The following is a 56,866-nucleotide window of genomic DNA, read 5'->3' as shown; positions in this document are numbered from 1 at the left end:
GCTCGCACACCCCTCGCTTCACCTGACCCTCGTCGGTCACGCCTCCCTTCTTGAAGAGCTCATCGCACACCACTCCGGTGTCGATCGTTCACGCCTGCACGTTGTCCATGCCAGCGAAGTGATCACGATGGATGACCGTCCGTCCCTGGCCCTGCGCGGCAAGCCGGATTCGTCCATGCGCGTGGCGCTGCGGCTGTTGGCCGAAGGTCACGTCAAGGCGTGCGTGAGTGCGGGAAACACTGGCGCATTGATGGCGCTCTCCCGGTTCGTGCTCAAGACATTGCCCGGCATCGACCGCCCGGCGATGGTGGCGGCGATCCCGACGCAGACCGGTTACTGCCAGTTGCTGGACCTGGGGGCGAACGTCGATTGCAGCGCAGAGAACCTCTATCAGTTCGCCGTGATGGGCTCGGTGGCCGCCGAAGCGCTGGGAGTGCCGCGACCAAGGGTCGCACTGCTCAATGTCGGCACTGAAGACATCAAGGGCAACCAGCAGGTCAAGCTGGCCGCAAGCCTGTTGCAGGCGGCGCCGGGGCTGAACTACGTGGGCTTCGTCGAAGGTGACGGGCTGTACCGTGGCGAGGCCGATGTGGTGGTGTGCGACGGATTCGTCGGCAACATCCTGCTCAAATCGAGCGAGGGCCTGGCGACCATGATCGGTGGGAGAATCGAAACATTGTTCCGCCAGAATGTGCTCTCCAGGGCGGTAGGCGCGCTGGCGATGCCGTTGCTCAAGCGTCTCAAGGCGGATCTTGCGCCTGCGCGGCACAATGGCGCGAGCCTGCTGGGCCTGCAGGGGATCGTGGTCAAGAGCCATGGCTCGGCGGGCGTGCAGGGGTTCCAGAGCGCCATCGAGCGGGCGCTGATCGAGATTCAGGAAAACCTTCCACAGCGCCTTCATGGGCGTCTGGAAGAGTTGCTGTAGCCCGTCTTGCGCTAATATGTGACGCCTGTGACTGCTCAGTCATCCAACTGACCAGTTGCAACACATTGAATTTACTCACATTCGGTTCGTCCGGGTGTGTTTTTGACGACAATAATCAGGGGCTTGTTCATGTCTGCTTCCGTCGCATTCGTTTTTCCGGGCCAGGGCTCGCAGTCCCTCGGCATGCTCGCCGAGCTGGGCGCGCAGTACCCGCTGGTGCTGGATACGTTCAAAGAAGCCTCCGATGCCTTGGGCTACGACCTCTGGGCGCTGACCCAGCAGGGTCCGGAAGAAAACCTCAACCAGACCGACAAAACCCAGCCCGCCATCCTGACCGCCTCCATCGCCCTGTGGCGCCTGTGGCTGGCTGAAGGCGGCGCGCGTCCGGCATTCGTCGCCGGTCACAGCCTGGGCGAATACAGCGCGCTGGTTGCCGCTGGCAGCCTCTCGCTGGGCGATGCGGTCAAGCTGGTGGAGCGCCGCGGTCAACTGATGCAGGAAGCCGTGCCGGCCGGGCAGGGCGGCATGGCGGCCATCCTGGGTCTTGAAGACGCCGACGTGATCGCCGCCTGCGCCGAAGCTGCGCAGGGTGAAGTGGTCAGCGCCGTGAACTTCAACTCCCCGGGCCAGGTCGTGATCGCCGGTGCCAGGGCGGCGGTCGATCGCGCCATTGAAGTGTGCAAGGCCAAGGGCGCCAAGCGCGCACTGCCACTGCCGGTCAGCGTACCGTCGCACTGCGAACTGATGCGCCCGGCTGCCGAGCGTTTCGCCGAATCCGTCGCTGCCATCGCCTGGCAGGCGCCGCAGATTCCGCTGGTGCAGAACGTCACGGCCAGCGTGCCGGCCGATCTGGAAACGCTGAAGACCGATCTGCTGCAACAACTCTACAAGCCGGTTCGCTGGGTCGAATCGGTTCAGGCACTGGCTGCCAAGGGTGCCTTGCAACTGGTCGAGTGCGGCCCGGGCAAGGTCCTGGCAGGCCTGAACAAGCGTTGCGCCGATGGCGTCAACACCTACAACCTCAATACACCGGACGCTTTCGCCGCCACCCGCGCGGCGCTGGCCTGATTTAAGGAGACGCTCACATGAGTCAGGGTAAAGTTGCACTGGTCACCGGCGCGAGCCGTGGCATTGGCCGGGCTATCGCTCTGGAATTGGGTCGTGCCGGTCTGACTGTCGTGGGTACCGCGACGTCCGAAGCCGGTGCCGAGAAGATCACCGCCTATTTCAAGGAAAACGGCGTCGAAGGCTTCGGCCTGGCGCTGGACGTGGGCAGTGACGAGTCGGTCAGCGCCGTGCTGGCACAGATCACCGAGCGCGTTGGCGCGCCGTTGATCCTGGTCAACAACGCCGGCATCACCCGTGACAACCTGATGATGCGCATGAAGGATGACGAGTGGCATGACGTCATCAACACCAACCTGAACAGCCTGTATCGCCTGTCCAAGGGCGTTCTGCGCGGCATGACCAAGGCGCGTTGGGGCCGTATCATCAGCATTGGCTCGGTGGTGGGTGCCATGGGCAACGCAGGTCAAGTAAACTACGCCGCCGCGAAAGCGGGCCTTGAAGGTTTCAGCCGCGCACTGGCGCGTGAAGTCGGCTCGCGGGCAGTGACCGTGAACTCGGTGACCCCGGGCTTTATCGATACCGATATGACCCGCGAGCTGCCTGAGGCACAACGTGATTCCCTGACGGCCCAGATTCCTCTGGGTCGACTGGGGCAGGCAGAAGAGATCGCGCACGTGGTCGCTTTTCTTGCCTCGGAAGGTGCAGGCTACGTTACCGGGGCTACAATCCCCGTGAACGGCGGCATGTACATGTGACTTCCCGTATCGAAAAAATGTCATACGGGCTGTCTAAAATCCGTTATAAAGCTGAAATCTATTAATGGGTTGAGGGTCGATGGGCGTAGCGGGAATTGCGTTGAGCTTGAAAAGCGCAAAACCTCTTCTATACACTTACCCACCGGCCAGCTGCCCGAATTTGTCCACTAGGAGTTAAAACACGGTATGAGCACCATCGAAGAGCGCGTCAAGAAAATCGTTGCCGAACAACTTGGCGTCAAGGAAGAGGAAGTGGTCAACACTGCTTCTTTCGTTGAAGACCTGGGTGCCGACTCCCTTGACACCGTTGAGCTGGTAATGGCTCTGGAAGAGGAATTCGAGACCGAAATCCCAGACGAAGAAGCCGAGAAGATCACCACTGTTCAAGCTGCTATCGATTACGTCACTAGCCACCAGGCTTAAGACTTTTTAATCGTCGCTTGCTGTCATGGGAAAACCGCACTGCCTCAGGCGTGCGGTTTTTTCTTTAAGCAGGGCAGCGTTTCGTCAATAGAAATAAGGAGAGTCCTGTGTCGCGTAGACGCGTCGTGGTCACCGGTATGGGTATGCTGACGCCATTGGGCAACGATGTGCCCAGCACCTGGCAAGGCATTCTGGCCGGCCAGAGTGGCATTGGCCCCATCGAACACACGGACCTTTCGGCTTACACGACCCGCTTTGGCGGCTCGGTCAAGGGATTCAAGGTCGAGGAATATCTGTCGCCCAAAGAGGCGCGCCGTCTTGATCTCTTCATCCAGTACGGTCTGGCTGCCAGCTTTCAGGCAGTGCGCAATGCCGGTATTGAAATCACTGATGCCAACCGTGAGCGCGTCGGCGTTGCCATGGGTTCGGGTATCGGTGGTCTGACCAATATCGAGAACACTGCCCGCCTGATGCAGGATCAGGGGCCTGGCAAGATCTCCCCGTTCTTCGTACCGGGTTCGATCATCAACATGATTTCCGGCTTCCTGTCGATCCATCTGGGCGCACAGGGGCCTAACTACGCCATTGCCACGGCGTGCACCACCAGCACCCATTGCATCGGCATGGCGGCACGCAACATTGCCTACGACGAAGCCGACGTGATGATCGCCGGCGGCGCCGAAATGGCTGCCTGCGGCCTGGGCATGGGCGGCTTTGGCGCCTCGCGCGCACTGTCGACCCGCAACGATGAGCCGGCCCGTGCCAGCCGTCCGTGGGACAAGGGCCGTGATGGCTTCGTGCTGTCCGATGGTGCCGGTGCGCTGGTGCTCGAAGAGCTCGAACACGCCAAGGCGCGCGGTGCGACCATCTATGCCGAGATCATCGGCTTTGGCATGAGCGGCGACGCGTTCCACATGACCTCGCCTCCCGAAGATGGCGCAGGTGCCGCACGCTGCATCACCAATGCGCTGCGTGACGCGAAGATCAGCCCTGACCAGGTGCAGTACATCAACGCTCATGGCACTTCGACCCCGGCCGGTGACCTGGCTGAAGTCAACGCGATCAAGTCGGTGTTCGGCGAGCACGCCTACAAGCTGGCCGTCAGTTCGACCAAGTCCATGACCGGCCACTTGCTGGGCGCGGCGGGCGCGATCGAAGCGATCTTCAGCGTGCTGGCGATCAACGGCCAGGTGGCACCTCCGACCATCAACCTGGACGAGCCGGGCGAGGGTTGCGATCTGGACTTCGTGCCGCACGAACCGCGTCGCATGCCGATCGATATCGTCGTCTCCAACTCCTTCGGTTTTGGTGGCACCAACGGCTCGCTGGTGTTCCGCCGGTACGCCGAATGACGTTGTGCTGGATCGATGGCGCGCCCGGCGACTCGCTGTCCGTCAAGGATCGCGGACTCGCCTACGGTGATGGCCTGTTCGAGACCATTCTGGTCAAGGCTGGCCAGCCATTGCTCTTCGAGCGTCACCTGCAGCGCCTGGCGCTGGGCGGGCGACGCCTGGCGCTGGGCCTCGATCTAGCCTTGATCGAGAGCGAGTGCCAGGGGTTCGCCGCGCAGTTGGTCGAAGGGGTGATGAAGCTGATCGTCACCCGTGGCGATGGCGTGCGCGGTTATGCGCCTGCCATCGATGCCCGACCGCGCCGTATCCTGCAAGGCAGCCCGCTGCCTGCTTACCCTGCGGCGCACGCGGAGCAGGGCATCAAGTTGTTTCCCTGCCGGACGCGGCTCGCCGAACAGCCTCTGCTGGCCGGGCTCAAGCACCTCAACCGGCTGGAGCAGGTCATCGCCCGCAGCGAGTGGAGCGATACCGAGCACGCCGAGGGCCTGATGCGCGACACCACCGGGCGCATCATCGAAGGGGTCTACAGCAACCTGTTTCTGGTCAAGGGCGGCGTATTGCTTACCCCGGACCTGAGCCGTTGCGGTGTGGCCGGCGTCATGCGTGGCGAACTGCTGGCGCAGGCCGAACAGATCAACCTGCCGGCGCGGGCACTGGACCTGCAGCTGTCCGATCTGCAAAAGGCTGACGAAGTCTTTGTCTGCAATAGCGTCTATGGCATCTGGCCTGTTCGCCGATTCGAGCAACACAACTGGCCGCTCGGGCCTGTCACCCGTAAACTGCAAAACCTTGTTCGCGGGCTTCTGGATATCTGATTCGTGATCCGAAAATTATTCGTCTTGCTGGAAACAGGTGTGGTTCTGGCGGGGCTGTTACTGGGTCTGGCCTACTGGCAGCAGAACAACGCGCTGCAGCAACCCCTGAAACTGACTCAAGAGCAACTGCTCGATGTGCAATCCGGCGCGTCGCCTACCGGCGTGCTCAATCGCCTGCAAGCCGAAGGCGTCATCAAGGACGCCTTCTGGCTGCGTCTGTACTGGCGCTTCAATCTGTCCGGACAGGCGCTGCACAGCGGTGAGTACCGCATGACCCCCGGCATGGATGCGCGGTCCCTGCTGGGCCTGTGGGAGCGCGGCGAGGTGGTGCAGTACAGCCTGACGCTGGTCGAAGGCTGGAATTTCCGTCAGGTTCGCGCGGCGCTGGGCAAGCAGCCCAAGCTTGAACAGACCCTGGCTAACCTGAGCGACAGCGAGCTGATGGCAAAAATCGGCCATCCCAACGTTTTCCCGGAAGGCCGGTTCTTTCCTGACACCTACCGTTACACCCGTGGCATGACCGACGCCGAACTGCTTAAGCAAGCCTACAACCGCCTGGACGATGTCCTTCAGGAAGAGTGGGAAAAGCGCGCAGCCGACGTGCCCTATGTCGACCCGTATCAAGCGCTGATCATGGCCTCGCTGGTGGAAAAGGAAACCGGCGTGCCGCAGGAGCGTGGGCAGATCGCCGGGGTTTTCGTACGCCGCTTGCAACTGGGCATGCTGCTGCAGACCGACCCGACCGTCATCTACGGCCTGGGTGAGCGCTACAACGGCAAGATCACTCGCGCATTCCTCAAGGAAGCGACGCCCTACAACACCTACGTCATTTCCGGCCTGCCGCCGACCCCGATTGCCATGGTGGGGCGCGAAGCGATTCACGCGGCGATGAACCCGGTGCCTGGCAACAGCCTGTATTTCGTGGCCCGTGGCGATGGCAGCCACGTATTCTCGGCTGATCTGGACGCGCACAACGCAGCGGTGAAGGAATTCCAGCTCAAACGCCGCGCCGACTACCGCTCAAGCCCTGCACCGATGACGGCGCCGACGACAGCGCCTGCGCCTGCTGTCGAGGCTGCCCAGCCGCCTGAGGCAATCCCGGAAAAGCCGGCAGAAGCCCCGATTCCGGCGCCTGAGGCCTCGGTGCCGCAGATTCCCGAGTCTGAACCGGTGCCTGACACGAGCAAGCCAGAGAAGCCGGCGACCGAGACGCCGGACCCTGCGCCCGAAGCAACTGACAAGGCCGAAACGAAGGCCGGGCAGAGCCCGCAATGAATCTGATTAAGGACGCCCTGTGACTGGTTTGTTCATTACCCTGGAAGGGCCTGAAGGCGCTGGCAAAAGCACCAACCGCGAGTACCTGGCCGAGCGCCTGCGCAGCCATGGCATCGACGTGGTGCTGACCCGCGAGCCCGGCGGCACGCCGCTGGCCGAACGCATTCGCGAGCTGCTGCTGGCCCCCAGCGATGAAACCATGGACGCCGACACCGAACTGTTGCTGGTGTTTGCCGCCCGCGCCCAGCATCTGGCCGGTGTCATCCGCCCGGCGCTGGCGCGCGGTGCTGTCGTACTCTGTGACAGATTCACCGATGCCACCTACGCCTATCAAGGCGGCGGTCGTGGCCTGTCGGTCGAGCGCATCGCCGCGCTGGAAACCTTCGTTCAGGGCGACCTGCGTCCGGACATGACCCTGGTGTTCGACTTGCCGGTGGAAATCGGCCTGGCCCGTGCCACCGCTCGCGGTCGGCTGGACCGCTTCGAGCAAGAGGGCCGGGCGTTCTTTGAAGCCGTTCGTAACACTTATCTGAATCGCGCCCAGGCCGCGCCCGAGCGTTATCGGCTGGTGGAAGCGGCACTGCCGCTGGATCAGGTGCAGGCCTCGCTGGATGTGATGCTGCCGGACCTGCTCAAACTGATGTCGGACCGCCAGAATGGCTGAGGCCTATCCGTGGCAGAACAGCCTCTGGCAGCAACTGGCTGGCCGCACTCAGCACGCCCATGCCTATCTGCTCCATGGCCCGGCCGGTATCGGCAAGCGCGCGCTGGCCGAGCGTCTGATGGCGCTTTTGTTGTGTCAGCAGCCCCAGGGGCTTGAGGCGTGCGGGCACTGCAAGTCGTGCTCGCTGCTGGCGGCAGGGAGCCATCCGGACAACTACGTGCTGGAACCGGAAGAGGCGGACAAGGCGATCAAGGTCGACCAGGTTCGTGGTCTGGTGAGTTTCGTGGTCCAGACCGCGCAGATGGGCGGGCGCAAGGTGGTGCTGATCGAGCCGGTGGAGGCGATGAACATCAACGCCGCCAACGCCTTGCTCAAGAGTCTGGAAGAGCCTTCGGGCAATACCGTGCTGTTGCTGGTCAGCCATCAGCCGAGCCGCTTGCTGCCTACCATCAAGAGCCGCTGCGTGCAGCAGGCCTGTCCGTTGCCGAGCGAGGCGATGAGTGTCGCCTGGCTGGCCGATGCCTTGCCTGAGTGCAGCGAAGAAGAACGTCGCGAGTTGCTGACGCTGGCGGCAGGTTCGCCCCTGGCGGCGGTCAAGCTTCAGGCCCAGGGCGTGCGTGAACAGCGCGCACTGGTGGTCGATGGTGTGAAAAAGCTGCTCAAGGGCCAGCAGTCGCCGACCCAACTGGCCGAAGGCTGGAAGGACGTACCGCTGTTGTTGCTGTTCGACTGGTTCTGCGACTGGTCCAACCTGGTGCTGCGCTATCAGTTGACCCAGGATGAAGACGGCCTCGGCCTGGCCGACATGCGCAAGGTGGTGCAGTATCTGGCGCAGAAGTCGGCCCAGGGTAAAGTGCTCGCCATGCAGGACTGGGTGCTGTTGCAGCGTCAGAAAGTGCTGTCCAAAGCGAACCTGAACCGCGTTCTGTTGCTCGAAGCGTTATTGGTGCAGTGGGCATCGCTCACCGGACAGGGTTAGACTGGCCATCTGCATGACATCAGTATTGACCGAGGAAGTTGAGATGAGCGTGCCTCTGAGCCCGGGTCCACGGAATGGCATCCTGTCCCTGACCATCAAGGACAAATCTGTCCTGTATGCCGCGTACATGCCGTTCATCAAGAATGGCGGGCTGTTCATCCCCACCAGCAAGAGCTACAAGCTGGGCGATGAAGTGTTCATGTTGCTTAACCTCATGGACGAGCCGGAAAAGATCCCGGTCGCGGGCAAGGTCACCTGGATCACCCCCAAGGGTGCCCAGGGCAACCGTGCGGCGGGGGTCGGCGTGCAGTTCAACGACGGCGACAACACCGCGCGAAACATGATTGAAAACTATCTGGCGGGCGCCCTGAAGTCCGACCGTCCTACCCATACGATGTAAGTGCTGCGATCCCCATGCTTGTAGATTCCCATTGTCACCTTGATCGTCTCGATCTCACCCAGCACGCAGGCTCGCTCGATCACGCCCTGCAGGCGGCGCGCGAACGGGGCGTCGGGCATTTTCTGTGTATCGGCGTCAGCGCCGACAACGCGGCAGACGTCAAGGCGCTCGCCGAACGCTTCGATGATGTGGATTGCTCGGTCGGCATTCACCCCCTCGACCTCAAGCCAGGCGAAGCGCCGGCACTTGAGTGGCTGCTCAACGAGCTGAATCACCCGCGTGTGGTGGCCATCGGTGAAACGGGCCTGGACTATCACTACGAGCCGGAAGCGGCCGAGCTGCAGCAGGCCTCGTTCCGCTTGCACCTGCAGGCCGCGAGCCAGACGGGCAAGCCGGTCATCATTCATACCCGGGGCGCGCGATCCGACACACTGGACCTGCTGCGTGAAGCGGCCTTGCCTCAGGCAGGCGTGCTGCACTGTTTCACCGAAGACTGGGACATGGCCAAGGCCGCGCTGGACATGGGTTATTACATCTCGCTCTCCGGCATCGTCACCTTCCGCAACGCCGACGCCCTGCGTGACGTGGCCAGTAAAGTGCCCGCGGACCGCCTGCTGGTGGAAACCGATTCGCCGTATCTGGCGCCGATCCCGTATCGCGGCAAACCCAACTTGCCACAGTACGTGCGTGAAGTGGCTGAATTCCTGGCGATGCTGCGCGGCGAAAGCTATGAGCGCTTCGCCGAGCAGACCACTGAGAACTTCAAGCGCCTGTTTCCTTTGGCGCGGGTGAAGGCCAGCGACTGAGGTCGTCGAATCGCAGGCAAAAAAAACCCGGGTTCTGGGGGGTGAATCCGGGTTAAGACCATTAGGAGTAAAACAAAGACACGCTATCCGTTGGTGCCTTTACCGATGCTGGCACTTGGGGGAGATGCCGCATCAGCGAATTTAAGTATTGGCCAGAATCGGCTGGCGTCCAGCGCGCTGCTGTACGTTTTTTAAACAGATTTGGAATACCCAGTTCCCTGTTGATACCTCAAAGCATGGCAATGCGCTGCACAATGGCCAGTGTCTCTTCGATCACCCGCGATTGTGTATAGAAATGCGGTGAAAAGCGGATGCCAGGGCCTCTTGGCAGGCAAACCACCTGCTCTTGCATCAACGCCTGCCACACCTGCGCAGCCGGCTTCGCATCCAGGCTGAAGGTCAGTATTCCCGAGCGCCTTTCGGTCAGTCGGGATGAATGCAGCACCACCCCCTTGATACTCGCTAGACCCTGCTCAAGCCAGTTCACGCGTTCTATGACGGCTTTTCCTACCTCATCCATGCCAGTTTCTTCCAGCAGTGACAAGCTGGCGTCCAGTGCCATGGCGCCCAAGGTGTTGGGGCTGCCGCATTCGAAGCGCATGGCGCTGGCAGCAGGTTGCCATTCGTTGCGGCCATAGTCGCCGGAGTTTTCCAGCATGTGCCAGCCGTATTCGTGAAGCTTGAGCTGAGGGCGCAACTCCGCACGGCAATAGAAAACGCCCAAGCCTTCGGGGCTGCACATCCATTTATGGCCGTCGGCCATGGCGAAGTCGCACTGACTCGCCTGAACGTCGAAGGGCAGGGCGCCGATGTGCTGGATCGCATCGATGCAAAACAACACCTGCCGCTGCTTGCAACCCTGGCCGAGCCGTTCGATGTCCAGCCGCATGCCGGTGGAAAACTGCACCGAGCTGATCGACAGCAGGCGCGTACGAGGACCGCAGGCGGCGAGCAGGGCGGCTTCCGGGTCTTCCCCCTTGAGACTGACCTGGATGACCTCGACGCCCTGTGGCTTGAGCGCTTCCCACACCACGCGATTGGAGGGGAATTCCTCATCGCTGATGACCACGTTGTCGCCACTTTTCCAGTCAAGGCCAAAAGCGACAAATGACAGGGCTTCCGAGGTATTTTTGACCAGGGCGATGTCCTCGGTCGATGGCGCGTTCAGCAGGCGAGCCAGGCGTTCACGAAGGCGATGCTCGGCGCGGGTCCAGTCTGGATAGTCCCGCGCGCCCTGTAAAACGTTCTGTTCAGCGAATTTTTGCACGGCAATGGCCGTGCGTTTTGGCCAGGGTCCGACGGCTGCGTGGTTCAGATAACGCAGATCCGGGGCTTGGGCGAATTCGTCGTGAAGCGTAGACATGGTCGGATGTTCCGTGCAATTTGCCGCAATTTAGGCATAATGTGCGGCTTCGATTTTGAACCCGAACAGCCTCTTCCTATGCAGAAAGAACCTCGTAAGGTCCGTGAGTTTCGCCGCCGTGAGCAGGAAATTCTCGACACCGCGTTAAAGCTGTTTCTCGAACAGGGTGAAGACAGCGTCACCGTCGAGATGATTGCTGATGCCGTGGGTATTGGCAAAGGCACGATCTACAAACACTTCAAATCCAAGGCGGAGATCTACCTGCGCCTGATGCTCGACTACGAGCGCGATTTGAACGAGTTGCTGCACTCGGCCGACGTCGACAAGGACAAGGAAGCGCTGTCCCGGGCCTACTTCGAATTCCGCATGCGCGATCCGCAACGCTACCGCCTGTTTGACCGCCTCGAAGAGAAAGTGGTCAAGGGCAACCAGGTTCCGGAGATGGTCGAGCAACTGCACAAGATTCGCGCCTCGAACTTCGAGCACCTGACGCTGCTCATCAAGGGCCGCATCACCGAAGGCAAGCTCGAAGACGTTCCGCCGTATTTCCACTATTGCGCGGCGTGGGCGCTGGTGCATGGCGCGGTGGCGCTGTACCACTCGCCGTTCTGGAGCAATGTGCTGGAAGATCAGGAAGGTTTTTTCCAGTTCCTGATGGACATCGGCGTGCGCATGGGCAACAAGCGCAAGCGCGACCCTGAAGCTGGTCACGACCTCAAGCCGGAAATCTTCGGTAACTGAGTTACCTCAGACGCTTCGCCATTGATGTGATCTGTCCGGAATGACCCTTGCAAAAAGTTGATTTATGAGTCAACTTTTTGCTCGCTGCATTCTTCCCGGAGTTCACCATGATCGTTGATCGCCAAGGCCGACGTTTCCGCAACCTGCGGATCAGTCTGACGGCCGCCTGCAACTATGCCTGTACCTACTGCGTGCCCGACGGCAAGCGCCTGGTGGCTGCGCAGAACGAGCTGTCGGCGGATCAGATGGCCCGTGGCGTGGAGTACCTGATCGAGGCGGCGGGCATCGAGCGATTGCGCATCACCGGTGGCGAGCCGCTGGTGAGCCCGCGTCTTGAAGGTTTCATGGGACAGGTGGGGAAGATGGGGCTGGGTGATATCAGCCTGACCACCAATGGGCAGTTGCTGGCGCGCAAGCTGCCTTTGTTGCTGGAGGCGGGGATTGGGCGGATCAATGTGTCGCTCGACACCCTCGATCCTTCCGCGTTTCGGGCGATTGCGCGGGGCGGCGACCTAGCGACGGTGCTCGATGGCATGGAGCAGGCCAGTGCGGCGGGGATCCGTATCAAGGTCAACATGGTGCCGCTGCGCGGGCAGAACCTGGATCAGGTGCTGCCGCTGCTGGATTACTGCCTGGCCCGCGGCTATGAGCTGCGTTTCATCGAGCTGATGCGGATGGGGCATCTGGCGACTGACCGCAACGGCTTCATCCAGCAGTTCGTCAGCCTTGGGCAGTTGCTGGAACTGATCGGCGAGCGTCACGAATTCCTCCAGGCCGACGCGCCGGTGGACGCGACGGCGGTGCGCTATCGGATTCCGGGCAAAGGTCATTTCGGCGTGATCGCCAACGAAAGCGTGCCGTTCTGCCGCACCTGCTCGCGATTGCGGCTGTCTTCGACAGGGTGGCTGCATGGCTGTCTGTCATCGAGCAACCGGCATTATGTGGGCGACCTGTTCGACAAACCCCGGCATCAGGCCTTGCCGGCGTTGCAGCGGCTGTTGATAAAAGCGCTGGATGACAAGCAGGCCGTGGCGTTTTCGGGTGGGGCGACGGTGATGAAGATTATTGGCGGGTAGGCGCCATGAAGATGATCGTTCCCACGCTCCGCGTGGTAACGGTTGGTTTGACGCTCCGCGTCGAGGGGTGACTTTGGAATCGGGTGTATATCCGTTTTTGCGGTGGTTGGGGGGTTAGGGTTTCGCCCCTTACGGGCGACCTACTTTCCTTACGGGGAAAGTAGGCAAAGCCATTGCGACAGGCTGGGGTCCTTCGGACTTCCCTCGACTCCGGCGCCGTTCCGGGGGCACGCCGTGATGGGCCGTCCCTGGCCCGCACGGCTTTCGCGGCATCCCTGCCGCTCATCCCCCTGCACGACGCCTGCGCTCGGCCTGGCGCCTTGACGTCGCGTCCTGTGTCGCCTGCACCATCGCGCACCAAGATCAAAAGCAAGATCAAAGTCTTTGGTTGTACACCGCCCCGTAGCAGCACGGCTTGCCGGCGGGAGCGATCTCAAGAACGCCATCGCGAGCAAGCTCACTCCTAGAAGGTTGAAGTGACAAACCCGTAGCAGTCCGGCTTGCCGGCGTTGGCGATCTTGAGGGCGCCGTCGTGGGCAAGCGCGCTCCTACAGGGTTGAGGTGACAAACCCGTAGCAGCACGGCTTGCCGGCGGGAGCGATCCCGAGAACGCCATCGCGAGCAAGCTCACGCCTACAAGGTTGAGGTGACAAACCCGTAGCAGTCCGGCTTGCCGGCGTCGGCGATCTTGAGGGCGCCATCGCGGGCAAGCGCGCTCCTACAGGGTTGAGGTCAGTCACACTCGTAGCAGTCCGGCTTGCCGGCGTTGGCGATCTTGAAGACGCTCCCGCCGGCAAGCCGTGGTGTTACGGGATCGGTGGCTTTTCCCAGAGCTGGCGCAAAAGCTGCATTACCCGGCCATTCGCCGGTTTTCCGTCGCCGGACTTTGGAGGAAATAATGCGTAGCCTGGTTTTACTGCTGACGTTTTTGGCTTTGAGCGGCTGCATGCACGTCAGCGATCTGGCTCAGGGTGCCCATGACGAGCTCAGCGATGCGGGTCTTCTGGACCACAGCTCGACGCGTCGGATCAACAATTTCCGCCTGCAACCGGACTCTTTCATCTACATCGCGCAGGGTGCGTTCGCACCTCCCGGCGGTGCCTACCCGCGGCCGAACGTCGTCGCCGAAGAGGCTTTCAACGGCTTCGTCGAGTACTTCCCGATGGTCCGCCGCGCCCGTGCGCCGGAAGGGCTGGACGAGGCGATGACCGAGGCCCGGGCTGCTGGCGCGCACTATCTGCTGTACACCCGCTTCGCCAAGGCCGACGACCGCATCGGCACCTTCGACGAATGGTCCGACCAGGAAGCGGTCGACCGTCTGGGCATCGACAGTGGCGTGATCCAGCTCATGCTGATCGAAACCAACACCCGCTATCTGATCGACTCGGCGCGCATCCGCAGCCGTGGTGGCCTGCTGACACTTTACGACACCAAGCCTGAAGATTTGCTTGGACCGCCCATGGAGGCTTACGCTCGTTCACTTATGGGGCTGGAATCCCACTGAGGAGCGACGTATGAGTGGTCCGGGCAAGGCCAACGATTTGTTGGCGCAATTACCCAAGACCGGCAAGGGTTTGCCGCCTGTGCATCTGTGGAACCCGGATTTTTGTGGCGATATCGACATGCGTATCACCCGCGACGGCACCTGGTTCTATCTGGGGACGCCTATCGGCCGCAAGCCGATGGTGCGCCTGTTTTCCACGATCATTCGCCGCGACGGCGATGACTACTTCCTGATCACGCCGGTGGAGAAGGTCGGCATCAAGGTCGACGACGCACCGTTCGTGGCCGTGCTGTTGCAGGTCGAGGGCGCGGGCGAATCCCAGGTGCTGACCTTCACCACCAACGTCGACGACCAGGTGCAGGCGGGCGCCGAGCATCCGCTGCGCGTGAGCATCGATCCCGCCACCCAGGAGCCTGCGCCCTACATTCTGGTGCGCAGCAATCTCGAAGCGCTGATTCATCGCAACGTTTTCTATCAGTTGGTGGATCTGGCGGTAACGCGCATGATCGACGGGCAACGCTGGCTCGGTGTATGGAGTCATGGCGAGTTTTTCCCCATCGGTCTTGAGCCCTGACCGACTTGCAGCGCGTGCCAGGCCATTTGCCTGGCCTTCATCTCGCGGTTAAAGTGCCGCCCCCCGATTTTTCTGAGGTTTTTCCATGAGCCAGTCCTTTGACATCGCCGTGATCGGCGCCACCGGCACTGTCGGCGAAACCATCGTCCAGATCCTCCAGGAGCGCGACTTTCCGGTCGGCCAGTTGCATCTGTTGGCGAGCGCCGAGTCTGCAGGCAGCTCGGTGCCCTGGCGCGGGAAGAACGTTCGCGTGCGGGAAGTCGATGCCTTCGATTTCAGCACGGTACAGATCGCCTTTTTTGCAGCCAGCGCAGCCGTGACCCGCAGCTACTCCTCGCGGGCCACTGCAGCGGGTTGCGCGGTGATCGATCTGTCCGGCGGGCTGCCGGTGGAGCAGGCGCCGAACCTGGTGCCTGAGGTCAATGGCGATGTGTTGCAGGGCTTGAGTCAGCCATGGCAGGTAGCCTGCCCAAGTTCCAGTGCGGCGGCGCTGGCATTGGTGCTTGGGCCGTTGCGCGGCTTGCTGGAGATTCAACGGGTCAGCGTGACGGCGTGCCTGGCGGTGTCCAGCCAGGGCCGCGAAGGGGTGACGGAGCTGGCGCGCCAGACCGCCGAACTTTTGAACATGCGCCCGCTGGAACCCAAGGTGTTTGACCGGCAGATGGCCTTCAACCTGCTCGCTCAGGTCGGCGCCCCGGACGCGCAAGGCCATGTGCCCCTTGAAAAACGTTTGGTCAGCGAGTTGCGCGAGTTGCTGTCGCTGCCTTTAATCAAGGTCGGCGTGAGCTGCATTCAAGTCCCGGTGTTTTTCGGCGATAGCTTGAGCGTGTCGGTGCAGACCGCCAGTGCGGTGGACATCGCTGCCATCAGTGCCGCGCTGGACGCTGCCGATGGAATCGACCTTGTAGACGCTGGCGATTATCCGACTCCGGTCGGTGACGCTGTAGGACAGGACGCTGTCTATGTAGGACGTTTGCGCGGGGGAGTCGACGACGCCTGTGAGCTCAATTTCTGGGTGACGTCCGACAATGTGCGCAAGGGCGCGGCGTTGAACGCTGTGCAGGTGGCTGAATTGTTGATAAAAGATGTTTCGTAAAAGATACTTGCCCACAATTCAAAGAATCATTCTAGCTGTGGCGTGTTGACACGCCCTACGCCCTAGCAGGCTTTATCTTCTCGCTCGCCGGGGAAATTTTAAACAAGGGATGGGCTATGGTTCAGGTTCGTAAACTGGTTTTAGCAATCGCTGCGGCTTCGGCGCTGTCATCCGGGATGGCCCAGGCGCTTGGCTTGGGCGGGCTGACCGTCAAGTCGAGCCTGAATCAACCGCTGCTGGCCGAGATCGAACTGACACAGGTGCAGGACCTGAACTCGGCGCAAGTGGTGCCGAGCCTGGCGACCTCAGCCGAATTCGCCCAGGCGGGTGTCGGCCGCATGGCGATCCTCGACGACCTGACGTTCACCCCGGTGGTCAATCCTGCTGGCAAGAGCGTCTTGCGCATCACCTCGACCAAGCCCATTCGTGACCCTTACGTGAAATTCCTTGTGCAGGTGCTCTGGCCGAACGGCCGGGTGCTGCGCGAATACAGCCTGCTGCTGGATCCGCCCAAAGTGCTGCCACAGGCCGCAGCCGCTGCAGCCGCGGCGCAACTGCCGTCTACCGCACCGGCAGTCGCGCCGGCCCAGGCACCCGCTGCACAAGCTCCGGCGCCTGCACCGACGCCTGCACCGGCAACGCCGGCCGAACCCAAATACACCCAGTACACCACCGCCAACAACGACACGCTGTGGGAAATCGCCGAGCGCGTGCGCAACGGCGGTACGGTCCAACAGACCATGCTGGCGATCCAGGCGCTCAACCCGGATGCCTTCATTGCAGGCAACATCAACCGCCTGAAGAAAGGCCAGGTGTTGCGCCTGCCATCCCCGCAGGAAGTCAGCGCCACGCCACAACCGCGTGCCGTGGCCGAAGTGGCCGAGCAGAACCGTGCCTGGCGTGAAGGCCGTCGCCTGCCAACGGGCGCGCGTCAGGTCGATGCCACCCGTCGCGAGCGTGCCGGCGCTGCGCCGTCGCAGATCGAAGCCAAGGACAACCTCAGCCTGGTCTCGGCCAACAAGCCGGGCGCCAAAGGTGCGGCAGGGGACAACGCCGAACTGAGCAATCAGCTGGCGACCACCCAGGAGAGCCTGGACAGCACCCGCCGCGACAACGCCGAACTGAAAAGCCGCATGAGCGATCTGGAAAGCCAGGTCGACAAACTGCAACGCCTGATCCAGCTGAAAAACGACCAGTTGGCCAAGATGCAGGCCGCAGGTGCCGCCGTTCCGCCGCCGGTGGACAACGCTGCCAGCACCGTCAGCCCCAACAGTGTGACCAACCCGAACAACGCTGCGAACCCGGCGATGCCTGCCGAGATCGTCCCCAAGCCCGCAGCACCGGACACCGCTGGCAAACCGCCGAACGAAATCGCGCCGGAGGATGCGCTGCCGGTCGATGGCGCCAAAGTCAGCAATGCCACCCCGGACCAGCCGCTGGTGGTGCCGCCGGATGCAGCCGCACCGGATGACCGCAGTGCGCTGGACAAGATTCTCGCAAGCCCGCTGCTGATGGGCATCATCGGTGGCGGTGCGCTGCTGGTGCTGCTGTTGCTCCTGCTGCTGTTGGCCCGTCGCCGCAATGCGCTGATCGAGGCCGAGAAGCATCGGCAAATGGCCCGCGCACTGGCCGAAGAGTCCGATTTCGCCGCCGACATGGACATGCCCGAAAGCAGTTTCGAGGGTCTGGAGGTTCCTCCGCCTGCGGTAAAGCAGGCACCGCTGGCGGCCGTCATCATTGAGCCGACCCGCGAACGCCCGGCGGATGTACTGGTACAAGCCGAGATCCACATCGCTTATGGCCGCACCAACCAGGCCGCAGCGCTGCTCGAAGAAGCCATCAAGGAAGAGCCGCAGCGCAGTGACCTGCGTCTGAAGCTGATGGAAATCTACGCCCAGCAGGACAACAAGTCCGGTTTCGTTGCCCAGGAGCGCCAACTGGTCGCGACCGGCAAGAACCACGCTGAAGTCGAACAACTGAAGACCCGCTACCCGGCGATGGCTGCTGCTGCAGCGGCGGCAGCGGGTGTCGCGGCGGCCGCTGCGCTGGCGGCGGAGATGGACGCCAAATACGTGGAGGACCTGCTCAACGACAAGTCCGAGCCTGAACCGGCCGCTGAACCGGTCAGCGAGCCAGTGGCAGAGGCGCCTGAAGATTTCGACACGGCGTTCGACCTGAGCCTGGACGATCTGGAAAGCCCGGCGCCGGCCCCGGCGCACGAGACGCCGGTGGCTGATGCTGGGCTGGACGATCTGGATCTGGACGCGCCATTCGGTGGTTCGACCCCCGATGACCTGGATTTCGATTCGATCCTGCGCGAGCAGACCGAAGCCAAGGCCGTCGAGCCCGATGAGCTGGCGGACTTCGACCTGAACCTTGCCGAGGATCAGCCTGAGCTCAAGGCCGAAGACGACCATCTGCTGGGCCTGGAAGACGATCTGCGCGATCTGCCGCCATTCGAGGAGACGGCTGATCTGGGTGCGAGCAAACCGGCGGTCGATGACGAACTGGAATTGCCGGCCGATTTCGATCTGTCGCTGGCCGACGAGATGGAAACCGACCACGCCTCTGCGGCGTTCGCTTCGGAAATCGATGATGTCAACGCCGAGCTCGAGCGGCTGTCCCAGAGCCTGGAACAGCCGCCGATGGCCAAGCCGTTCGATGATCCTGCGATGTTCACCGAGGATACACTGGCAGCCGACGACGAGCCGGAGTTCGACTTCCTGTCCGGCACCGACGAGGCGGCGACCAAGCTGGACCTGGCCCGGGCCTACATCGAAATGGGCGACGCCGACGGCGCCCGCGACATCCTCGATGAAGTCGTGGCCGAAGGTGATGACGGGCAGAAAACCGAGGCCCGCGAGATGCTTTCGCGCCTGGCCTGATCGGGCATTATCTGCGCTGCAAAACGACCGCTTCGGCGGTCGTTTTCGTTTTCAGCCTCACCTCCGTTCCCTGCACGGCCCATCACGCCCCCTAGCAGCACGGCTTGCCGGCGGGAGCGGTGTGTCAGTCACCCATGCAGGGGCAGGCATATCGTCCCCGCCGGCAAGCCGTGCTGCTACGGGATGTGCGGTAGCCGTTTGAGAATGGCGTCTTTCGCCGCCATCCGTATAATGGCCGCCCTTGCGCACATCGACAGGCTTCAAGCTCTTGGCAACTACAGATACTCAGGCAGAGACAGCGGCCGCCGAAATGGCCGCCGAAGGCTTTTTCCGAATCGCCCTGGGCGTTGAATACAAAGGTTCGCGCTACAGCGGCTGGCAGCGTCAATCCACCGGTGTGCTGACCGTTCAGGAAACCCTGGAGAATGCACTGTCCAGGGTCGCCGATTCGCCGGTCTCCCTGATGTGCGCCGGGCGCACCGATGCGGGCGTGCATGCCTGCGGCCAGGTGGTGCATTTCGACACTCAGGCGGTGCGCACCATGAAGGCCTGGACCATGGGTGCCAACATCAATTTGCCCCATGACATCAGCGTCACCTGGGCCCAGGAGATGCCTGCGCACTTTCACGCACGCTTCAAGGCCATTGCCCGGCGTTATCGCTACGTGATCTACAACGATCAGATTCGTCCGGCGCACCTGGGTCAGGAAATCACCTGGAACCACCGCCCGCTGGACGTCGAGCGCATGGCGCTGGCCGCCGAGTATCTGGTGGGCACCCATGATTTCAGCGCATTCCGTGCCGGGCAGTGCCAGGCCAAGTCGCCGATCAAGCAACTGCACCATCTGCGCGTGACCCGTCACGGCAAAATGATCGTACTCGACATTCGCGCCAATGCCTTCCTGCATCACATGGTGCGCAACATCGCCGGTGTACTGATGACCATTGGGGCAGGGGAGCGGCCCATCGAATGGGCCCGTGAAGTGCTGGAGAGCCGGGTGCGTCGCACCGGTGGCGTAACGGCGCATCCGTTCGGGCTGTATCTGGTGCAGGTGGAGTACCGTGACGAGTTCCCGTTGCCCGAGCGTTACATCGGCCCGCATTTTCTGACAGGTTTCTCGGAACTGGACGGCTGACGCCTACACAAGCATTTGCTACCATCCGGGACTTTCGTCGTACTGAGGCCTTCACCACATGTCAGCCGTTCGCAGCAAGATCTGCGGGATTACCCGCATAGAAGATGCGCTGGCCGCTGTCGAGGCGGGTGCCGATGCGATCGGTTTCGTGTTCTACCCCAAGAGCCCGCGGGCGGTCACCATCGAGCAGGCACAGCGCATCATTGCCCAGTTGCCCCCCTTCATCAGTACAGTCGGGTTGTTCGTCAACGCTGACCGGCAGGAACTGAAGGCGTTGCTGGAAGTGGTGCCCCTGGACCTGATCCAGTTCCATGGCGATGAAACCCCCGAGCAGTGCGAAGGCTACGGCAGGCCATGGATCAAGGCCCTGCGGGTGCAGGCCGGTGACGACATCGCCGCCAGTTGTGCCCTGTACGACAAGGCCAGAGGCATCCTGCTCGACACCTTCGTCGCGGGCGTGCCTGGTGGTACCGGCGAAACTTTCGATTGGGCGCTGATTCCAAAGCAATTGAGCAAACCCATCGTCCTGGCGGGCGGGCTGACTTCGGCTAACGTCTCTCAGGCCATCGCACAGGTACGGCCTTACGCGGTGGATGTCAGCGGCGGGGTAGAAATGTCCCGGGGCATCAAGGATCACGACAAGATCCGTGCGTTCATGAGCGCGGTCCATGGGGCGTGATGTTTTTTAGCGCAGGTATCGCTCGTCGATGTGACGGCAGACAGGCGGTTGCCGTCCACTAGCCTGCGGTCAGGGTTTATGGCTGGCCAAAAATTTAACAGGCGAAGACGTACAAGCGTCTCGCTGCAGGAAATCGAGGGCAGTCTCGAAGAAACGCCGTTCGGCAGGTCAGGCACCTGTGTCGATCGTCGCAGGGTGTTTCGCGAAGCTGCACATGAATTTAGTTTAAGGGCTGGCGTTGGCATTGATTGCCATCGCGTTCCAGCCGTAGGTACTGGAGAAAGAAAGCATGAGCAACTGGTTGGTAGACAAACTGATCCCTTCGATCATGCGTTCCGAGGTGAAGAAAAGCTCGGTACCTGAAGGCCTCTGGCACAAGTGCCCATCGTGCGAGGCGGTGCTGTATCGTCCGGAGCTGGAAAAGACCCTGGACGTCTGCCCCAAGTGCAACCACCACATGCGTATCGGTGCGCGCGCGCGTCTGGACATCTTCCTTGACGTTGAAGGGCGTCAGGAAATCGGTGCAGACCTTGAGCCGGTTGACCGCCTGAAATTCCGCGACAGCAAGAAATACAAGGACCGCCTGGTCGCTTCCCAGAAGCAGACCGGCGAGAAAGACGCCCTGATCTCCATGAGCGGCACCCTGCTGGGCATGCCGGTGGTGTGCAGCGCGTTCGAATTCTCCTTCATGGGCGGCTCGATGGGCGCCATCGTCGGCGAGCGTTTCGTTCAGGCGGCCAACTACGCGCTGGAAAACCGCTGCCCGATGATCTGCTTCGCCGCTTCCGGTGGCGCACGCATGCAGGAAGCGCTGATCTCCCTGATGCAGATGGCCAAGACCTCGGCCGTACTGGCCCGCCTGCGCGAAGAAGGCCTGCCGTTCATCTCCGTGCTGACCGACCCGGTCTACGGTGGTGTGTCGGCGAGCCTGGCAATGCTGGGTGACGTGATCGTTGCCGAGCCCAAGGCACTGATCGGCTTCGCCGGTCCTCGCGTGATCGAGCAGACCGTGCGCGAAAAACTGCCGGAAGGGTTCCAGCGCAGTGAATTCCTGCTGGACCACGGTGCCATCGACATGATCATTTCCCGTCAGGAACTGCGTCCGCGCCTGGGTAACCTGCTGGCGCAGATGATGGGCCTGCCGACGCCGAAATTCGTCGCGCCGAAACTCGAACCTATCGTCGTTCCACCTGCACCGGCCAACATATGACCGCACGCTCTCTGAGCGACTGGCTCAGCTACCTGGAGCAACTGCATCCTTCTGCCATCGACATGGGGCTGGAGCGTTCGCAACAGGTAGCGCAGCAGGCTGGTCTGAGCCGCCCGGCACCTCGCGTCATCACTGTCACCGGCACCAACGGCAAGGGCTCGACCTGCGCCTTCGTTGCCTCGTTGCTGCAGGCGCAAGGGCTGAAGGTTGGTGTCTACAGCTCGCCGCACCTGGTTCGCTATAACGAGCGGGTCCAGTTGCAGGGCGTCGAGGCCACCGATGCACAGCTCTGCCAGGCTTTCGAGGTGATCGAGAAGGCTCGTGGCGATGTTTCCCTGACCTACTTCGAGATGGGCACCCTGGCGGCGTTCTGGCTGTTCGAGCAGGCAGCACTCGATGCTGTAGTGCTTGAGGTTGGCTTGGGCGGGCGGCTGGACGCGGTGAACCTGATTGACGCCGACATGGCGCTGGTCACCAGCATTGGCGTGGATCACGCGGAGTGGCTGGGCAATACCCGCGAATCGGTGGCGTTCGAGAAGGCCGGGATCTTCCGCGAAGGGCGCCCGGCGCTCTGTGGTGATATCGATCCTCCGCAGCCTCTGCTGGACAAGGCTGCCGCGCTGAACTGCCCACTGTCGCTGCGCGGTCGTGATTTCGACCTGGACGTGCAGGCCGCCGGCTGGAACTGGTCGGGCACCGATGCGGGCGGTCAGCGTGTCGAACTGCGCGACCTGCCGTTGCTCGATCTGCCGATGCAGAACGCCGCGCTGGCGCTGCAGGCCTTCCTGCTGATGGACCTGCCCTGGCAGGAGGCCACGATCCGCACCGCGCTGCTGAACACTCGTGTGACCGGACGGCTGGACCGTCGCTCGTTCGAGTGGCAAGGCAAGCCACTGCGCCTGTTGCTGGATGTGGGCCACAACCCCCATGCGGCAGTGTTTCTGGCCCAGCGCCTGAATCAGCGCGCAGTGTCCGGCAAGCGTCTGGCGGTGTTCGGCCTGCTCGGCGACAAGGATCTGCAAGGCGTGCTGACTGAGCTTGTGGGCAGTTTCAGCAGCTGGGCGGTGGCGCCATTGCCGACGCCGCGCAGCCGTTCGGAACAGGAAATCGCGCAGGCGTTGCAGAACCTTGGCGCTCAGGTGGCGTCCTACCCGAGTGTCGCACTGGCCCTCGAGGCTCAGTGCGCGCAGGCAACAGCCGACGATGAAATCGTGCTGTTCGGGTCTTTTTATTGCGTCGCCGAGGCCCTGGAATGGCTTGCTGGCACGTCACGGAGGAAGTGACACATGGCTTTGCTGGATAAGGCGTACAAGCAGCGCATGGTTGGCGCATTGGTGTTGATTGCCATTGCGGTGATTTTCCTGCCGATGCTGTTTTCGCGTCAGGACGAAGCGCGTCATGTGCAGGTGGATGCGCCAGCCGCTCCCCAGGCGCCTGTCGTGCCTCAGGTCAAGGTCGACCCGGTCGCGGTGCCCGAGCAGCAGCCGCTGCCGCAGGAACCTGTGCCCAGCGACGAAGAACTGGCGCAACCCAGCCAGCCCGTGACCAGCCACCAGCCGCCGTCCATACCGATTGCACCGGCGCCTGCACCTGCCAAGCCTGCAACTGCCGCCAAGCCAGCGCCGGCACCGGCGCAAGCTCCGGCACCTGCGCCTGCCAAACCGGCAACCGCTGCACCGGCACCGTCTCCCGCCGCGCCGGCCGCCGAGCCAAGTCGCGTCGATGCCAATGGCCTGTCGGTCACCTGGGCGGTCCAGGTGGCCAGCCTGTCCAACCGCGCCAACGCCGACAACCTGCAGAAAACCCTGCGCACCCAAGGCTACAACGCCTACATTCGCACCTCCGATGGCGTGAACCGGGTGTTCGTCGGTCCCTTGATCGAACGCGCCGAGGCCGACCGCCTGCGCGACCAGCTCGACAAGCAGCAGAAGCTCAAGGGCATCGTCGTACGCTTCCAGCCAGAGCGCAAATAACCCGCGACGCCGTGCTCCGCTGTAGGAGCGCGCTTGCCCGCGACAGCGCCCGGCCAGACACCACGATTTCGAATGACCCAGCGCTCTCCGCTGTAGGAGCGCGCTTGCCCGCGACAGCGCCCGGTCAGACACCGCGATTTCGAATGACACCGCGCAATCGCGGGCAAGCGCGCTCCTACAGGTTGTGGCCTTGGTGACCGGGGCAAAGTCCAATAGTTCGCCTTTATTGCCCGACACCCGCAATCCCCGCTTACCGCCACGCGCGGGCTCTGCTAAAATGCGCCGCCTCATCAGTCTGTAGGCTGCAACGTGTCATTTACTCCGGTTGACTGGGCAATCATCGCGATTGTCGTCATTTCCGCTTTGATCAGTCTCAAGCGCGGCTTCGTCAAGGAAGCGCTGTCCTTGCTGACCTGGATCATCGCAGGTGCTGTTGCCTGGATGTTTGGCGGTTCGCTGGCCCAGTATCTGGTCAATTACATCGAAACACCCTCGGCGCGCGTCATTGCGGGCTGCACCATTCTTTTCGTCGCCACCCTCTTGGTCGGCGCCATGGTCAACTTTCTGATCGGGGAACTCATTCGCGTCACCGGGCTTTCCGGGACCGATCGTTTTCTGGGCATGGTCTTCGGCGCTGCGCGCGGAGGCCTGCTGGTCGTGGTAGCGGTAGGGCTGTTGAGCCTGGGCCCGGTACAACAGGATCAATGGTGGCAGCAGTCCAGGCTGCTTCCGCAATTTGTCATGGTCGCTGACTGGTCGAAAAACCTGATTCTCGGGATGTCCAGCAAGTGGCTAGCCAGCGGGGTCAGCGTACCTGTTGATATCCCGTTCAAGGATCACCTCCTGCCGTCGGTAACGCCGCAGGATGTGATCGGTAAATCCAGTTCCACTAAGTAGGGGTTGTGTCGCATGTGTGGCATCGTCGGTATCGTCGGCAAGTCGAACGTCAATCAGGCGCTGTATGACGCGCTCACCGTCCTCCAGCACCGCGGCCAGGACGCTGCCGGTATCGTGACCAGCCACGACGGCAAGTTGTTCCTGCGCAAGGACAACGGTCTGGTCCGTGACGTGTTCCAGCAGCGCCATATGCAGCGCCTGGTCGGTCACATGGGCATTGGTCACGTACGCTATCCAACAGCGGGCAGCTCGACTTCGGCCGAAGCCCAGCCGTTCTACGTCAACTCGCCGTACGGCATCACGTTGGCCCACAACGGCAACCTGACCAACGTCGAGCAACTGGCCAAGGAGATCTACGAATCTGACCTGCGCCACGTCAACACCAATTCCGACTCGGAAGTGTTGCTCAACGTGTTCGCCCACGAGCTGGCCGTTCGCGGCAAGCTGCAGCCGACCGAAGAAGACATCTTCGCGGCAGTCACCGACGTGCACAACCGCTGCCGTGGTGGCTACGCAGTCGTGGCGATGATCACCGGCTACGGCATCGTCGGCTTCCGCGACCCTGACGCCATCCGCCCGATCGTGTTCGGCCAGCGTCACACTGACGAAGGCGTCGAGTACATGATCGCCTCCGAAAGCGTCTCCCTGGACGTGCTGGGCTTCACCCTGATCCGTGACCTGGCCCCGGGCGAAGCGGTGTACATCACCGAAGACGGCAAGCTGCACACCCGCCAGTGCGCCGCCAACCCGAAATACGCGCCGTGCATCTTCGAACACGTCTACCTGGCGCGTCCGGATTCGATCATCGACGGCATCTCGGTCTACAAGGCGCGTCTGCGCATGGGCGAGAAGCTGGCCGACAAGATCCTGCGCGAGCGTCCGGATCACGACATCGACGTGGTCATCCCGATTCCCGACACCAGCCGTACCGCCGCCCTGGAGCTGGCGAACCACCTGGGCGTCAAGTTCCGCGAAGGCTTCGTCAAGAACCGCTACATCGGCCGCACCTTCATCATGCCGGGCCAGGCAGCACGCAAAAAATCCGTGCGCCAGAAGCTCAACGCCATCGAGCTTGAGTTCCGCGGCAAGAACGTGATGCTGGTGGACGACTCCATCGTGCGCGGGACCACCTGCAAGCAGATCATCCAGATGGCCCGCGAAGCCGGCGCCAAGAACGTGTATTTCTGCTCTGCGGCCCCGGCCGTGCGCTTTCCCAACGTCTACGGCATCGACATGCCGAGTGCTCACGAGCTGATCGCTCACAACCGTACCACCCAGGACGTGGCCGACCTCATCGGTGCCGACTGGCTGGTGTATCAGGATCTGAACGACCTGATCGAGGCGGTCAGCGGCAGCAAGAAGATCAAGATCGACAACTTCGATTGCTCGGTCTTCGACGGCAAGTACGTGACCGGTGACATCGACGAGCACTACCTGAACCGGATCGAGCAGGCGCGCAATGACGCCTCCAAGGTCAAGAATCAGGCAGTGAGCGCGATCATCGATCTGTACAACAACTAATTCAGACAAGGAGTAGACGGCATGACTCAGCAATGGGATGCCGGACGACTGGACAGCGATCTGGACGGCGTGGGTTTCGATACCCTCGCTGTCCGTGCTGGTCAGCACCGCACGCCGGAGAGCGAACACAGCGATCCACTGTTTTTCACCTCCAGCTACGTGTTCCGCACGGCGGCTGATGCGGCTGCCACCTTTGCTGGTGACCAGCCGGGCAACGTCTATTCGCGCTACACCAACCCGACCGTGCATTCCTTCGAGGAGCGCATTGCGGCCCTGGAAGGTGGCGAGCAGGCCGTGGCAACGTCCACCGGCATGTCGGCCATTCTGGCCACCGTAATGAGTCTGTGCAGTGCCGGCGACCATGTGCTGGTGTCCAAGAGCGTGTTCGGCTCGACCATCAGCCTGTTTGAAAAGTACTTCAAGCGTTTTGGCGTGCAGGTCGATTACGTGGCCCTGGCCGAGCTGTCTGGCTGGGACGCGGCGATCAAGCCCAACACCAGGCTGCTGTTTGTCGAGTCGCCATCCAACCCGCTGGCCGAACTGGTCGATATCGCCGCGCTGGCCGAAATCGCCCATGCCAAGGGTGCGATGCTGGTAGTGGACAACTGCTTCTGCACGCCTGCGCTGCAACAGCCTCTGCGCCTGGGTGCGGACGTGGTGGTGCATTCGGCGACCAAATTCATCGACGGTCAGGGTCGCGCCATGGGTGGCGTGGTCGTCGGCCGCAGCGAGCAGATGAAGGAAGTCGTCGGTTTCCTGCGCACCGCAGGCCCGAGCCTGAGCCCATTCAATGCCTGGTTGTTCCTCAAGGGCCTCGAAACGCTGAATATCCGCATGCGTGCGCACTGCCAGAACGCGCTGGAACTGGCGCAATGGCTGGAGCAGCAGGATGGTATCGAGAAGGTGCACTACGCCGGTCTTGAAAGCCATCCGCAGCACGAACTGGCCAAACGTCAGCAGAAGGCGTTCGGCGCGGTGGTGAGCTTTGAGGTCAAGGGTGGCAAGGACGGCGCCTGGCGTTTCATCGATGCCACTCGGCTGATTTCCATCACGGCCAACCTGGGCGACACCAAGACCACCATCACCCATCCGGGCACCACCTCCCACGGGCGCCTCTCGCCGCAGGAGCGTGAAGCCGCCGGTATCCGCGACAGCCTGATCCGGGTTGCCGTGGGCCTGGAAGACGTTGCCGACCTCAAGGCCGACCTGGCACGTGGCCTGGCTGCGTTGTGAGTGACGCTCGTGACTGAATACGCAATGGACGCCGCGAGCGTGCACAACGGTCGTGTTGCGCTGGTCACCGGTGCCGCGCGCGGCATCGGCCTGGGCATCGCCGCCTGGCTGATCACCGAAGGCTGGCAGGTTGTGCTGACCGACGTGGATCGCCAGCGCGGCGAGGCAGTGGCGGATGTGCTGGGTGACAATGCCTCGTTCATCACCATGGACGTCGCCAGCGAAGAGCAGGTGGCCAAGGGCGTTGCCGAGGTGCTGGGCATCTTTGGCCGGCTCGATGCGCTGGTGTGCAACGCAGCGGTGGCCGATCCGCGCAATACCGTGCTGGAAAGCCTGGACCTTGCGCACTGGAATCGCGTGCTGGCGGTCAACCTCACAGGGCCCATGCTGCTGGCCAAGCACTGCGCGCCTTATCTGCGTGCCCATGGCGGCAGTATCGTCAACCTCAGCTCGACGCGCGCCCGGCAATCGGAACCCGATACCGAAGCCTATGCGGCGAGCAAGGGTGGCCTGCTGGCACTGACCCACGCCCTGGCCATGAGTCTCGGTCCGCAAGTGCGGGTCAATGCGGTCAGCCCCGGCTGGATCGATGCCCGTGATCCTTCCGCACGCCGTGCCGAGCCTCTGACCGATGCCGATCATGCGCAGCATCCGGCGGGCAGGGTAGGGACGGTGGAAGATGTCGCGGCGACGGTGGCCTGGTTGCTGTCGAAGAACTCCGGGTTCGTCACCGGGCAGGAGTTCGTCGTCGACGGCGGCATGAGCAAGAAGATGATTTACGTCGAATGATCTGTAGGCGGGCCTGATGGCCCGCTTTTTCGTTTATGGCCTGCCGCTCAAAATCGACTTTTTTAAAAAAACTTCAAGCAGGGTATTGACTTAGGTTCGGTACCTGCGTAAATTTCGCGGCCTCAGCGAAGCAAAGGGTGATTAGCTCAGCCGGGAGAGCATCTGCCTTACAAGCAGAGGGTCGGCGGTTCGATCCCGTCATCACCCACCATCGTTGAGCAGCTTTATAAGCTGGTAACAAAACGCTGAAGGTTACTGAGATTCAGCAGGACGAACAGTCCACTCTGCGCAGCGGTAGTTCAGTCGGTTAGAATACCGGCCTGTCACGCCGGGGGTCGCGGGTTCGAGTCCCGTCCGCTGCGCCATATTTTCCAGAGTCGTCTTGCCAAGGCAGACGGATCTGAGATTGAAGCCAAGGCATTCAATCAGTGTTTCACGAAGTATGCCTCACGGCATGTTTCAACAGAGTTAAACAGATGAAAGTCTGTGCGACACGCAGCGGTAGTTCAGTCGGTTAGAATACCGGCCTGTCACGCCGGGGGTCGCGGGTTCGAGTCCCGTCCGCTGCGCCATACATAGCTTCAAGGCCCTTGAACTCCTTGAAGCGACAAAGAAAGCGACCTCAGGGTCGCTTTTTTTGTGCCTGTCGTTCAGGCCCCGGTGGTCAGATGCGACAGCGATTGCTGCACAGCGCAACGATAAATGCCATTATTGGCGGCTTGTTTGAAGCGTCGCTGATTTCGAATCTGGAGAGCTGGACCATGGGCATGAACCAAACGATCACTGTGATCCCACCGGGCGTACCGTTGACGGGGCATGTCGCACCACCTGGCTCCAAATCGATCACCAACCGCGCGCTGCTGCTGGCGGCGCTGGCCAAGGGCACCAGCCATCTGCGCGGCGCGCTCAAGAGCGATGACACCCGACACATGTCCAATGCGTTGCGGCAGATGGGCGTGACCATCGAAGAGCCGGACGACACCAGTTTCGTGGTCACCGGCAACGGCACGCTGCAGGTGCCGGAAGGCCCGTTGTTCCTGGGCAATGCCGGTACGGCCGTGCGCTTCCTGACCGCTGCCGTGTGCACCGTCAACGGCAGTGTCACCCTGGACGGCGACCACTACATGCAGAAGCGCCCCATCGGCCCGCTGCTCGAATCCCTGCGCAAGGGCGGCCTGAGCGCCGAGAGCGCCACCGGTTGCCCGCCGGTGTTGGTGCAGGGCACTGGTTCGATCAAGGCCAGTCGTTTCGAAATCGACGGCGGCCTGTCCAGCCAGTACGTGTCGGCGCTGCTGATGGTCGCGGCCTGCGGCGACGCACCGATCGAAGTGGCACTGACCGGCAAGGAAATCGGTGCGCGCGGCTACGTTGACCTGACCATCGCCTGCATGCGCGCCTTTGGTGCAGAAGTGGAAGTGGTCGACGAAGCGCTGTGGCGCGTGTCGCCGACCGGGTACACCGCGTGCGATTACTACATCGAGCCTGACGCTTCTGCCGCGACCTACCTGTGGGCCGCCGAAGCCCTGACCTCGGGCAAGATCGACCTGGGCGTGGCCGCTGACGCCTTCACCCAGCCCGACGCCAAGGCGCTGGAAGTGATCGCGCAGTTCCCGAACATGCCAGCCGTGGTCAACGGCTCGCAGATGCAGGACGCCATTCCGACTCTGGCGGTGCTGGCGGCCTTCAACCAGACGCCGGTGCGCTTCGTTGACCTGGCCAACCTGCGGGTCAAGGAATGCGACCGCGTCCAGGCGCTGCACGATGGCTTGAACCAGGTGCGTCCGGGACTGGCTTCGGTCGAAGGCGACGATCTGCTGGTAGCGGCTGATCCGGGCCTTGCAGGCACCAGCAGCACTGGCCTGATCGACACCCATTCCGACCACCGCATCGCGATGTGTTTCGCCCTGGCGGGCCTGAAGGTGTCCGGCATCCGCATCCAGGACCCTGATTGTGTCGCCAAGACCTATCCAGGCTACTGGCGCGCGCTGGAGTTTCTGGGCGTGCGTCTGGAACGCGGCGAGCTCTGATCGCGCCTCAGGAGGTCAGGAGCGACGACCGTCAGTCAATCCGGCCTCCGTTCGGCGATTTCCCGCACGTGACATCGTCTGGCCATAAGTCGCCTGAACGACCCTGTTCAGGCCGCCGCCAGCAACTGGCTGGTAAGCTGAAACCTTCGATGTATCCACATCCTTGCAAACTCTGCGTTGATCCTGCGCTGGCCTTGTTGCAGACTTGGCGGCGATTTTCTGTGGTCTACTGTTCTGTCGGCCTTTTTTCCGGGATGTTTGATGTCTAAATTACTGAGCTTTCGTACCGCATGCTGGGCGATCACCCTGCTGGCCGCCGCAGGCTGTTCGTCGAAGAAGCAGACTGTCTACGAACACGAAAACTTCGATGACGCTGGAACATTCTCGCGCAACTACCCTGTCTCCGATGCAGCCACCTGTGAAGCCGGCCGCCGCGCGCTGCTGAGCCAGGGCTACATCATCACCAGCAGCGATCCGAAGATGATTGCCGGTCACAAGAGCTTTCAGCAGACCGGCGAAACCCACATGGAGATCAGCTTCAACGTGGTCTGCGCCGCAGATGGCGGTGCCGATGGCAAGGCGACCATGTTCGCCAATGCCCTGCAGGACCGTTATGCGCTGAAGAAAGTGAACAACTCGGCGAGCCTTGGTGTGGGCGTGCTGGGTTCGGTGTCGATGCCGATTGGCTCGACCGATGATTCGATGGTCAAGGTCGCCAGTGAAACCGTGGCGTCTTCCAAGTTCTACGACCGTTTCTTCGCGCTGGTGGAAAACTTCCTGCCGCCGGAAGTGAAGAAGGCTGCGCACATTGAGGAAAAACCCAAGACTGACCTGGGCATGCCGGAGCCTAGCGCCAAGCCGGCTGCGCTGACCGAGCAGAAACCGGCTGAAGCGCCAGCCGCTGCACCTGCTGCTGCCCCGGCACCTGTCTCAGCCCCTGCGGCGCTGGCCACGCCTGCCACGGCACCGGCCACCACCGCCGAGCAGGGCAGTGAACCGATGCCAGCACCTGCCGAACCCGAGCCGTTGAAGGCCGAGGTGGTAGCGCCGTCTGAACCTGCGCCTGCGGCCCAGCCTGCCGCCGAACCAGCCCCCGAACCAGCCCCCGAAGCCACCCCGGCGCAGTGATGGGTTGATGTAACCGCCCCTGTAGGAGCGCGCTTGCCCGCGACGGCGGTGTATCTGTCACACCAATGTCGTCTGACACGACGCTGTCGCGGGCAAGCGCGCTCCTACAATGGGTTGCGTCGAGTCAGCCGAGGAACAGCTTGTACGCCGGGTTATTCGTCTCGTCCCAATACGGATAGCCAATCTCCTCCAGCGCCTTGGGCACCAGGTGCCGCTCTTCCTCAGGCACTACCAAGCCTGCGACAACCCGGCCATCCGCCGCGCCGTGGTTGCGGTAGTGGAACATCGAGATATTCCACTTCCCGCCCAGCTTATTCAGGAAGTTGAACAGCGCTCCCGGCCGCTCCGGGAATTCGAAGCGCAGCACCACTTCATCGCTGACCCGCTCCGAATGCCCGCCCACCATGTGCCGCAAATGCAGCTTGGCCAGTTCGTTGTCGGTCAGGTCCAGCACCGGGAAACCCTGCTCTGTGAGGCTGGCGATCAGCGCCTTGCGCGGGTCGTTCTCGGGGTGGGTCTGCACGCCGACGAAGATGTGCGCCTCGCGGTCGGTGTGGTAGCGGTAGTTGAATTCGGTGATCTGACGCTTGCCCACGGCCTCGCAGAAAGCCTTGAAACTGCCCGGCTGCTCGGGAATGGTCACGGCAATGATCGCTTCGCGGCCTTCGCCCAGCTCGGCACGCTCGGCGACGTGACGCAGGCGGTCGAAGTTGACGTTGGCGCCGGATTCGATGGCTACCAGGGTCTGCCCGGTCACGCCGTACTGCTCGACGTACTTCTTGATCCCGGCCGCGCCCAGGGCGCCGGCAGGTTCGGTGATCGAGCGGGTATCGTCGTAGATGTCCTTGATCGCGGCGCAGATTTCATCGGTGCTGACGGTAATCACTTCATCGACGTAATCCTTGCAGATGTCGAAGGTGTGCTGGCCGATCTGCGCCACCGCCACGCCATCGGCAAACAGCCCGACCTGCTGCAGCACCACGCGCTCGCCGTAGGCCATGGCCTGTTGCAGGCAGTTGGAGTCGTCCGGTTCGACGCCGATCACCTTGATTTCCGGCCGCAGGTACTTCACGTAGGCCGCGATGCCCGCGATCAGCCCGCCGCCGCCCACCGGCACGAAGATCGCGTCCAGTTTGCCCGGGTGCTGACGCAGGATTTCCATCGCCACCGTGCCCTGGCCGGCGATGGTGTCCGGATCATCATAAGGGTGGATATAGACGTAGCCCTTTTCCTCGACCAGCTTCAGAGAATGCGCCAAAGCTTCAGGGAAAGAGTCCCCATGCAGCACCACTTTCCCGCCACGCGAACGCACGCCTTCGACCTTGATCTCCGGGGTGGTCTTGGGCATGACGATGGTCGCCTTGATCCCCAGCTTCTTCGCTGCCAGCGCCAGGCCCTGGGCGTGGTTACCCGCCGAGGCCGTGACCACGCCCCGTGACAGTTCCTCTGCGCTCAACTGCGCCAGCTTGTTGTAGGCGCCGCGGATCTTGAAGGAGAACACCGGTTGCAGGTCTTCGCGCTTGAGCAACACCTGGTTGCCGAGCCGCTCGGACAACTGGCGGGCGCCCTGCAGCGGGGTTTCCACGGCGACGTCGTAGACGCGGGAGGTGAGGATTTTCTTGACGTAGTGTTGCAGCAGGTCGCCCTGGACCATTGCGCTGTCGAGCATCTGGTTCATCGCGTCGTCCTCGCCAGGCAGGCGGCGATCAGGCGAGCGGCAACGAGGGCGAGGGAAGGGCGGATGATGAGCATGTCTGACTCCTGGTTTCGCGTTTTTTGGCCCGGGAGACAGAAAGAAAAAACCCGCCTCTAGGGCGGGTTGGGTGCAAACGTCGGCTAACCCGCCATGACTGGAATGGCGGTAATAATTCGTTGGCCGAGGTTGTGCAGGAATTCGTTCATGGACCGAAGACTATTGTGAGCGGATGTTGCACGTCAAGAGGCAAGTACTTCAGTCCCCGTAGCAGCACGGCTTGCCGGCGGGAGCGGTGCGTCAGTCAAAGATGCGGCGCCTGATACTCCGCTCCCGCCGGCAAGCCGTGCTGCTACGAAGGATTTTTTCGGCAGGGGGGAAAACTTTCACTGACTCAGTTCGTCTAGTATTCAACAAGCCTTCATGCATCCGTCATGCAGGCGCTTTAGGGTGAAATACACCGACAGACAGGAAACAGCCACGAGGGCACAGGAAATGGACGATTATCAAGAAGAACTGCTGGAATTTCGCGCTAACGAACTCGATCCGCTGGAACCGGCGGACGACGCCACCGAGCTTTAAGCTCGATCAGGGCACATGACGCTGGCTGCGACGAAACTCCCCGGGAGTCTGGCCGTTCCAGCGCTTGAAGGCCCGCTGAAAGGCTTCGGCTGAAGCGAACCCCAACAGGTAGGCGATTTCGCCAAAGGCCAGTTCCGTATCCCGGATGTAGGTCATGGCCAGATCCCTGCGGGTATCATTGAGGATCGCACGAAACTGCGTGCCTTCCTCGACCAGCTTGCGACGCAAGGTCCAGGCCGGCAGTTTCAGCCGCGCAGCCACCTCATCCAGGCCCGGCTCCCGGCCACCACTCATCAATGGTCCCAGCAACTGAGTGATACGTTCACGCAGGCTGCGGGTGCGCGTGAGCTGTTCCAGCTCCCTTTCACACAACTCAAGCAGATGACGCCAGGTGCCCGGTACGTGATCGGGGTTGCGCAGGCTCAAGCTGTGCTGGCTCAGGCGCAACTGATTGACCCCGGCGCCAAAGCCTGGCGGTTGCTCGCTCAAGCCTGCATAGGCCGCCGAGTAGGCGGGCGCCGGAAACTCGATTTCGATGCGCTCGGCGATCACCGCAGTGCCGGCCAGTATCGAAAGCTGGTGCAGCCAGCCGGACAGAATCGAGTCCACCACGAAGCGGTTGTAGTCGTTGTACGGGCTGATGGAATAGAAGCGCAGCCAGGCGCCGCGGCTGTCTTCGTGAAAGCTCGATTGTCCGCGATAGTTGGCGCCATACAGCGGCTCGAAACGCATCAGCGTACGCGCCGCTTCCCGCACGGTGGGCGCCTGTGCTGCGGTGATTCCGGCGAGCCCTGCGTGGGCCAGGCGGCTGCAAAGGCCCATGCGCAGACCCAGTGCCGGCTCGCCGGTCAACTGAATCGCGGCGTGGCCCAGGCGCATGTAGCGCGGGATCGACAACCGTGCCCCGACCTGCGCTAGCCGTGCAGCATCCAGCCCGTATTGCTCAAGCAGTGGGAGAGGGTCGTGCCCGGTATCTCGCACGGCATCGGCCAGGCTGTGGACGAAACCCACCGAGAGATCGCCCAGCCGTACCCCAGGTGCGCCCATGGTTTACAGCCAGAGGTTTATCAGGCGCGCCCCGTGGCCGGGTTTGGCGCCCTTGAGCGCGGCGCTGATGGATTGTTCGGCGATGCTCTGGCCGTTGCGGCTGGCAAAGCTGTGACCGGCGCTGCCCTGGTCCCAGAACTGCCCGCGCATGAACACGCTGATGCCCGCGCGGGCGTTGCTGGTCGGTGCCAGCGCCAGGCGCTGCCAGGCCTGGCCTTCGGTCAAGGGTTGTGGCCCCAGATCGAGTTCGGCGGCCAGTGCCTGATGTTTGCCGCCTCGCCAGGGTTGGGACCAGCTGCCATTGCCCGCGACGAAAGCCGGCACGGCGATCAGCTCGGCACCGCTCTCGTTCAGGCGTGTGTAGTTTTGCGGGTACCAGCTGTCGGTGCCGATCAGGATGCCCAGGCGGCCGGCCGGTGTGTCGATCACAGTGAGCGTCTCGTCCTTGCCGGAGCGGATGTACCCGCGCTGGTACCAGCTTGGAAACAGCTGGCGCTGGGGCTGGCCGATGGGCAGTCCATCGCGACCGAATACGACGCTTGAGTTGTAGAGCGCACCGGTGCCGACTTTCAGCTCACCGTCCTGCACTTCGGGGTTGGGCAGCACGATGGAGCCCGCCACCAGGGTCACGCCGAATTCACGGGCCAGCCCGCCGAACACCGTCTGGTAATCGCGGGCCATGCTGCGGGATTTCATGCGCAGGTGGATGTCGTCCATGCGGTTCTCGCCACGGGCGTGAAACATCGCATCAAGAAACAGCAGCGGGTTGCTGAACGCCAGCCAGTTCATGGCTTCTTCGATGGTGGTCGACTGGTAGAACTGGGATTTTTCATCCACTGCGAACAGCCAGGTGCCGACATGCTCGGGCAGCACTACGATGGTTTTTGCGTTGATCAGCCCGTCATCCCGGGCCTGCTGCAGGTACGCCGCCAGCTTGCGGTGCAGGCGCTTGACGCTCGAATAATCGGACGCGAACAGCTCGGGCTGGATGCCCAGCAGGTTGCCGTTGTCGGCAGGTTCGCCGTCGTTGACCACCAGCTGGATGCGCAAATCGGTGAGGTAATGCCCGACATGCCGCTTGCTGGTCCACAGGCCGTAGCTGACCAGCAGGATGAGCAGCACGGTGAGGGCGAGTGAGCCGAGAACTTTGCGCATGTGGGGTGAAAGCAGACCTGAACGAGATGTTGAATGTGCGTGGCGCAAGCTGATGGCGACACCGCTGGCTGCGCCATTCTGGCATCAGCGCCGGGGTAAGGGAAATCCGACAGCGGCGCGCCAGGCTGAACGCTGCGTCGAAACCTGACCCGGCAGTTTCGACACGCGCTTGAAAGTGTCGGATGGCCATCCAGAAACGACATGAAAAATGTCGCATCCAGTCCATTTTACAGCGCTATCAGACTACAGATTCATTGCAGTCGCGGCGTATTGTGCCCGGGCTTTTGCATGCCGTGCGCTTGTCGCAATGACTGATCGAAGTGGACCAATTGTTTGATCCTGTTGCTTTGGAGAAGGGGGCCGTAAGGATAGCCAGGTAAGTATGAAGTTCGCCTGACGGTCAGTCGGCGCCCCGTCAAATACAGAGAATAACAACAATGAACAGCCTGGATTCCACCACCCCCGGCAGCCAGTTGGCGCAAGGGTTCAAGCCCCGCCACGTGACCATGCTCTCTATCGCCGGCATCATCGGCGCGGGTCTGTTCGTTGGCTCCGGCCACGCGATCGCCGCCGCCGGCCCCGCCACTATCCTGGCCTACATCTTTTCCGGATTGCTGGTCGTGCTGGTGATGCGCATGCTCGGCGAAATGGCCGTCGCCCGGCCCGACACCGGTTCCTTTTCCACCTACGCCGACCAGGCCATCGGCCGTTGGGCAGGCTTCACCATCGGCTGGCTCTACTGGTGGTTCTGGGTACTGGTCATTCCCATCGAAGCGCTGGCGGCAGGGCATGTGCTCAACGCCTGGTTTCCTGCGGTAGACGCCTGGCTGTTCGCGCTGCTGTCGATTGTCGCGCTGATGGCCACCAACCTGTTCAGTGTCGCCAAGTACGGCGAATTCGAATTCTGGTTCGCGATGATCAAGGTGACAGCGATCATCGCCTTCATCGGCCTGGGTTTTGCGGTGCTGATGGGCTGGGTGCCGGATCATCAGGTCGGCGGCCTTTCCCAGTTGATGAGTGAACACGGCGGCTTTGCGCCCAACGGTGCGTCGGCGGTGGTCGGTGCATTCATCACCATCATGTTCAGTTTCATCGGTACGGAGGCGGTGACCATCGCCGCTGCCGAATCCAGCGACCCGGCGCGCAACATCGCCAAGGCCACGCGGTCGGTGATCTGGCGCATCAGCGTGTTCTACCTGCTGTCGATCATGGTGGTGATTTCCGTGGTGCCGTGGAATGACCCGCTGCTCCCCACGGTCGGCTCCTACCAGCGCGCCCTTGAACTGATGAACATCCCCCATGCCGACCTGCTGGTGGACATGGTGGTGCTGGTCGCGGTGGCGAGCTGCATGAACTCCTCGATCTACATCGCCTCGCGCATGCTCTACTCCCTGGGCCGTCGCGGCGAAGCGCCGACAATCACCAAGGTGACGTCAGCGGTCGGCGTACCACGGGCGTCGGTGATCGCCAGCAGCGTGCTGGGCGTCATCGTCACGGTCATCAGCTATTTCGCACCGGCCGGGCTGTTTCAATTCTTGCTCGCCAGCTCCGGCGCCATCGCCTTGCTGGTCTATCTGGTGATCGCCATTTCCCAGCTGCGCATGCGCAAGCTGCTGTTGCGGCAGAACGTCGAACTGACCTTTCGCATGTGGTTTTTCCCCTGGCTGACCTGGCTGGTCATCGCGTTCATCGTCAGTGCGCTGGGCGTGATGCTGGTGACCCCCGAGCACCGCGCCGAAGTGACCTCCACCATTGGCCTGGCCCTGGTGATTTCCCTGATTGGCATCGTGGTGGCGCGTTCCCATGAGCGAGCGCCGGCCACCCGTGGTGCCACGCGATCAACCCCCGTTCAGGGGCAGGAGGCGCCGTAATGCCGCTGCACAGCGAAAACGCCGGCAAGACCCGGACGACCCAGTCGGTCAGCTTTCTGCTGCTGGACAACTTCACCCTGATTTCACTGGCCTCGGCGGTCGAGCCGCTGCGCATGGCCAATCAGTTGTCGGGGCGCGAGCTGTATCGCTGGCACACCCTGAGCCAGGACGGTAATCAGGTGTGGGCCAGCGATGGCCTGCCCATCACGCCGGATGCGTCCATCGCCCAGGCGCCGGCTTCCGACACGGTGATTGTCTGCGGCGGGGTGGGCATCCAGCGCGCGGTCAGCCGCGAACACATTCACTGGCTGCAGAACCAGGCCCGGCAGTCCCGGCGCCTGGGCGGCATTTGCACCGGCAGTTGGGCACTGGCCAGCGCCGGGCTGCTCAACGGTTTCGAATGCAGTGTGCATTGGGAATGCCTGGCGGCGATGCAGGAAGCCTTCCCGCGGGTGAGCGTCAACACCAGCCTGTTCACCCTGGACCGTGGCCGCTACACCAGCTCCGGTGGCACTGCGCCACTGGACATGATGCTGCACCTGATAGGCCGCGATCACGGCACCGAGCTGACCGCCGCGATTTCCGACATGTTCGTCTACGAGCGCATCCGCAACGAACAGGATCATCAGCGCGTGCCGCTCAAGCACACGCTGGGCACCCACCAGCCCAAGTTGCAGGAAATCGTGCAGTTGATGGAAGCCAACCTCGAAGAGCCCATCGACCTCGACGAGATGGCCGCCTACGTGGACGTTTCCCGACGCCAGTTGGAGCGGCTGTTCCAGAAGTACCTCAATTGCACGCCGTCGCGGTATTACCTCAAGTTACGGCTGATCCGGGCGCGGCAGTTGCTCAAGCAGACGTCCATCTCGATCATCGAGCTGGCGGCCGTGTGCGGTTTCGTCTCCACGCCGCACTTTTCCAAGTGTTACCGGGAATACTTCGGCATTCCGCCACGGGAGGAGCGCATGGGGCCCAGGACCGCCCAGCATGTGGCGCTGGTGCCGGTGCATCATCCCTCGGCGTTGTCGCCGCTGTCCCGGCCGCTGGAGGCACTGGATCAGGCGCGGGAGGAGTCGAGCTTTGCCAGCGTACAGCTTCAATAGAGAGCCGGGCGCTGCACATCAGGATCAATAAGTTGTCACTTTCAGTCATTGAGCGTGACTGAGGGGCTGTTTACTGTCTGCATCATGAGCAGGGCTATAGTTCAAGTCCCTGATTGAAACGACGGGTGTCACAGAACGCCCGCGCCTTCGTGATGAATCTGATGGAGTTTCTATGACAGCCCCTGTGTACCCGCATTTGCTGGCCCCGCTGGATCTGGGTTTCACCACGCTGCGCAACCGCACATTGATGGGCTCGATGCACACCGGCCTTGAGGAGAAGCCTGGTGGTTTCGAGCGCATGGCGGCGTATTTCGCCGAGCGCGCCCGTGGCGGCGTGGGCCTGATGGTCACCGGTGGAGTGGCGCCCAATGTCGAGGGCGGCGTGTATGCAGGCTCCGCCAAGCTGACCACCCCTGAAGAGGCTGAACATCACCGGATCGTGACCAAGGCGGTGCACGAGGCGGGCGGCAAGATCTGCATGCAGATCCTGCACACCGGTCGTTATGCCTACAGCCCCAAGCAGGTGGCACCGAGCGCGATCCAGGCGCCGATCAACCCGTTCAAGCCCAAGGAGCTGGACGAGGAGGGGATCGAGAAGCAGATTCAGGACTTCGTCACCTGCGCGACCCTGGCCCAGACCGCCGAATACGACGGCGTCGAGATCATGGGCTCGGAAGGCTATCTGATCAACCAGTTCCTGGTGGCCCACACCAACCACCGCACCGACCGTTGGGGCGGCAGCTACGAGAACCGCATGCGCCTGCCGGTGGAAATCGTGCGCCGGGTGCGTGAGGCGGTGGGCCGCAATTTCATCATCATCTATCGCCTGTCGATGCTCGATCTGGTCGAGGGTGGCAGCACCTGGGAAGAAGTGGTGCAACTGGCCAAGGCCATCGAGGCCGCTGGCGCCACGCTGATCAACACCGGCATCGGCTGGCACGAGGCGCGGATTCCGACCATCGCCACCAAGGTGCCGCGCGCCGCATTTGCCAAGGTCACGGCGAAGATGCGCGGTTCGGTGTCGATCCCGCTGATCACCACCAACCGGATCAACACCCCGGAAGTCGCCGAGCAGGTCCTGGCCCTGGGCGATGCGGACATGGTGTCCATGGCCCGTCCATTCCTGGCCGACCCCGAGTTCGTCAACAAGGCGGCCGCCGGGCGCAGTGACGAGATCAACACCTGCATCGGCTGCAACCAGGCCTGCCTGGACCACATCTTCGACGGCAAGCTGACCAGTTGCCTGGTCAACCCCCGTGCCTGTCATGAAACCGAACTCAACTACCTGCCGGTCACGCAGTTGAAAAAGATCGCCGTGATCGGCGCCGGGCCTGCGGGACTGGCTGCGGCCACTGTTGCCGCCGAGCGCGGGCATGCGGTGACGCTGTTCGATTCGGCCAGCGAGATTGGCGGCCAGTTCAACGTCGCCAAGCGAGTGCCGGGCAAGGAAGAGTTTTTCGAGACGCTGCGTTACTTCAAACGCAAGTTGGAAACCACGGGCGTCGATGTGCGTTTGAACACCCGGGTTGCGGTCGAGGATCTGCTGGGCAAAGGCTTTGACGAGGTGATTCTGGCCACGGGTATTGCCCCGCGTACTCCGGCGATCCCGGGCATCGACAATCCCAAGGTGCTGAGCTATCTGGACGTGATCCTGGAACGCAAGCCGGTGGGCAAGAGCGTGGCGGTGATCGGCGCGGGCGGTATCGGTTTCGACGTGTCGGAATTCCTCGTGCACCAGGGCGTGGCTACCAGCCTGGATCGCGACGCGTTCTGGGAAGAGTGGGGCATCGACGGCGCGCTGGAGGCTCGCGGCGGCGTGGCGGGGATCAAGCCCCACGGCCACAAGCCTGCGCGACAGGTGTTCCTGTTGCAGCGCAAGACCTCCAAGGTTGGCGACGGCCTGGGCAAGACCACCGGCTGGATTCACCGCGCGGGGCTAAAGAACAAGCACGTACAGATGCTCAACAGCGTCGAGTACCTGAAGATCGACGACGCCGGCTTGTACATCCGCATTGGTGCCGAGGGTGAAGAGAAGCTGCTGCCGGTGGACAACGTGGTGATTTGCGCCGGGCAGGATCCGCTGCGCGAACTCTACGATGGCTTGCAGGCGGCAGGGCAGAGCGTGCATCTGATTGGCGGCGCCGACGTCGCGGCCGAGCTGGATGCCAAGCGCGCGATCAACCAGGGTTCGCGATTGGCGGCAGAGTTGTAAACGTCACACGCATCACCGTAGCAGCACGGCTTGCCGGCGGGGGCGTACTTGAGATCGCCCCCGCCGGCAAGCCGGACTGCTACGGGACTGTGTAGAATTCGTCTTTCTTCGTTTTCCGCTGCCCTCGCCATGCTCCCCCAAGCCCCGCTGCAACCCCTCAACCTGCATTGGCTCACCGCCGCGGGCATCGACGTCGCGATCCTGCGTCTGGACCTGATCGATCCGCTCATCAGCGGCAACAAATGGTTCAAGCTCAAGCACCACCTCGCCGCCGCCAAGCAAGCAGGGGCCAAGGGCATCATCAGCCTGGGCGGCGCGCACTCCAATCACCTGCATGCCCTGGCTGCTGCCGGTCGGCGCTTTGGTTTCGAGACGGTTGGCCTGTTGCGGGGGCACCCGGTTGAAACTCCCACCGTGCTGGACTTGCAAGCGTTCGGGATGCAACTGCACTGGCTGGGTTACGCCGGGTATCGCGCTCGCCATGACGCTGATTTCTGGACGCCGTGGCGCGAGCGTTATCCACAGCTGTACCCGGTGCCGGAGGGCGGCGGCGGGCTGGACGGTGCGTTGGGCTGTGGGGAGATCGTCAGTCAGGCGCGCAGCCAATTGAGCGCGCTGGGCTGGGACGATTACCACGGCTGGTGGCTGGCCTGCGGCACGGGCACCACGTTGGCCGGGCTGGTGCTGGCCGAAGCTGGCCAACGCAGGGTCTACGGCGCGATGGCGGTGCCTGCCGACCATGGCGTGGATGTCAATGTGATGGGCATTCTGGGTATCGACAAGGGCGGCTACCAGCTGTTGGACGCCAGCCGCGGCGGGTTCGCGAAAATCGATCCGCAGCTGCTCGCATTCATCGCCGCCAGCGAGCACGAGAGCGGCGTGCCCCTTGAACCGTTGTACACCGGCAAGGCCTTGCTGGCGCTGTTCCAGGCGGTCCAGGCCGGGACGATTGCGAGAGGCACGCGGTTGATCTTCGTCCACACCGGCGGGTTGCAAGGCAAACGGGCCATCTGCGCTTGACGTCACCTCACAGCCCTGTGAAACGTCACTGACACCGGAACACCCTGTGGGAGCGGGCTTGCCCGCGAATGCGGTGGGCCAATGGCACCTGTTTCGCCTGACACTACGCCTTCGCGGGCAAGCCCGCTCCCACAGGGTTACAGTGACCGGATAGATTGCATTGGCATGAATCCTGCGGACTAGACACCCCGACAGGTCGGTCCTGAGTATGTCGGCGACACTTTTGGAGTCAGGCGGCTCGGGCGCTGTACCGATAATCGGGTATTCACTACGCACGCCGAGGTTTGCATGACCACTCCAGCCATCGAGCAGGTCGACCCTGCCACTTTGAGAAAAGTCATCGTTGCGGCGAGCATCGGCAATTTTGTCGAATGGTTCGACTTCGCGGTCTACGGTTTTCTCGCCACCACCATCGCCCAGGAGTTCTTTCCCAGCGGCGATGCCAGCGCGGCATTGCTCAAGACCTTCGCCGTGTTTGCCGTGGCCTTCGCCTTTCGGCCCTTGGGCGGGCTGTTCTTCGGCATGCTCGGTGACAAGATCGGCCGCAAGCGCACCCTGGCCTTCACCATCCTGCTGATGGCCGGGGCGACCACCATCATCGGCCTGTTGCCCACCTACGCCGCAATCGGGGTGATGGCGCCGATCCTGCTGACCATCATTCGCTGTGCCCAGGGCTTCTCCGCAGGCGGCGAATACGCCGGGGCCTGCGCCTACCTCATGGAGCACGCGCCGCGGGGCAAACGCGCCTGGTACGGCAGTTTCGTGCCGGTTTCGACCTTCGCCGCCTTTGCCTCTGCGGCGATCTTTGCCTACGCCCTGGAGGCCTCGCTCTCCACCGAAGCCATGAGCACCTGGGGCTGGCGCGTGCCGTTCCTGGTGGCTGCGCCGCTGGGGTTGGTCGGCCTGTACCTGCGCTGGAAGCTGGACGAAACCCCGGCGTTCCAGGCCGTCGCCGACGAGGATGCCGTGGCCCATTCGCCGCTCAGGGAAACCCTGCGCAACCACGGCGGTGCGATCTGTGCCCTGGGTGCGTTCATCTCGCTGACGGCGCTGTCGTTCTACATGTTCACCACCTACTTCGCGACGTACCTGCAGGTGGTGGGCGGCCTGAGCCGGGCCACGGCCTTGCTGGTGTCGCTGATCGCGTTGTTGTTCGCCGCCGCGATGTGCCCGGTGGCGGGCGCGTTTTCCGACAAGGTCGGGCGCCGGGCTACAGTGGTCACCGCCTGCGTCCTGCTGGCGGTGATGGTGTATCCGTCGTTCCTGATGGCCAGTTCCGGATCGTTCACAGGCTCGATCATCGGCGTGATGTTGCTGGCCACAGGGGCGGTGCTGTGCAACGTGGTGACGGCGGCGTTGTTGTCGGAGACCTTCCCGACCCGCACGCGCTACACCGCCTCGGCGATCACCTACAACATGGCATACACGATTTTCGGCGGCACCGCGCCGCTGATGGCGACCTGGCTGATCGGCGCCACCGGCAGCAACCTGGCGCCTGCGTTCTACCTGATTCTGGTGGCGCTGCTGGGGCTGGCAGGTGGCCTGGCGTTGAGGGAGACGTCGAAGGTTTCGCTGGATGAGGTCGAAAGTCTCGCCCATTCGCCAAGCGCTGCGCGTTCAGTGGCGTAACGCAGGCTTGTAGGAGCGCGCTTGCCCAGACCGATAGCCACCTCACATTGTTGTAACAAAACGTGGCACTGGCGCCCCAAAAAATGGCACATTGACTGCCCCTTGTGCCGCCGACATCTTTTGAAACCATCTCGCGCGCGGCATCTCAATCGTTCGATGGATGAACCTGATGGCCGTCACCAGCCCTTCGACCGCGACCGCCGCGGCCCCTCAAACCAGTCCGCTGGTCATGCGCATCATCGGTGCCGTGGCGCTGGCGCATTTGCTCAATGACCTGATCCAGTCGATCCTGCCGTCGATCTACCCGATGCTCAAGGCCTCCTACGGCCTGAGCTTCACCCAGGTCGGCCTGATCACCCTGACGTTCCAAGTCACCGCCTCCCTGCTGCAGCCGTGGGTTGGTTACTACACCGACCGTCACCCCAACCCGCTGGTGCTGCCGGTGGGTTCGCTGTGCATCCTGGGCGGTGTGCTGATGCTCGCCACCGTGGGCAGTTTCCCCTTGATCCTGCTGGCGGCGGGGCTGATTGGCATCGGTTCCTCGACCTTCCACCCTGAGGCCTCGCGGATTGCGCGGCTGGCCTCCGGCGGGCGCTTTGGCCTGGCGCAATCGAGCTTCCAGGTGGGCGGCAACAGTGGTTCGGCGATTGGTCCGTTGCTGGCGGCGGCGATCATCATTCCGTTCGGTCAGGGCCACATCGCGTACTTCGCCCTGATCGCACTGTTCTCGGTGGGCCTGCTGTACGCCATCAGCCGCTGGTACAAGAAGCACCTGGCGCTGTTCAAGCTCAAGGCCGGCCAGGCTGCGACCCACGGCCTGTCCAAAGGCCGCGTCACCAGTGCGTTGGTGGTGCTGGCGCTGCTGGTGTTCTCCAAGTATTTCTACATGGCCAGTTTCACCAGCTACTTCACCTTCTTCCTGATCGACAAATTCCAACTGTCGGTGGCCAGCTCGCAACTGCACCTGTTCATGTTCCTGGCGGCGGTGGCGGCGGGCACCTTCTTTGGCGGACCGATTGGCGACAAGATCGGGCGCAAGGCGGTGATCTGGTTCTCGATCCTGGGGGTCGCCCCGTTCACCATCGCGCTGCCCTACGCCGACCTGTTCTGGACCAGCGTGTTGAGCGTGATCGTCGGTTTCATCCTGGCGTCGGCGTTTTCGGCCATCGTCGTGTATGCGCAGGAGCTTGTGCCAGGCAACGTCGGCATGATCGCCGGGATCTTCTTCGGCCTGATGTTCGGCTTCGGCGGCATCGGCGCGGCGCTGCTCGGGCATCTGGCTGACCTCTACGGTATCGTCTACGTCTACACCCTGTGCTCGTTCCTGCCGCTGTTCGGGGTGCTGGCGATTCTGCTGCCGCGCACCAAACCCAAACCTTCCGTACGAACCTGAACCTGAACCTGACCTTCATGCTGACAGCGTTTCTGATCTTTCTGGCCACCATCACCCTGGTGATCTGGCAACCCAAGGGGCTGGGCGTCGGCTGGAGTGCGACCTTCGGGGCGGTACTGGCCTTGCTGTTCGGCGTGGTGCACCTCTCGGACATCCCGCAGGTCTGGCACATCATCTGGAACGCGACCGGCACCTTCATCGCGCTGATCATCATCAGCCTGTTGCTCGATGAGGCCGGTTTCTTCAACTGGTCGGCGCTGCATGTGGCGCGATGGGGCAGGGGCCGGGGGCGCTGGCTGTTTGCGTTCATCGTGCTACTGGGGGCGCTGGTTTCGGCGCTGTTCGCCAACGATGGTGCGGCGCTGATCCTCACGCCCATCGTCATGTCGATGCTGCTGGCACTGCGTTTCTCCAAGGCGACCACCCTAGCGTTCGTCATGGCTGCCGGGTTCATCGCAGATACCGCCAGCCTGCCGCTGGTGGTGTCGAACCTGGTGAACATCGTTTCTGCGGACTATTTCGGCATTGGCTTCAACCGCTATGCCTCGGTCATGGTGCCGGTGAACCTGGTCAGCGTGGCGGCGACGCTGCTGGTGCTGCTGCTGTTCTTCCGCCGCGACATTCCCAAGACCTTCGACGCCTCGCAACTGGCCGACCCTGTTTCGGCCATTCACGACCGTGCGACCTTCATCGCCGGTTGGTGGGTGCTGGGGATTCTGCTGGTGGGCTGCTTTGCCCTGGAGCCGCTGGGCATTCCCATCAGCGCGATCTCCGCCGTGTGCGCGGCGATCCTGCTGGGCATCGCTGCCAAGGGCCACAAGATTTCCACGCGCAAGGTGATGAAAGAAGCGCCGTGGCAGATCGTGATTTTCTCCCTGGGCATGTACCTGGTGGTCTACGGGCTGCGCAACGAGGGCATGACCACCTATCTGGCCGGCTGGCTGGATCGCTTTGCCGAGCACGGGCTGTGGGGCGCGGCCATGGGCACCGGGGTGCTGACGGCGCTGCTGTCGTCGGTGATGAACAACCTGCCGACGGTGCTGATCGGGCTGCTCTCCATCGACGCAAGCCAGGCCCACGGGCCGTTGCAGGAGGCGATGATCTACGCCAACGTCATCGGCAGCGACCTCGGGCCGAAGATCACGCCGATCGGCAGCCTGGCGACCTTGCTCTGGTTGCATGTGCTGGCGCGCAAGGGCGTGAGCATCGGCTGGGGTTATTACTTCCGGGTCGGCATCGTGCTGACCTTGCCGGTGCTGCTCATCACACTGGCGGCGCTGGTACTGCGGTTGAGTCTGTAGCAGGGGCTCGGTCGGCAACGGCGGGCCACTGATCCGGGACCAGAAACACTCGCTGGGCCTCTTCCCAATGGCCGTCGGGATGCGGCGTGAGGCGTACCAGAAGTTGCGCCGGTGATCTGGGTTCGAGTTGTTGCAGCCACTGGGCGAACACCTCGCTGCTCCACGGCAGGTCGTCGCGCGATGGCCCCAACCAGGCGTGGCGGGGCAACTGTTGCCAGCGTGCGGACGGGTGTTGCGCGGCGAAGCGGGGCCAGTCCTTGTGATGCAGCCACTGCCCGCGCAGATGATCGGGGTGGGCACCTTCGGGCGGTTGCGGGCTATCGCACCACGGGTAGAACAGATAACCGCCCAGCCACAATTCGGCACTGAAGGATTCGATGCCCAGTGCTGCCAGTGCCTGACGGCTTTCCTCGCGCGCCGAGATCGGCAACTGATGCTGGTTCAGGTGCGCCAGTTTCAGATCCAGCCGGTCATGGCTGCCGGGGCCGAACCAGTGGGCGCTGTCCCGGCCATCGGCGCCGGCCAGGCCCAAATAGAACTTGATCGCCAGTTCCACATGATGGATGCCGTCACGGTCACGCAGCAGCATGTCCAGCTCGCCCAGGGTCTGGCCTTCGGCGCGGATTGGCAGGTTGGCGGCGAGCATCTCAACGCCCGGCGCGTGGGTGATCGCGAACTGCCAGAGGCGTTCGTAATACAGCCCCAGGCGGCGGATCGAGCTGCGCGACAGCCATTGGAGCAGGGCGCTGTTGTCCTGATCCAGAGCGTGCAGGAACGCCTCCAGCGCCTGAGGCTGCGTGACCCAGTCACTGGCGCTGAGCGGGTGGCGCTGCGGCCATTGAGTGGTGGCCAGCATCGGCGGCGAGAGAATGACCCAGGCCAGATCCCGCACCTGGGGCGTGCGCAGTTGGTGGGGCAGGGGGGAGAGGGTAGGGAATGGGTTCATCTGCAGAGGATAGCAGCCACCTCCGGTACGTTTTGGGCTACAACCCTGGTCCCGTAGCAGCACGGCTTGCCGGCGGGGACGTATTCAAGATCGCTCCCGCGGGCAAGCCCTGCTGCTACGGGGATTGCAACGGATTCAGGCATCATTTGCCGCTATCGACCCCATCGCCCATAATCGCTTTCTTTACACGTATCGACCCTGCGGGAGCCCCATGGAGCAATTTCGTAATATCGGCATCATCGGTCGCCTGGGCAGTTCCCAGGTGCTGGAGACCGTCCGCCGACTCAAGAAATTCCTGATGTCGCGGCACCTGCATGTGATCCTCGAAGACACCATCGCCGAAGTCCTGCCTGGCCACGGCCTGCAGACGTCCTCGCGCAAGATGCTGGGCGAGGTCTGCGACATGGTCATCGTGGTCGGCGGCGACGGTAGCCTGCTGGGCGCGGCCCGGGCGCTGGCCAAGCACAACGTGCCGGTGCTGGGGATCAACCGCGGCAGCCTGGGCTTTCTGACCGACATCCGCCCCGACGAGCTGGAAGTGAAGGTCGCCGAGGTGCTGGACGGTCACTACCTGGTGGAAAACCGCTTCCTGCTCCAGGCCGAAGTGCGCCGCCACGGCGAAGCCATCGGCCAGGGCGACGCGCTCAACGACGTGGTGCTGCACCCCGGCAAATCCACGCGCATGATCGAATTCGAGATCTACATCGACGGCCAGTTCGTCTGCAGCCAGAAGGCCGACGGGCTTATTGTGGCCACGCCGACCGGCTCCACGGCCTATGCGCTGTCGGCGGGCGGGCCGATCATGCACCCCAAACTGGACGCCATCGTCATCGTGCCGATGTATCCGCACACACTTTCTGGCCGGCCAATTGTCGTCGACGGCAACAGTGAGCTGAAAATCGTTGTCTCAAAGGACATGACGATTTATCCACAGGTCTCCTGCGATGGACAAAACCACTTCACCTGCGCACCGGGTGACACCGTGACGGTCAAGAAAAAGCCCCAGAAACTGCGCCTGATCCACCCGCTCGACCACAACTACTACGAAGTCTGCCGGACCAAACTCGGTTGGGGCAGTCGGCTCGGCGGCGGGAGCGACTGATGCTCGATCCCGCGCGTAGCTACGATCTGATCGGTGACGTGCATGGATGTGCCCAGACCCTTGAGCACTTGCTCGACACCCTTGGTTACCGTTTTCAGGCCGGCGTATGGCGCCACCCTGAACGCATCGCCCTGTTCCTGGGCGACATCATCGACCGCGGCCCGCGGATTCGCGAGGCGCTGCACATCGTTCACGACATGGTCGTGGCCGGTCACGCGTTCTGCATCATGGGCAACCATGAGTTCAACGCCCTGGGCTGGGAAACCCCTGCGCCGCCCGAGAGCGGCAAACAGTTCGTGCGCGAACACACGCCGCGCCATGCCCGCCTGCTCGGCGAAACGCTGGCGCAGTTCGACCAGCACCCCGGCGACTGGAAAGATTTCCTCAACTGGTTCTACGAGCTGCCGCTGTTCATCGACGCCGAACGTTTCCGGCTGGTGCACGCCTGCTGGGACGCCAGCCTGATCGAACCGCTGCGCAGCGCCCATGGCGACGGCCGCATCGACCAGCATTTCGTCCAGGCCTCGGCGCTGCCGGGCAGTTTCGCCAGCGCGGTGTTCGACCGTCTGCTGCGCGGCACCGACATGCGCCTGCCCCACGGCATGACGCTGACCGGCGGTGACGGCCTGACGCGGGCCTCGTTCCGTACCAAATTCTGGGAAGACGACCCGCAGACCTACGGCGATGTAGTGTTCCAGCCCGACGCGCTGCCGGAGCCGGTGGCCAAGCGGCCGCTCTCGGACACCGAGAAAAACGCGCTGCTGCGCTATGGCATCGACCAGCCGTTGCTGTTCGTCGGCCATTACTGGCGCAGCGGCGTTCCCGCGCCGATCCGCCCCAACCTTGCGTGCCTGGACTACAGCGCGGTGCTGTACGGCAAGCTGGTGGCCTACCGCCTGGATCAGGAAAGCGTCATCGATCCGGGCAAGTTCGTCTGGGTTGACGTCAAGCGCCCGGAGACGGCCCAGTGAAGCCGGTCGTGGCATTACGGTTGCCCCTCAACACCGACCTGAACGGCTTCGTCGAATTGCTCCGGCGCCTCAACGTGCCCCATCGGGTCAGCGAGGAGGCCGGCGAGCAAGTGCTCTGGGTGCCGGACGCAGGCACGCTGGTCGCGGATATCGGCGAGCTTTATCGGCAATATCCCCAGGGTGATCCCACGGCGCAGTTGCCCCCGGGCCGGGAGCTTGTGGCGAGCAGCCGGCCCAGCCCCCTGATGCAGGTGCGCAGCGCCCCGATGACGGTGGCGATTCTGCTGCTGTGCGCGATCGTTGCCGGCGTCACGCTGCTGGGCGACAACCTCGACGCCCTGAGCTGGCTGACCTTCAACGATTTCCGCGTCAGCGGCAACTACGTCATGTTCACCCCGCTGGACGTGTCGCTGGCGGCGGGGCAGTGGTGGCGGATCATCTCGCCCATGCTGATCCACTTCGGCCTCCTGCACCTGGTGATGAACGCCCTGTGGTTCTGGGAGCTTGGGCGGCGAATCGAAGTGCGCCAGGGCCGCTGGACATTGCTGGGCCTGACCCTGGTGTTCGCAGCGTTTTCCAACTACGTGCAGTATTTCTGGAGCGGCCCGACGCTGTTTGGCGGGCTGTCCGGCGTGCTCTATGCCTTGCTGGGGCATTGCTGGATCTACCAACTGCTGGCGCCCGGCGCGCTCTATCGCCTGCCGCGCGGCACCCTGGGCATGATGCTGATCTGGCTGGTGGTGTGCATGTCCGGCGTGGTCGGGCTGCTGGGGTTTGGCGAGATCGCCAACGGTGCCCATGTCGGCGGCCTGATCGTCGGTTGTGCAACAGGTCTTGTGGGCGGTGCATTAGCGCGCCGTAAACATTAAAATCGCCCGCTTAATTCTGGGAGAACCCAATGTCCTCTTTTGTCGAAATGATCGAAAACATCACCCCGGACATCTACGAAAGCCTGAAACTGGCGGTGGAAATCGGCAAGTGGTCCGATGGCCGCAAGCTGACTCAGGAACAACGTGAGCTGTCGCTGCAGGCGCTGATCGCCTGGGAAGTGCGCAACGTGCCCGAAGAGCAGCGCATCGGCTACATGGGCCCGCAGGAATGTGCCTCCAAGTCGGCGCCGGTGCCGAACATCCTGTTCAAGTCGGATGCCATCCATTGATTGAAATCGGTCGCGGCTCCGTCAACAAAATGTCTGCGCGGCTCGATGCCTCGCGGGTCGAATATGCGTTTCGCCTGGGCGATGCGCAGATCCCGGTCAACCCGCTGATCGGCAAGACCGTGCGCCTGGAATATCTGGGCGCGATCCATTGCAGCCACTGCGGTCGCAAGACCAAGACCAGTTTCAGCCAGGGTTATTGCTACCCCTGCATGCAGAAGCTGGCGCAGTGCGACGTGTGCATCATGAGCCCGGAAAAATGCCACCACGAACACGGCACCTGCCGTGAGCCGAGCTGGGGCGAGCAGTTCTGCATGACCGACCACGTGGTCTACCTGGCCAACTCCTCGGGCGTGAAGGTCGGCATCACCCGCGCCACCCAGTTGCCAACCCGCTGGCTGGACCAGGGTGCAAGCCAGGCGCTGCCCATCGTGCGCGTCTCGACCCGCCAGCAATCGGGCTTCGTCGAAGACCTGTTCCGCAGCCAGGTGGCTGACCGCACCAACTGGCGCGCGCTGCTTAAAGGCGATGCGCCATCGGTTGACCTGACGGCCATTCGTCAGCAATTGTTCGAGTCTTGCGCCCAGGGCATTGCCGATCTGCAGGCGCGTTTCGGGCTGCAGGCGATCCAGTTGCTCGACGACGTGGCGCCCATCGAGATTCAGTACCCGGTCCAGGCGTATCCCGCCAAGATCGTCAGCTTCAACCTGGACAAGGATCCCATCGCCGAAGGCACGTTGCTGGGGATCAAGGGTCAATACCTGATCTTCGACACCGGCGTGATCAACATTCGCAAGTACACGGCCTACCAGCTCGCCGTGCATCACTAAGGACAGCATCATGCGTACCGAACAGCCGAAAATGATCTACCTGAAGGATTACCAGGCGCCTGAGTACCTCATCGACGAGACGCACCTGACCTTCGAATTGTTCGACGACCACACCCTGGTCCACGCGCAACTGGTCATGCGCCGCAACCCGGAACGGGGCCCAGGCCTGCCACCGCTGGTGCTGGATGGCCAACAGCTGGAGCTGCTGTCGGTCAAGCTGGCCGACGTCGATCTGGCATCGGGCGACTACGTCCTGACGCCGGACAACCTGACTGTGCAGCCGGCGACAGAGACTTTCACCCTGGACACCAGCGTGAAGATCCATCCGGAAACCAACACCGCGCTGGAAGGCCTGTACAAGTCCAGCGGCATGTTCTGCACCCAGTGCGAGGCCGAGGGTTTCCGCAAGATCACCTATTACCTCGACCGTCCGGACGTGATGAGCAGCTTCACCACGACCGTGATCGCCGACAAGCAGGACTTCCCGATCCTGCTGTCCAACGGCAACCCGGTTGATGCCGGTCCTTCCGACGACGGCCGTCACTGGATCACCTGGGAAGACCCGTTCAAGAAGCCTGCCTACCTGTTCGCGCTGGTGGCGGGCGACCTGTGGTGCATCGAAGACACCTTCACCACCATGACCGAGCGCAAGGTCACGCTGCGCATTTACGTCGAGCAGGAAAACATCGACAAGTGCCAGCACGCCATGGACAGCCTGAAGAAGTCCATGCGCTGGGACGAGGAGGTCTACGGCCGCGAATACGACCTGGACATCTTCATGATCGTGGCGGTGAACGACTTCAACATGGGCGCCATGGAGAACAAGGGCCTCAACATCTTCAACTCCAGCGCCGTGCTGGCCCGCGCCGAAACCGCGACCGACGCCGCCCACCAGCGCGTCGAAGCCATCGTCGCCCACGAGTATTTCCACAACTGGTCGGGCAACCGCGTGACTTGCCGCGACTGGTTCCAGTTGTCGCTCAAGGAAGGCTTCACCGTATTCCGTGACTCGGGCTTCTCGGCCGACATGAACTCGGCCACGGTCAAGCGCATCCAGGACGTTGCCTACCTGCGCACCCACCAGTTTGCCGAAGACGCCGGCCCCATGGCCCACGCCGTTCGTCCGGACAGCTTCATCGAGATTTCCAACTTCTACACCCTGACCGTGTACGAAAAGGGCTCGGAAGTGGTCGGCATGATCCACACCCTGCTGGGCGCCGATGGCTTCCGCAAGGGCAGCGACCTGTACTTCGAGCGCCATGACGGCCAGGCCGTGACCTGCGACGATTTCGTCAAGGCCATGGAAGACGCCAACGGCATCGACCTGACCCAGTTCAAGCGTTGGTACTCGCAAGCGGGCACGCCACGCCTGAGCGTGACCGATGCCTACGACGCAGCGGCCAAGACCTACAGCCTGACCTTCCGCCAAAGCGCGCCGACCACCCCCGGCCAGCCTGGCGAGGAGAAAAAGCCGTTCGTGATCCCGGTATCCATGGGCCTGCTGGACCCACAGGGCCGCGAAATCGCGTTGCGTCTGCAGGGCGAGTCGTCGGCATCCGGCACTTCGCGGGTGATTTCGGTCACCGAAGCCGAACAGACCTTCACCTTCGTCGATATCGCCGAGCAGCCGCTCCCATCGTTGCTGCGTGGCTTCTCGGCGCCGGTCAAACTGAGCTTCCCGTACAACCGCGACCAGTTGATGTTCCTGATGCAGCACGACAGCGACGGTTTCAACCGTTGGGATGCCGGGCAGCAGTTGTCGGTTCAGGTGTTGCAGGAGCTGATCGCCCAGCATCAGAAGGGCGAGGCTTTGGTGCTGGATCAGCGTCTGATCACGGCGCTCGGTACTGTGCTGGCTGACGAGTCGCTGGATCAGGCCATGGTCGCGGAAATGCTGTCGTTGCCGGGCGAGGCCTACCTCACCGAAATCAGTGAAGTGGCCGATGTCGATGCGATCCATGCTGCCCGCGAGTTCACCCGTCAGCAACTGGCGAACAGCCTGAGCGACGCGCTGTGGAAGCGTTATCAGGCCAACCGCGAGCTGTCGAAAAACACCGCTTACGTCGCCGAGTCCGAGCACTTCGCCCGCCGTGCGTTGCAGAACATTGCCTTGTCCTACCTGATGCTGAGCGGCAAGCCTGAAGTACTGACAGCCGCCATCGACCAGTTCGACATCGCCGACAACATGACCGAGCGCCTGACCGCGCTGGCCGTGCTGGTCAACTCGTCGTTCGAAGACGAGAAGGCCAAGGCACTGGCCGTGTTCGCCGAGAACTTCAAGGACAACGCGCTGGTCATGGATCAGTGGTTCAGCGTCCAGGCGGCCAGCGCCTTGCCGGGCGGTCTGGGCCGCGTGAAAGCGTTGATGCAGCACCCGGCCTTCACCATGAAGAACCCGAACAAGGTGCGCGCACTGATCGGCGCGTTCGCCGGGCAGAACCTCATCAACTTCCATGCGGCGGACGGTTCGGGCTATCGCTTCCTGGCTGATCTGGTCATCGAGCTGAACGGCTTCAACCCGCAGATCGCCTCGCGCCAACTGGCACCGCTGACCCGCTGGCGCAAGTACGACGATAAACGTCAGGGCCTGATGAAGGCCGAGCTGGAGCGCATCCTCGCCTCCGGTCCGCTGTCGCCTGATGTCTATGAAGTGGTGAGCAAGAGTCTGGCGTGATCCACGTCTGACGCAGTGACCAGAGGGCCGCCCGGGCAAACGGGCGGCCCTTTTTTCTGCGCGAATGGTTTGTAGGATCGGTCCGTCAGCGCGCGTTTAGGTTTCACACAGGATCAGTGGGAGAGGGCTGGCAGAACCATCCTGCGTGCGCGTTCATTCTTTACACCCTCTTTGAAACGGTGCGGAGTGGCTGATGAACGGATGTAGAACGCTGGCGGTAATGGGCCTTGCGCTGCTGGTGCAGGATGCAGCCGCCGACGCGAAGGTGACTGAGGAACAGGGCTTTCAACTGGGTCAGGTGGCAGTCAGCCTGGGGTTGGGTCTGCTCAGTGGCCAGGCACAGGAGAAGGTGTACGACACTGATGACGGCAAGAAAATCAGCCAGTTGAACTGGGACCTCAAGCAGATTCCCACACTGCACCTGGGGCTGACTTATGATCCGCTGGACTGGCTGTCCCTCGAAGCCCGGGGCTGGACCCAGATCACCAAGGGCGACGGGCACATGAAGGACTATGACTGGTCGGGCGATGAAGGCGAGAGTTGGAGCGACTATTCCGATCACCCCAACACCCGCGTACAGAAGGCCTGGCAAGCAGAAGTGGCAGCCACCGCCTGGGCGTTGAAGCGCGATGATCTGGCAGTAGGGGTGATGCTGGGTTATCAGCGCACGCAACTAGGCTGGCAGGCTCGCGGTGGTCGTTACGTCTATTCAGAGTACGATTTCCGGGACTCGACCGGGGAGTTTCCACGGGGCGAGAAAGGCGTCAGTTATCAACAGACCTACGACACGCCTTATATCGGGCTGGTCGGCATCTACAACTACCGGGCCTGGACCCTCGAAGGGCGGTTCAAGTACAGCCAGTGGGTCAAGGCCCGGTCATTCGATACGCACCACATGCGCAGCCTGACCGTTGCCGGGAACAACGGCAACACCGGCCAGATGCAGAGCCTGGCGCTGGGTGCGTCTTATCAGGTCAGTCCGCAGCTTGCGGTGAAGGCGGGTGTCGATTATCAGGTGCATGCTGAGGCCAAGGGCAGTACGCGGTATACGGATCTGGAGAGCGGCCAGAGCTACCACTTCGGCGGCAAGTCAGGATCACAGGCGAGCAGGACGGTGTTGTCCAGCCTGGCGGTGGATTATCGGTTCTAGGCAGGGTTCTCCAGGGAGTTGTGGGTGTATCGAGAATCACCGTTCAACACGGATCCGTAGGAGCGCGCTTGCCCGCGATGGCGGTGGGTCAGGCACCTCTGAGGCGTCTGGTCCGGCGCATTCGCGGGCAAGCGCGCTCCTACAAAGACCGGTGCGGAGCATGTGCCGGCGGGGGCGATCTGGAGGGCACCACAGCCAATAAACGAAAAACCACCCGAAGGTGGTTTTTTGAACATCACTCGCCGCGATACACGCAACCGCTGGTGCAGGTCTCGTGGATGCGAATGGCCGACAATTCAGGCAACAAAGGCTTGAGCTCGTTCCAGATCCACTTCACCAGCACTTCGCTGGTCGGGTTTTCCAGGCCTGGAATGTCGTTGAGGTAGTTGTGGTCAAGACGCTCGTACAGCGGCTTGAAGATGGTCTTGATTTCCGAGAAGTCGCGGATCCAGCCAGTATGCGGATCCGGCTCGCCCTGCAGGTAGATCGCTACCCGGAAGGAGTGACCATGCAGTCGGCCGCACTTGTGGCCCTCAGGAACGTGAGGAAGGCGGTGGGCGGATTCGAACGTAAATTCTTTGAAGATTTCCACGGTAGTAAGAGCCTTGAAAAGTGGCGATCGCCAGGGCGATAGATGCAGCCGACGAGTTTACCAGCAAAGGTTTGTCCAGGGGCAGGCAAAACCTGACCGCCTGGTTAGATCAGTGCGTCCATTCGCTCCGAAAGCTTGCCGCTGTCCACCAGGTCGATGAATTCATCACCCAGCCTGCGGCTCTGTTCCATCGCGGTGCGCCAGTAACGCTGGCGCTCCGGGTCCTTGCCCACGAAGCGCTTGAAGTCGCTGCGGTCTGGCAGTTTGCCGAAGGGCAGGGTCGACAGATAATCGGCAGAGGGTGCCAGCAGCACCACATCCTGCAGGCGGTCCAGGTCCCCACGGCGCCACGGCAGGGTCTTGTCGAACCAGCCGGGGATGATTTTGTCGGTGAAATGCGGGTAGAGCACGATGTCGCTGCCGCTGTAGGGCAGGTCCAGGTGATAGTCCAGCAGGCCGCCGTCGCGGAAGGTCCCGGGCCCTGCACCGGGAATGTCCATCACGCCCTGCATCACCATGGGAATCGAACCCGAGGCCAGCAACGCCTGGCGCAGATTGCCGACGTCCAGAGGCAGGCAGCGCGACGGGAAGTCCGTCAGGGCCGACAGTGGTGGCGCCAGGCGGGCATCGTGCATGATCAGGCGTTCGAAGTGCCGGGACAAACGCGCGCGCCCCAGCAGGTTGTTGGCGATCACCGAGCCCAGGCCCAGCCCCAGGCCGCCGCGATGATCCAGCGCCAGCAGCCCGTGGCTCTTCACGATCATGATGTTGAGCCGGTAATAGGGGTTGCTCAACACACTGGCATCGCGGCCCTCAAGCAGGTCGTCGAGCATCTTCACGGAACTGCTGCTGACCTCAGCCATGGTCACGCCCTTGGCGAAGCTCTGCTCGTTGTAGAGCTTGCCCAGCCGCTCGATGCCTTGCACAGGGTCGGGCAGGCAGGCGCTGGCAAACCGCCAGGAACCGATGGACGCACCGATCAGCGAACGCTCGCGCGGGGCCCGTGGCAGCCATTCGCCGAACAGCGCCAGGTCCAGGCCCTGAATCCCCAGTGCCTTGGGGCCGCCTGCGGCGCCGGGAATGATGGCAACGTCCGCTGGCGCGAGGCCTCGGTCGCGAATCCGCGCCATGGCGCGTTTGCCGGCC

50 protein-coding genes, 3 tRNA genes and 1 pseudogene (2 of these 54 only partly in view) are annotated in these 56,866 nt (G+C 62.6%); 46 read left to right on the top strand and 8 right to left on the bottom strand.

From position 1 onward, the window contains the following. The 11 genes from plsX to ACIPOO_RS01910 all read left to right on the top strand — a co-directional run. Positions 1-925, top strand: the 3' portion of a protein-coding gene (gene plsX / locus ACIPOO_RS01960) for a phosphate acyltransferase PlsX (protein WP_400604043.1). Its footprint begins 83 nt before the window's first position; only the last 925 of its 1,008 coding nucleotides appear in the window; its start codon lies off the left edge, out of view; the stop codon is at positions 923-925. A gap of 129 nt (positions 926-1,054) precedes the next feature. Next, complete coding sequence (gene fabD, locus ACIPOO_RS01955) at positions 1,055-1,993, top strand: ACP S-malonyltransferase (RefSeq protein WP_274132197.1); 939 nt, start codon at positions 1,055-1,057, stop codon at positions 1,991-1,993. A 17-nt stretch (positions 1,994-2,010) separates the two neighbouring features. Then, on the top strand, positions 2,011-2,748 hold the full coding sequence (gene fabG, locus ACIPOO_RS01950) for a 3-oxoacyl-ACP reductase FabG (RefSeq protein WP_274132196.1): 738 nt from the start codon (positions 2,011-2,013) through the stop codon (positions 2,746-2,748). 186 nt (positions 2,749-2,934) lie between these two features. Next, the gene (acpP, locus tag ACIPOO_RS01945) at positions 2,935-3,171 is read left to right on the top strand and encodes an acyl carrier protein (protein WP_003175607.1); all 237 of its coding nucleotides are present in this window, start codon (positions 2,935-2,937) and stop codon (positions 3,169-3,171) included. Positions 3,172-3,278: 107 nt separating this feature from the next. After that, positions 3,279-4,523: a beta-ketoacyl-ACP synthase II gene (gene fabF, locus ACIPOO_RS01940; RefSeq protein WP_274132195.1), complete on the top strand. Its 1,245-nt coding sequence runs from the start codon at positions 3,279-3,281 to the stop codon at positions 4,521-4,523. Further along, a complete protein-coding gene (gene pabC, locus ACIPOO_RS01935) occupies positions 4,520-5,338 on the top strand; it encodes an aminodeoxychorismate lyase (RefSeq protein WP_400604038.1) in 819 nt (272 codons plus the stop codon). Before fabF ends, pabC begins: the two co-directional genes overlap by 4 nt. Before the next feature lie 3 nt (positions 5,339-5,341). Then, on the top strand, positions 5,342-6,613 hold the full coding sequence (gene mltG, locus ACIPOO_RS01930) for an endolytic transglycosylase MltG (RefSeq protein WP_400604036.1): 1,272 nt from the start codon (positions 5,342-5,344) through the stop codon (positions 6,611-6,613). Positions 6,614-6,632: 19 nt separating this feature from the next. Continuing rightward, positions 6,633-7,277, top strand: a complete 645-nt coding sequence (gene tmk, locus ACIPOO_RS01925; protein WP_274132192.1) for a dTMP kinase — start codon at positions 6,633-6,635, stop codon at positions 7,275-7,277. Beyond that, positions 7,270-8,256, top strand: a complete 987-nt coding sequence (locus tag ACIPOO_RS01920) for a DNA polymerase III subunit delta' (protein ID WP_400604034.1) — start codon at positions 7,270-7,272, stop codon at positions 8,254-8,256. The genes tmk and ACIPOO_RS01920 overlap by 8 nt, the downstream gene beginning before the upstream one ends. Before the next feature lie 43 nt (positions 8,257-8,299). After that, a complete protein-coding gene (locus tag ACIPOO_RS01915) occupies positions 8,300-8,656 on the top strand; it encodes a PilZ domain-containing protein (RefSeq protein ID WP_037011754.1) in 357 nt (118 codons plus the stop codon). A 14-nt stretch (positions 8,657-8,670) separates the two neighbouring features. Further along, the gene (locus ACIPOO_RS01910) at positions 8,671-9,462 is read left to right on the top strand and encodes a TatD family hydrolase (RefSeq protein ID WP_274132190.1); all 792 of its coding nucleotides are present in this window, start codon (positions 8,671-8,673) and stop codon (positions 9,460-9,462) included. Between the two features lie 229 nt (positions 9,463-9,691). Here ACIPOO_RS01910 and ACIPOO_RS01905 read toward each other — a convergent pair whose 3' ends face one another. Next, positions 9,692-10,825 carry an aminotransferase class V-fold PLP-dependent enzyme gene (locus tag ACIPOO_RS01905; protein WP_400604031.1) on the bottom strand — a complete coding sequence of 378 codons (1,134 nt, stop codon included), beginning with the start codon at positions 10,823-10,825 and terminating at the stop codon, positions 9,692-9,694. Positions 10,826-10,903: 78 nt separating this feature from the next. On the opposite strand from ACIPOO_RS01905, the gene ACIPOO_RS01900 reads away from it, so the two are divergent. Together ACIPOO_RS01900 and ACIPOO_RS01895 are read left to right on the top strand one after the other, a co-directional pair. Next, positions 10,904-11,566 carry a TetR/AcrR family transcriptional regulator gene (locus ACIPOO_RS01900; protein WP_400604029.1) on the top strand — a complete coding sequence of 221 codons (663 nt, stop codon included), beginning with the start codon at positions 10,904-10,906 and terminating at the stop codon, positions 11,564-11,566. A gap of 107 nt (positions 11,567-11,673) precedes the next feature. After that, positions 11,674-12,642: a GTP 3',8-cyclase MoaA gene (locus ACIPOO_RS01895; protein ID WP_400604027.1), complete on the top strand. Its 969-nt coding sequence runs from the start codon at positions 11,674-11,676 to the stop codon at positions 12,640-12,642. 732 nt (positions 12,643-13,374) lie between these two features. Here the strand turns inward: ACIPOO_RS01895 and ACIPOO_RS01890 are convergent. Next, on the bottom strand, positions 13,375-13,590 hold the full coding sequence (locus tag ACIPOO_RS01890) for a hypothetical protein (RefSeq protein WP_400605222.1): 216 nt from the start codon (positions 13,588-13,590) through the stop codon (positions 13,375-13,377). On the opposite strand from ACIPOO_RS01890, the gene ACIPOO_RS01885 reads away from it, so the two are divergent. The 18 genes and pseudogenes from ACIPOO_RS01885 (at position 13,541) to ACIPOO_RS01800 (ending at position 31,293) form a co-directional block, all read left to right on the top strand. After that, positions 13,541-14,146 carry a DUF4823 domain-containing protein gene (locus ACIPOO_RS01885; RefSeq protein WP_274132186.1) on the top strand — a complete coding sequence of 202 codons (606 nt, stop codon included), beginning with the start codon at positions 13,541-13,543 and terminating at the stop codon, positions 14,144-14,146. The genes ACIPOO_RS01890 and ACIPOO_RS01885 overlap by 50 nt on opposite strands. A 10-nt stretch (positions 14,147-14,156) precedes the next feature. Then, positions 14,157-14,720, top strand: a complete 564-nt coding sequence (locus ACIPOO_RS01880) for a DUF1285 domain-containing protein (RefSeq protein ID WP_400604024.1) — start codon at positions 14,157-14,159, stop codon at positions 14,718-14,720. Between the two features lie 85 nt (positions 14,721-14,805). Then, positions 14,806-15,816 (top strand): aspartate-semialdehyde dehydrogenase, encoded by a 1,011-nt coding sequence (locus ACIPOO_RS01875; protein ID WP_274132184.1) that lies wholly within the window; start codon positions 14,806-14,808, stop codon positions 15,814-15,816. A gap of 116 nt (positions 15,817-15,932) precedes the next feature. Then, the gene (locus tag ACIPOO_RS01870; RefSeq protein ID WP_400604022.1) at positions 15,933-18,701 is read left to right on the top strand and encodes a FimV/HubP family polar landmark protein; all 2,769 of its coding nucleotides are present in this window, start codon (positions 15,933-15,935) and stop codon (positions 18,699-18,701) included. Between the two features lie 310 nt (positions 18,702-19,011). Further along, the gene (truA, locus tag ACIPOO_RS01865; protein WP_274132332.1) at positions 19,012-19,836 is read left to right on the top strand and encodes a tRNA pseudouridine(38-40) synthase TruA; all 825 of its coding nucleotides are present in this window, start codon (positions 19,012-19,014) and stop codon (positions 19,834-19,836) included. Between the two features lie 58 nt (positions 19,837-19,894). After that, positions 19,895-20,515: a phosphoribosylanthranilate isomerase gene (locus ACIPOO_RS01860; protein ID WP_400604020.1), complete on the top strand. Its 621-nt coding sequence runs from the start codon at positions 19,895-19,897 to the stop codon at positions 20,513-20,515. Positions 20,516-20,804: 289 nt separating this feature from the next. Next, complete coding sequence (gene accD, locus ACIPOO_RS01855) at positions 20,805-21,725, top strand: acetyl-CoA carboxylase, carboxyltransferase subunit beta (protein WP_274132181.1); 921 nt, start codon at positions 20,805-20,807, stop codon at positions 21,723-21,725. Beyond that, a pseudogene (gene folC / locus ACIPOO_RS01850) lies at positions 21,722-23,028 on the top strand (bifunctional tetrahydrofolate synthase/dihydrofolate synthase). The gene accD and the pseudogene folC overlap by 4 nt, the downstream one beginning before the upstream one ends. Then, entirely contained in the window at positions 23,012-23,698 is a 687-nt protein-coding gene (locus ACIPOO_RS01845) for an SPOR domain-containing protein (protein ID WP_400604017.1), read from the top strand. Before folC ends, ACIPOO_RS01845 begins: the two are co-directional and overlap by 17 nt. Before the next feature lie 309 nt (positions 23,699-24,007). After that, positions 24,008-24,595 carry a CvpA family protein gene (locus ACIPOO_RS01840; RefSeq protein ID WP_274132179.1) on the top strand — a complete coding sequence of 196 codons (588 nt, stop codon included), beginning with the start codon at positions 24,008-24,010 and terminating at the stop codon, positions 24,593-24,595. Between the two features lie 12 nt (positions 24,596-24,607). Beyond that, positions 24,608-26,116, top strand: a complete 1,509-nt coding sequence (purF, locus tag ACIPOO_RS01835) for an amidophosphoribosyltransferase (protein WP_274132178.1) — start codon at positions 24,608-24,610, stop codon at positions 26,114-26,116. 21 nt (positions 26,117-26,137) lie between these two features. Further along, the gene (locus ACIPOO_RS01830) at positions 26,138-27,349 is read left to right on the top strand and encodes an O-succinylhomoserine sulfhydrylase (RefSeq protein ID WP_274132177.1); all 1,212 of its coding nucleotides are present in this window, start codon (positions 26,138-26,140) and stop codon (positions 27,347-27,349) included. 24 nt (positions 27,350-27,373) lie between these two features. Beyond that, positions 27,374-28,138, top strand: a complete 765-nt coding sequence (locus ACIPOO_RS01825; protein ID WP_274132330.1) for an SDR family oxidoreductase — start codon at positions 27,374-27,376, stop codon at positions 28,136-28,138. 135 nt (positions 28,139-28,273) lie between these two features. Continuing rightward, positions 28,274-28,349 (top strand) — tRNA-Val (locus ACIPOO_RS01820). A 77-nt stretch (positions 28,350-28,426) separates the two neighbouring features. Continuing rightward, positions 28,427-28,503: transfer RNA gene (locus ACIPOO_RS01815), tRNA-Asp, on the top strand. 130 nt (positions 28,504-28,633) lie between these two features. Continuing rightward, positions 28,634-28,710, top strand: a tRNA-Asp gene (locus ACIPOO_RS01810). Between the two features lie 189 nt (positions 28,711-28,899). Beyond that, positions 28,900-30,165, top strand: coding sequence for a 3-phosphoshikimate 1-carboxyvinyltransferase (aroA, locus tag ACIPOO_RS01805; RefSeq protein WP_400604014.1), 1,266 nt, complete (start codon positions 28,900-28,902; stop codon positions 30,163-30,165). A 261-nt stretch (positions 30,166-30,426) separates the two neighbouring features. After that, positions 30,427-31,293, top strand: a complete 867-nt coding sequence (locus ACIPOO_RS01800; protein ID WP_400604012.1) for a DUF2242 domain-containing protein — start codon at positions 30,427-30,429, stop codon at positions 31,291-31,293. 124 nt (positions 31,294-31,417) lie between these two features. On the opposite strand, the gene ilvA is transcribed toward ACIPOO_RS01800, so the two are convergent. Next, complete coding sequence (ilvA, locus tag ACIPOO_RS01795; RefSeq protein WP_400605152.1) at positions 31,418-32,947, bottom strand: threonine ammonia-lyase, biosynthetic; 1,530 nt, start codon at positions 32,945-32,947, stop codon at positions 31,418-31,420. Between the two features lie 489 nt (positions 32,948-33,436). Here ilvA and ACIPOO_RS01790 point away from each other — a divergent pair, with 489 nt between their 5' ends. Further along, positions 33,437-33,568, top strand: coding sequence for a hypothetical protein (locus ACIPOO_RS01790; protein ID WP_274136131.1), 132 nt, complete (start codon positions 33,437-33,439; stop codon positions 33,566-33,568). A 6-nt stretch (positions 33,569-33,574) separates the two neighbouring features. Here ACIPOO_RS01790 and ACIPOO_RS01785 read toward each other — a convergent pair whose 3' ends face one another. Together ACIPOO_RS01785 and ACIPOO_RS01780 are read right to left on the bottom strand one after the other, a co-directional pair. After that, positions 33,575-34,615 carry an AraC family transcriptional regulator gene (locus tag ACIPOO_RS01785; RefSeq protein WP_400604010.1) on the bottom strand — a complete coding sequence of 347 codons (1,041 nt, stop codon included), beginning with the start codon at positions 34,613-34,615 and terminating at the stop codon, positions 33,575-33,577. Between the two features lie 3 nt (positions 34,616-34,618). Then, positions 34,619-35,770 carry a nitrilase-related carbon-nitrogen hydrolase gene (locus ACIPOO_RS01780; protein ID WP_400604008.1) on the bottom strand — a complete coding sequence of 384 codons (1,152 nt, stop codon included), beginning with the start codon at positions 35,768-35,770 and terminating at the stop codon, positions 34,619-34,621. A 437-nt stretch (positions 35,771-36,207) separates the two neighbouring features. Between ACIPOO_RS01780 and ACIPOO_RS01775 the strand changes: the two genes are divergently transcribed. The 7 genes from ACIPOO_RS01775 (at position 36,208) to ACIPOO_RS01745 (ending at position 46,299) form a co-directional block, all read left to right on the top strand. Beyond that, positions 36,208-37,641 carry an amino acid permease gene (locus ACIPOO_RS01775; protein WP_400604006.1) on the top strand — a complete coding sequence of 478 codons (1,434 nt, stop codon included), beginning with the start codon at positions 36,208-36,210 and terminating at the stop codon, positions 37,639-37,641. Beyond that, positions 37,641-38,744, top strand: a complete 1,104-nt coding sequence (locus tag ACIPOO_RS01770; protein ID WP_400604004.1) for a GlxA family transcriptional regulator — start codon at positions 37,641-37,643, stop codon at positions 38,742-38,744. The genes ACIPOO_RS01775 and ACIPOO_RS01770 overlap by 1 nt, the downstream gene beginning before the upstream one ends. A 172-nt stretch (positions 38,745-38,916) precedes the next feature. Next, complete coding sequence (locus ACIPOO_RS01765; RefSeq protein ID WP_400604002.1) at positions 38,917-40,956, top strand: FAD-dependent oxidoreductase; 2,040 nt, start codon at positions 38,917-38,919, stop codon at positions 40,954-40,956. Positions 40,957-41,085: 129 nt separating this feature from the next. Then, the gene (locus ACIPOO_RS01760) at positions 41,086-41,976 is read left to right on the top strand and encodes a 1-aminocyclopropane-1-carboxylate deaminase/D-cysteine desulfhydrase (protein ID WP_400604000.1); all 891 of its coding nucleotides are present in this window, start codon (positions 41,086-41,088) and stop codon (positions 41,974-41,976) included. 288 nt (positions 41,977-42,264) lie between these two features. Then, positions 42,265-43,605 (top strand): MFS transporter, encoded by a 1,341-nt coding sequence (locus ACIPOO_RS01755; RefSeq protein ID WP_400603998.1) that lies wholly within the window; start codon positions 42,265-42,267, stop codon positions 43,603-43,605. 169 nt (positions 43,606-43,774) lie between these two features. Next, positions 43,775-44,998, top strand: coding sequence for an MFS transporter (locus ACIPOO_RS01750; RefSeq protein WP_274136141.1), 1,224 nt, complete (start codon positions 43,775-43,777; stop codon positions 44,996-44,998). Positions 44,999-45,015: 17 nt separating this feature from the next. After that, on the top strand, positions 45,016-46,299 hold the full coding sequence (locus tag ACIPOO_RS01745; RefSeq protein ID WP_274136142.1) for an arsenic transporter: 1,284 nt from the start codon (positions 45,016-45,018) through the stop codon (positions 46,297-46,299). Here the strand turns inward: ACIPOO_RS01745 and ACIPOO_RS01740 are convergent. Next, complete coding sequence (locus ACIPOO_RS01740; RefSeq protein WP_400603995.1) at positions 46,262-47,245, bottom strand: DUF1853 family protein; 984 nt, start codon at positions 47,243-47,245, stop codon at positions 46,262-46,264. The genes ACIPOO_RS01745 and ACIPOO_RS01740 overlap by 38 nt on opposite strands. 211 nt (positions 47,246-47,456) lie before the next feature. On the opposite strand from ACIPOO_RS01740, the gene ACIPOO_RS01735 reads away from it, so the two are divergent. From ACIPOO_RS01735 to ACIPOO_RS01705, 7 genes are all read left to right on the top strand, one after another. Further along, entirely contained in the window at positions 47,457-48,347 is an 891-nt protein-coding gene (locus tag ACIPOO_RS01735; RefSeq protein WP_274136145.1) for an NAD(+) kinase, read from the top strand. Next, on the top strand, positions 48,347-49,318 hold the full coding sequence (locus ACIPOO_RS01730) for a metallophosphoesterase (protein WP_400603993.1): 972 nt from the start codon (positions 48,347-48,349) through the stop codon (positions 49,316-49,318). The genes ACIPOO_RS01735 and ACIPOO_RS01730 overlap by 1 nt, the downstream gene beginning before the upstream one ends. Then, positions 49,315-50,187 (top strand): rhomboid family intramembrane serine protease, encoded by an 873-nt coding sequence (locus ACIPOO_RS01725; protein WP_400603991.1) that lies wholly within the window; start codon positions 49,315-49,317, stop codon positions 50,185-50,187. The genes ACIPOO_RS01730 and ACIPOO_RS01725 overlap by 4 nt, the downstream gene beginning before the upstream one ends. Positions 50,188-50,216: 29 nt before the next feature. Next, positions 50,217-50,477 carry a YeaC family protein gene (locus ACIPOO_RS01720; RefSeq protein WP_062380693.1) on the top strand — a complete coding sequence of 87 codons (261 nt, stop codon included), beginning with the start codon at positions 50,217-50,219 and terminating at the stop codon, positions 50,475-50,477. Next, complete coding sequence (locus ACIPOO_RS01715) at positions 50,474-51,304, top strand: DUF2797 domain-containing protein (protein WP_274136148.1); 831 nt, start codon at positions 50,474-50,476, stop codon at positions 51,302-51,304. The genes ACIPOO_RS01720 and ACIPOO_RS01715 overlap by 4 nt, the downstream gene beginning before the upstream one ends. A gap of 10 nt (positions 51,305-51,314) precedes the next feature. Next, positions 51,315-53,978, top strand: a complete 2,664-nt coding sequence (pepN, locus tag ACIPOO_RS01710) for an aminopeptidase N (RefSeq protein ID WP_400603988.1) — start codon at positions 51,315-51,317, stop codon at positions 53,976-53,978. 193 nt (positions 53,979-54,171) lie between these two features. Then, positions 54,172-55,128, top strand: a complete 957-nt coding sequence (locus tag ACIPOO_RS01705) for an omptin family outer membrane protease (RefSeq protein ID WP_400603986.1) — start codon at positions 54,172-54,174, stop codon at positions 55,126-55,128. 235 nt (positions 55,129-55,363) lie between these two features. Here ACIPOO_RS01705 and queD read toward each other — a convergent pair whose 3' ends face one another. Continuing rightward, the gene (queD, locus tag ACIPOO_RS01700; protein ID WP_274136153.1) at positions 55,364-55,720 is read right to left on the bottom strand and encodes a 6-carboxytetrahydropterin synthase QueD; all 357 of its coding nucleotides are present in this window, start codon (positions 55,718-55,720) and stop codon (positions 55,364-55,366) included. A gap of 104 nt (positions 55,721-55,824) precedes the next feature. Beyond that, positions 55,825-56,866, bottom strand: partial view of a patatin-like phospholipase family protein gene (locus ACIPOO_RS01695; RefSeq protein WP_400603984.1) — the 3' portion only. It continues 41 nt past the right edge of the window; only the last 1,042 of its 1,083 coding nucleotides appear in the window; its start codon lies off the right edge, out of view; its stop codon occupies positions 55,825-55,827.

This window comes from Pseudomonas sp. NPDC090201 (assembly GCF_044746825.1).
GTDB lineage: Bacteria > Pseudomonadota > Gammaproteobacteria > Pseudomonadales > Pseudomonadaceae > Aquipseudomonas > Aquipseudomonas putida_AD.
This window is presented reverse-complemented; position numbering and strand designations above follow the sequence as displayed.

Excerpts from the sequence above, each read along its gene's own strand:
- fabD (WP_274132197.1), top strand. The coding sequence starts at position 1,055 with ATGTCTGCTTCCGTCGCATTCGTTTTTCCGGGCCAGGGCTCGCAGTCC.
- fabG (WP_274132196.1), top strand. The coding sequence starts at position 2,011 with ATGAGTCAGGGTAAAGTTGCACTGGTCACCGGCGCGAGCCGTGGCATT.
- acpP (WP_003175607.1), top strand. The coding sequence starts at position 2,935 with ATGAGCACCATCGAAGAGCGCGTCAAGAAAATCGTTGCCGAACAACTT.
- pabC (WP_400604038.1), top strand. The coding sequence starts at position 4,520 with ATGACGTTGTGCTGGATCGATGGCGCGCCCGGCGACTCGCTGTCCGTC.
- ACIPOO_RS01920 (WP_400604034.1), top strand. The coding sequence starts at position 7,270 with ATGGCTGAGGCCTATCCGTGGCAGAACAGCCTCTGGCAGCAACTGGCT.
- ACIPOO_RS01915 (WP_037011754.1), top strand. The coding sequence starts at position 8,300 with ATGAGCGTGCCTCTGAGCCCGGGTCCACGGAATGGCATCCTGTCCCTG.
- ACIPOO_RS01910 (WP_274132190.1), top strand. The coding sequence starts at position 8,671 with ATGCTTGTAGATTCCCATTGTCACCTTGATCGTCTCGATCTCACCCAG.
- ACIPOO_RS01905 (WP_400604031.1), bottom strand. The coding sequence starts at position 10,825 with ATGTCTACGCTTCACGACGAATTCGCCCAAGCCCCGGATCTGCGTTAT.
- ACIPOO_RS01900 (WP_400604029.1), top strand. The coding sequence starts at position 10,904 with ATGCAGAAAGAACCTCGTAAGGTCCGTGAGTTTCGCCGCCGTGAGCAG.
- ACIPOO_RS01895 (WP_400604027.1), top strand. The coding sequence starts at position 11,674 with ATGATCGTTGATCGCCAAGGCCGACGTTTCCGCAACCTGCGGATCAGT.
- ACIPOO_RS01885 (WP_274132186.1), top strand. The coding sequence starts at position 13,541 with ATGCGTAGCCTGGTTTTACTGCTGACGTTTTTGGCTTTGAGCGGCTGC.
- ACIPOO_RS01890 (WP_400605222.1), bottom strand. The coding sequence starts at position 13,590 with ATGCAGCCGCTCAAAGCCAAAAACGTCAGCAGTAAAACCAGGCTACGC.
- ACIPOO_RS01880 (WP_400604024.1), top strand. The coding sequence starts at position 14,157 with ATGAGTGGTCCGGGCAAGGCCAACGATTTGTTGGCGCAATTACCCAAG.
- ACIPOO_RS01875 (WP_274132184.1), top strand. The coding sequence starts at position 14,806 with ATGAGCCAGTCCTTTGACATCGCCGTGATCGGCGCCACCGGCACTGTC.
- ACIPOO_RS01870 (WP_400604022.1), top strand. The coding sequence starts at position 15,933 with ATGGTTCAGGTTCGTAAACTGGTTTTAGCAATCGCTGCGGCTTCGGCG.
- truA (WP_274132332.1), top strand. The coding sequence starts at position 19,012 with ATGGCCGCCGAAGGCTTTTTCCGAATCGCCCTGGGCGTTGAATACAAA.
- ACIPOO_RS01860 (WP_400604020.1), top strand. The coding sequence starts at position 19,895 with ATGTCAGCCGTTCGCAGCAAGATCTGCGGGATTACCCGCATAGAAGAT.
- accD (WP_274132181.1), top strand. The coding sequence starts at position 20,805 with ATGAGCAACTGGTTGGTAGACAAACTGATCCCTTCGATCATGCGTTCC.
- ACIPOO_RS01845 (WP_400604017.1), top strand. The coding sequence starts at position 23,012 with ATGGCTTTGCTGGATAAGGCGTACAAGCAGCGCATGGTTGGCGCATTG.
- purF (WP_274132178.1), top strand. The coding sequence starts at position 24,608 with ATGTGTGGCATCGTCGGTATCGTCGGCAAGTCGAACGTCAATCAGGCG.
- ACIPOO_RS01830 (WP_274132177.1), top strand. The coding sequence starts at position 26,138 with ATGACTCAGCAATGGGATGCCGGACGACTGGACAGCGATCTGGACGGC.
- ACIPOO_RS01825 (WP_274132330.1), top strand. The coding sequence starts at position 27,374 with ATGGACGCCGCGAGCGTGCACAACGGTCGTGTTGCGCTGGTCACCGGT.
- aroA (WP_400604014.1), top strand. The coding sequence starts at position 28,900 with ATGGGCATGAACCAAACGATCACTGTGATCCCACCGGGCGTACCGTTG.
- ACIPOO_RS01800 (WP_400604012.1), top strand. The coding sequence starts at position 30,427 with ATGTCTAAATTACTGAGCTTTCGTACCGCATGCTGGGCGATCACCCTG.
- ilvA (WP_400605152.1), bottom strand. The coding sequence starts at position 32,947 with ATGGTCCAGGGCGACCTGCTGCAACACTACGTCAAGAAAATCCTCACC.
- ACIPOO_RS01785 (WP_400604010.1), bottom strand. The coding sequence starts at position 34,615 with ATGGGCGCACCTGGGGTACGGCTGGGCGATCTCTCGGTGGGTTTCGTC.
- ACIPOO_RS01780 (WP_400604008.1), bottom strand. The coding sequence starts at position 35,770 with ATGCGCAAAGTTCTCGGCTCACTCGCCCTCACCGTGCTGCTCATCCTG.
- ACIPOO_RS01775 (WP_400604006.1), top strand. The coding sequence starts at position 36,208 with ATGAACAGCCTGGATTCCACCACCCCCGGCAGCCAGTTGGCGCAAGGG.
- ACIPOO_RS01770 (WP_400604004.1), top strand. The coding sequence starts at position 37,641 with ATGCCGCTGCACAGCGAAAACGCCGGCAAGACCCGGACGACCCAGTCG.
- ACIPOO_RS01765 (WP_400604002.1), top strand. The coding sequence starts at position 38,917 with ATGACAGCCCCTGTGTACCCGCATTTGCTGGCCCCGCTGGATCTGGGT.
- ACIPOO_RS01760 (WP_400604000.1), top strand. The coding sequence starts at position 41,086 with ATGCTCCCCCAAGCCCCGCTGCAACCCCTCAACCTGCATTGGCTCACC.
- ACIPOO_RS01755 (WP_400603998.1), top strand. The coding sequence starts at position 42,265 with ATGACCACTCCAGCCATCGAGCAGGTCGACCCTGCCACTTTGAGAAAA.
- ACIPOO_RS01750 (WP_274136141.1), top strand. The coding sequence starts at position 43,775 with ATGGCCGTCACCAGCCCTTCGACCGCGACCGCCGCGGCCCCTCAAACC.
- ACIPOO_RS01745 (WP_274136142.1), top strand. The coding sequence starts at position 45,016 with ATGCTGACAGCGTTTCTGATCTTTCTGGCCACCATCACCCTGGTGATC.
- ACIPOO_RS01740 (WP_400603995.1), bottom strand. The coding sequence starts at position 47,245 with ATGAACCCATTCCCTACCCTCTCCCCCCTGCCCCACCAACTGCGCACG.
- ACIPOO_RS01735 (WP_274136145.1), top strand. The coding sequence starts at position 47,457 with ATGGAGCAATTTCGTAATATCGGCATCATCGGTCGCCTGGGCAGTTCC.
- ACIPOO_RS01730 (WP_400603993.1), top strand. The coding sequence starts at position 48,347 with ATGCTCGATCCCGCGCGTAGCTACGATCTGATCGGTGACGTGCATGGA.
- ACIPOO_RS01720 (WP_062380693.1), top strand. The coding sequence starts at position 50,217 with ATGTCCTCTTTTGTCGAAATGATCGAAAACATCACCCCGGACATCTAC.
- pepN (WP_400603988.1), top strand. The coding sequence starts at position 51,315 with ATGCGTACCGAACAGCCGAAAATGATCTACCTGAAGGATTACCAGGCG.
- ACIPOO_RS01705 (WP_400603986.1), top strand. The coding sequence starts at position 54,172 with ATGAACGGATGTAGAACGCTGGCGGTAATGGGCCTTGCGCTGCTGGTG.